Genomic DNA, 56,085 nt, shown 5'->3' with positions numbered 1-56,085 from the left:
GGCCGAGCACCGCGTTGATGACCGCGCCGGTGATGTGGAAGAGGGGGGCGATGGCCAGGACGACGTCGCCGTCCTCCACCCCGACGAACTCGGCGAAGGTCGTCGCCACGGTGACGACGTTCGCGTGGGAGTTCATCGCCCCCTTCGGCGGGCCGGTCGTCCCCGAGGTGTAGGTCAGCAGGGCGAGGTCCTCGGGTCCGGTCCCGACCGGCTCGGGCTGCCGGCCGGCGTGGCGCCGCATGAGGTGCACGAGGTCGCCGTCGGCGGAAGCCTCGACCCTCGCCTGCTCCGGGGACATCCGCGGGTCATCGCGTCCCTGCAGGTCGCGCTCGTCGGTGCTGAGCACCCACCGGACCGCGGTGCGCTGCACGCTCTCGCGCACGGCCGCCACGTCCCGGTCGGTCGTGATGATGCCGATCGCACCCGAGTCGGCGACCGGCTGCTCGAGCTCGCCGCCGAGGTACATCGGGTTGAGCACGACGGCGGTGGCGCCGAGCTTCCACAGGGCGAGCAGGCTGATCGCGTACTGGGGGACGTTCTGCAGGTGGATCCCGACGCGATCCTTCGCGCCGACGCCGCGCTCGGCGAGGGCGACCGCGAGCGAGCCCGCGAGGTCGTCGACCTCGGCCGCGGTGTAGGTGGCGTCGAACCACGCGATCGCGGGCGCGTCCGGTCCGGCAGCGACCCGTCGGTGCCAGGCCTCGGTCACCGTCCCCGGTCGCGCCGGCCGCTCGTGCGGTCCGTCCGCGTCGAGCTCGTGCACTGTCACGTCATCCATGCCTGGTCACCCACTTCCTTGTGGACCGAGCGATCGCTCGGTCGGCCCTTGTACTGTGGGTGAGGAGACCTTCGGATGTCAAGGGTGCGAACCGCACTAGGGTCGAGGAGCCCGACCAGTGAGACGACAGGAGCCACGCATGACCACGGACTGGCGCACGTTCGGCCCGGACATGCTCACGCCCCCGCTGCAGGCCGCGCTCCGCGTCTTCGTCCGGGAGGGGTACCACGGCACCTCGATCCGCTCGATCGCCGAGGCGGCCGGCCTCTCCGTCCCGGGCCTCTACCACCACCACCGCTCGAAGCAGGCGATCCTCGACGCGATCGTCACGGCGACGATGACCGAGATGCTCGCCCACAGCCACGCCGCCGAGGAGGACTCCGACGGCACCCCGCGCGGGCGCTTCGACAACCTCGTCGAGGCACTGGCCCGCTTCCACATGGAGCGCCGCGACCACGCCTTCCTGGCCTCGACCGAGATGCGCAGCATGGAGCCCGAGGTGCGCGCCCGTCACATCGCCCAGCGGGACCAGCAGCAGCGCCTGCTCGCGGACGCGATCGCCGACGGTGTCGCGGACGGCAGCTTCGTCAGCGCCTACCCGGCCGACGCGGCGCGCGCGATCTCCTCGCTGTCGGTCTCGATCGCCACGTGGTACCAGCCCGACGGGCCCCTGACCGAGGACGAGGTCGTCGAGCGGCACCTGGACTTCGCGCGCCGGATCGTCGGGGCGAAGGGAGCGTGACCGGTTGTGCCGGGACGGCCCACCACCGCCCCGGCACAGCGGAACCCTACTTCGCGAGGAAGCCGGCGAAGACCTCGTACATGAAGTCCGTGCCCTGCTTGAGCGCCTCGACGAAGATGCGCTCGTTGTTGCCGTGCATCCCGATCAGCTGCTCATTGCTGAGCACGTACGGGTACACGCCGTAGCCGGGCACTCCCTCCGCACGCCATGGCCCAAGGCTCGTACCGGCCTCGAAGAGCGCCGGGGCGAAGGGGGTCCCCTCGTAGACCTTCTCCGCGGCCCCGGTCAGGGAGCGGTAGAGATCGGTGTCGAGGTCGGCGGGCGGGGTCCCCCACGTCTCGTCGAGCCCGGCGAGCGCCTCCTCCTCGCTCTCGCCGTCGTACGTCACCAGGGCGACCTCGACCTCCCGGTCGGCCAGCAGCTCACGCACCTTCGCGAGGAACTCCCGCGGCTTCTCGCCGCCGGGGATCCCACGGCAGTTCACGCGCACCTCCGCCGACGACGGGATGACGTTCTCCTTGTACCCCGCCTCCTCGATGACGAAGGCGTGCGTGGTGCGCAGCAGCGCACGGTGCAGGTAGGGGTAGTCCGACCGGGAGACGACGAGCTTCGCCGCCCGCTCCCGCGCCGGCTGGCTCCTGGCATTGAGCATGAGCCGGATCGCCTTGGCGAAGCGCTCGTCGTCGGTCGCCTCCATCACCGCGGTGAAGTACTCGCGAGTGACCTCGGTCAGGTGCACCGGCGCCTCCCACTCCCCCAGCTCGCTCACCGCCCGGGAGAGCGTGACGATCGACGTCTCGTCGGGGATTGGCTTCGAGGAGTGGGTGGCGACCCCCTTCGCCGTGATGTCGAGGTTGAAGTAGACGTTGTCCTGGCGGGTGGCCGTGATGAGCATCGGCGTCGTCCGGTCGCTCTGCGCGAGGAACCACCCGCCCTCTGTCAGGACCGACCCGGCGGCGATCTTGTCCCAGTGGTTCTCGGCCAGCCAGCGCGAGCCGTAGGAGCCGGCCTCCTCGTCGCAGTCGGTGAGCACGATGATGTCCCGGTCGAACTGCGCGCCCTCGTCGATGTGGCGCAGCATGGCGCTGATGAAGGCGGAGTTGGCGCCCTTCATGTCGAGGGCACCGCGGCCGTAGATCTCGCCGTCGACGACCTTCCCGGCGAAGGGGTCGACGTCCCAGTTCTCCTCCTCCACCGGGACGACGTCCGAGTGACCCAGCAGGAGCAGCGGCTCCGCGTCTCCCGTGCCGGGGATGCGGGCGATCACGTGGACGTTGTCGGCCTGCGGCGTCTCGATGATCTCGACGGGTACACCGGCGTTCTCCCAGACGCCCTTGAGCCACTCGCCGTGCGGACGGGTGGTGCCACCCTGGCCGTAGTTCTGGGTGTCGTAGGACAGCATGCGCTTGAGCAGGTCGACGGGGTCCTTGTCGGCCGCCGGGATCGCCGCCCCGGTCAGGTTCGTCGCGGACTGCGACGGTCGCGCGTAGGCGGTGGCGCCCCCGGCTGCCGTCAGGCCGAGTGCGGCGGCCCCGATGCCGCCGAGAACGGTCCGTCGTGGCAGTGCGGCCTCGTGGGAAGGGTGCTCGAGCTGGTGATCCATGTCGACTCCTTTGTCGTGTGGGTCCTCAGCACGCTGGCCCCACGACCCCTGTCGCACAACGGTCCCCACCCCGGAAATTCGGTGAGCGGTCGCTTGCTGAGACCGACGGACGGGGCCCTTCCGATGCACTTGCCAGTCCGTGAAGCGGTACGGGTGAGTAGGTGACGAAGCCCTGAAACCAGCGACGGCAGCGCGGCCGCAGGTAACCATCCGATGACACCCGGCGGTTCACGGCCGCCAAATGCCGCACGACCCGCGCAGGGAGTGAAACGGTGATGTGTATGGCACTGACTGTCGCCCTCGCGGCGGCCGGGATGGTCGCCGGGGCCCTGCTCCCCTTCGCCATGGCGTGGGTGGAGAAGACCCTGATGACCGACCCGGCCCATGACCACCGTCGCGCGCGCTGACGCCGCGGCACCCGCCCCGCCGACACCGTCGGCGGGGCATCCGCGCGGCACAGCCCCACCCCGGGCGCCACCGCGCTGCGTAGACTCCCCAGACCATGAGCACCCTGCAGACGCTCGACCGCGGGCTCGAGGCGATCGACATCGTCTCCCGGCGCACGGGCGGCATCTCCCCCGCCGCCCTCGCCGACGAGCTCGGTGTGCACCGCGCGGGCGCCTACCGGATCCTCGCCACCCTCGAGCAGCGTCACCTCGTGGCCAAGGGCCACGACGGCCTCTACCGCCTCGGCAGCGGCGCGCTCGTCGTCGCCGGGCGCTTCATGAGCCAATACCGCACTGCCGCGCAGCCGGTCGTCCAAGAGCTCGCCGACGCGACCGGGTGCACCGCCTTCGTCTCCATCGCTGACCGTGACGAGTCGGTCGCCATCGCCGTCGCCGAGCCGGCCGCCCGTGGTGCCATCGGCGTGCGCTACACGATGGGCGCACGTCATCCCCTCGAGCACGGCGCCGATGGGTTGGCGATCCTCGCCCAGCGCCCCGAGCGCGACTCCGACATCGCCGCCGTCACCCGCGCCCGCACCCTCGGCTACGCCTTGACCGAGGGTGAGATCCAGTCCGGCACCGTCGGCTTGGCCGTCGCCACCGGGGGTGCCTTCACGAGCGACGCCGAGGCATCCATCGGCATCATCCGCCTGGGCCGACCGGGCGACCTCGACGTCGACGCCCTCCTGCCGCTCGTGCAGGCCGCCCGCGACTCGCTCACCCGCCAGTACTGACTCACCGAGAGGAATCACCATGGCTGCACCCGTCGGGATCATCATCAGGATCGCGCGTCGAATCGCCCGTCTCGTCATGCGGCAGCGGCGCCGGGGCGGCTCGCGGGTCTGACCACACGGTCGCGGGTCACCGAACACGTTGACCACGTCGTTCCACCATCGATAGGCTGTGCGATGAGCGCACACATTTACACGCTCACCGCACAACGACGTGAAGGAACCCCATGGCCCACTACCGCCAGGTCGGACCGGTGCCCCAGCAGCGGCACACCCTCTTCAAGGACGGGGACGGCAACATCCTGTCCGAGGAGCTCATGGGCGAGGAGGGCTTCTCCTCCGACAGCTCGCTGCTCTACCACCGCCACATCCCCTCGGGCATCGTCGGCGCCCGTGAGTGGACGCTGCCCGACCAGTCCCTGGTGGCCAACCACCCGCTCCTGCCCCGCCACCTGACGCTGCACGACCTCTTCACCGAGGAGCAGGCCGCCGGGACGGACGCCGTCACCGGCCGCCAGCTCGTCCTCGGCAACGGCGACGTGCGCATCTCCTACGCGTGGGTCGGGACCACCTCCCCGCTGTACAAGAACGCGATCGGCGACGAGTGCGTGTACGTCGAGCGCGGCTCGGCCCTCGTGGAGACGCAGTTCGGCGCGCTCGAGGTCGCCGAGGGCGACTACGTGATCATCCCCCGTGCCACCATCCACCGCTGGGTCCTGCGCGAGGGCGAGACCGCCCGCCTCTACGTCGTCGAGGCCAACAGCCACATCGCCCCGCCGAAGCGCTACCTCTCCCGCTACGGCCAGCTCCTCGAGCACGCGCCCTACTGCGAGCGCGACCTGCACGGCCCGACCGAGCCCCTGCTGCGCGAGGAGAGCGACGTCGACGTCTACATCAAGCACCGCGGGCGGGGCGAAGGGGGTCTGGCCGGCACCGTGCACACCGTGCCGACCCACCCCTTCGACGTCGTCGGCTGGGACGGCTGCCTCTACCCGTACACCTTCAACATCAGCAACTTCATGCCGATCACGGGCAAGGTGCACCAGCCGCCGCCGGTCCACCAGGTCTTCGAGGGCACCAACTTCGTCATCTGCAACTTCGTGCCGCGCAAGGTCGACTACCACGAGCTGGCCGTGCCGGTGCCGTACTACCACTCCAACGTCGACTCCGACGAGATCATGTTCTACGTCGACGGCGACTACGAGGCGCGCAAGGGCTCCGGCATCGGCAAGGGCTCGATCTCGATCCACCCGGGCGGGCACAACCACGGCCCGCAGCCCGGTGCGGTCGAGGCGTCGATGGGCGTGGAGTACTTCGACGAGACCGCGGTCATGGTCGACACCTTCCGCCCGCTCGACCTCGGCCCGGCGGCTCGCGCCACGGACGACGGCAAGTACGCCTCGTCGTGGACCGGCGGGCGCTGGCTCGGCGAGCGGAAAGACGTATGAGCGCCACGTCGCAACAGACAGTCCCCGAGCAGTTCCTCGGCTTCTTCGACGACGCGGCGACCTTCCCGCCCGGACTCGCCCCCGTCGAGCAGGCGGTGACCGACCACGTGGCGCGACGGTCCTCCCCCTTCGTCCCGGCGGTCGGGCCGGCCGTGCTCGCCCTGGCCGACCTGCAGCGGGCCCGGGAGGTCGCCGACGCCCTCGACCTGAGCGGCGGGCCGGTCGAGGTCTCCGTCGTCACCCCGGCCGGCGCACTCACCGAGGCGCTCGAGGCGGTCGAGGACGTGCGGCCCCAGCTGGAGGTGGTGGCGATCGAGCTGAAGACCGACCCGCAGGACCGCGCCGTGATGGCCGAGCAGATCGCCGACGCCGCTGCGGTGCAAGGGATCCCGGTCTTCGTCGAGCTGACCGCGGCCCAGGTGGCCGATGGAGCCCTGAACCTGCTCGTCGGCACCGGGCTGGCGCTGAAGTACCGCACCGGCGGGATCGAGGCGCATCTCTTCCCGACCCCGCAGGAACTCGGTGACGTGCTCGCGCGGGCGGTCGCCGCCGGGCTGCCCTTCAAGCTGACCGCCGGTCTGCACGAGGCGGTGCGGTACACCAACGACGCGACCGGCTTCCACCACCACGGCTTCCTCAACATCGCGCTCGCCACCCAGGCGGCGCGGGACGGGGAACCCGCCGAGAGCATCGCCGCGTGGCTCGCCCAGACCGACCCCGACGTGCTCGGCACGGCAGCGGCGGCCTCGGACGGCGCGTGGCGCGAGTCCTTCCGGTCCTTCGGCACGTGCAGCGTCGACGAGCCCGCCGACAGCCTGCGCCGACTCGACCTCTTCCCGACCCTGACCACGAACCAGGAGCATCCATGACCACCGCCGCCGAGCGTTTCGCGATCACGGGCTTCGGCCCGCAGAACCTGCCCTACGCCTCCTTCTCCGTCGCCGGGGGTGAGCGGCGACTGGGCGTGCGCCTCGGGGACCGCGTCATCGGCATCGCCGCCCTGGCCGACGCCACGACCACCCCGGCGCTGGACCCCACCGCCCGGGGCGCGGTCGGCACGGCCGATCTCGACGCGCTCCTCGCAGCCGGACACACCGTCTGGCAGCCGCTGCGCGCCTGGCTGCAGGAGGTCGTCACGACCGACGGCCTCGACGACGCGGTGGAGGCCGCCTCGACCCCGCTCGACGAGGTGTCCCTGCACATGCCCTTCACCGTGGCCGACTACGTCGACTACTACGCCTCGGAGCACCACGCCGCCAACATCGGACGCATGTTCCGCCCCGACCAGGACCCGCTCCTGCCGAACTGGAAACACCTGCCCGTCGGCTACCACGGCCGCGCCGGCACCGTCGTCCCCTCCGGCACCGCGTTCCCGCGCCCCAAGGGCCTTCGGCCGGAGGAAGGGGGGACCCCCAGCTTCGGTCCCTCGCGCCGGTTGGACATCGAGGCCGAGCTCGGCTTCGTCCTCGGTGGGTCCGTGCCCGAGGGCGAGGTGTCGGTGGACCGCGCCGGGGCCGAGCACGTCTTCGGCGTCGTGCTCTTCAACGACTGGTCCGCCCGGGACATCCAGGGGTACGAGTACGTGCCACTCGGCCCGTACCTGGGCAAGTCCTTCGCCTCGTCGATCTCGCTGTGGGTCGTGCCCTTCGACGCGCTGGCCGATGCCCGCGTCGCGCCACCCGCCCGTGAGCACCAGCTCGCCGAGTACCTGGACGACTCGGGCAGCGAGCCGTGGGGTCTGGACATCACGATGGAGGTCGACGTCGACGGCGAGGTCGTCTCGCACCCGCCGGTGAAGACCCTCTACTGGACCGCGCCGCAGATGGTCGCGCACATGACGGTCAACGGTGCGAGCCTTCGTCCGGGCGACTTCTTCGGCTCCGGCACCGTCTCCGGCACCGAGGTCGCCGAGCGCGGGTCGCTGATGGAGCTGTCCTGGGGCGGCAAGGAGCCGCTGCGCCTCGCCGACGGCCGCGAGCAGGCCTTCCTCACCGACGGGCAGACGATCACCCTCCGGGGCACCGCGCCCGGTCCCGACGGGTCGGTCATCGACTTCGGCGAGTGCGTGGGGACTGTCCTGCCCGCCACCTGAGGATTCGCAACTGCCTGGGCTCCTGCGAGCCCTCTCCCGCAACTGCTTAGGCTCCTGCGGGTCCTCTCCCGCAACTGCTTAGGCTCTTGCGGGTCCTCTCCCGCAGCTGCTTAGGCTCTTGCGGGTCCTCTCCCGCAGCTGCTTAGGCTCCTGCGGGTCCTCTCCCGCAACTGCTTAGGCTCTTGCGGGTCCTCTCCCGCAGCTGCTTAGGCTCCTGCGAGTCCTCTCCCGCAACTGCTTAGGCTCTTGCACCCGCTCACCAGCGCCCGACGCCCCCTCGCACCCGCAACGACAGCCACGTGGTGAGGACGACCGTGAGGACGCCCACCGCGCATGCGACGAGGAGGGCGCGCACGAAACCGGCCTCACCCCCTTCGCCACCGAAGGTCAGAGCCGTCACGGCCAGGGCGGAGCCGACGGAGAAGCCCAGGTAGCGCACGACCATCGTGAAGGCGATGGCACTGCCGGTCTCCGACCGCGGCACCGAGGCGACGAGCAGGCCCGGGATACCGGCGAAGGTCAGGCCGCTGCCCAGGCCCGCGACGGCCATGGCGAGCAGCAGCTGCCAGACGGTGTCGTGAGCGACGACCAGCAGCACGAAGGCCGAGAGGTAGGTCGCCGATCCCAGCGGGAGCAGCCTCGTGGCCTCGACCCGCGTCATGAGGCGCTGGCTCAGGCGACTGCCGACGACACTGGCGAGGGCGTAGGGCACGAGCAGCAGGCCGGCGACGGTCGCCCCGTACCCCATCCCCCACGTCGGGTCCTGCACGACGATGACGACGAGCGGGAAGAGCAGGTAGACGCCCACGCCCAGCAGCATCGAGGTGACGTGCGTCAGCAGCGGGACCGGCCGTCCGGCCAGGGTGACGTCGACCAGGGGGTGGGCCACGCGGCGGCTCCACCACACCCAGGCGGCGCAGGCGGCGATGCCGACGGTGGCCAGGAGCGCGACGCGGCCGATCGGGAGCACGGACACCTCGGCCAACGCGATGAGGATCGCCGTCGTCCCCCCGGCGAGGAGCACGGTGCCCCACCAGTCGACCCGGGTGCCCTCGGTGTCCGGGCTCGGCGGGAGCGTCAGCAGCGCCAGCACCAGGGTGGCCGCGCACAGTGCGGTGGCGACGCCGAAGGCGACCCGGATCCCCCACAGGTCGGCCATGACGGCCGCGACCGGATAGCCCAGGCCCGCGGCCGCGACGGTGGTGACCGACAGGGTCGCGATGGCGCCGGCGCGTCGGTGCCGCGGGATGGCCTCGCGCGCGATCGCGATGGCCACGGGGGTGAGGCCGTAGCCCAGCCCCTGCAGTGTGCGGCCGGCGAGGAAGGCACCGAAGCCGAGCGGGAGCGCGCACAGCAGGCCACCCAGCGTCGCCCCACCGAGACCGAGGACCACGGCACGCATGCGGGCCCGCCCGCCGGACAACCGCCCGATGACGGGGGTCGCGACGGCACCGGCGAGCATCGTCAGGGTCAACGACCACTGGGCCGCGGTGAGCGAGACGTCGAAGTCGCGGGCGATGCCGGGCACGAGCGGGGCACCGAGGCTGCCGGCGACGGCGGTGATGGTCGTGAGGAGGACCAGGGTGGTGAAGAGCAGCCCCGGGCTGCTCACGCCACGAAGTCCGGCCACCCGGCGTCGAGGTAGTCGATGAAGTCCTCGCCCACGCGCTCGGTACGCAGGTGCTCACGGGTCACCGGCAGCTGCGCCATCGCGAAGTCGGCGTCGACCGCCCGGCGCGGGAAGTCGTGGTGCACGATCGCCGCGCGCCCCAGGTCGACGAAGTCCGCGCCGTGCTCCATGCACCAACGCGCCTGCTCGCTCGTGCGGATCTTGCCCGCCACCCCGAGCCTGGTGGCGCCGCGGGGCAGCCGGGTGAACCGGTCGATGAGGAGGGATCCCCCGTCGTCGACGGTCGCGAAGGCGTCCCACAGCGACATGTCGACGTAGTCGACGAGGCCGGAGTCGAGGACCCACTGCGCGACGGTGACGCCCTCCTCGAGGACCACGCCGTTGCCCTGCGGGGTGAGCCGCACGCCGACCTGGAAGTCCTCGCGCGTGCCCTCGCGCACGCCGCGCAGCACGTCGAGGAGCACCCGCGAGCGGTCCTCGAGGGAGCCGCCGTAGCCATCGGTGCGGTCGTTGTGGCGGCCGTCGAGGAACTGCGTGAGCAGGTAGCCGTGGGCGCCGTGCACCTCGACCCCGTCGAAGCCCGCCCGCTCGGCACGCCCGGCGGCGACGACGAAGTCCTCGACCACCTGCTCCACCTCCGCGGTGGTCAGCGCCCGGGTGTTCTTCCCGGCGTCGTCCCACGGGGCGACATTCGGTCCACCGTGCACCTCCGGGTTGGCCCGCCGGCCGGCGTGGTGCAGCTGCACCGAGGACACGCTCCCTGTCGCGCGGATCCCGTCGGCCAGACGGGTCAGCCCCGGCAGGTGCCGGTCGTCGCTGATGCCGAGCTGCCCGGCCCAGGCCTGCCCGGCCGGCGCGACGTAGGTGGCGCAGGTCATCGTCAGGCCGAAGCCCCCTTCGGCGCGGGCCACCAGCCAGCGGTACTCGTCGTCGGAGAGGGTGCCGTCGGCGTTGCTCTGGGTGTTGGTCAGCGGCGCGAGGGCGAAGCGGTTGGCCCAGGAGGGTCCGTGGACCAGGTCGAGGCCGTCGTGCAGGTCAGGGGTGGAGGTCATGGCACCCATCCTCGCAAAGCGCGGAAATACTTTCACAATCAACCATGTTGCACCGATCGTGCATGCCTTCGGATTCCTCAGCTTCGGTCACTACGGCCACGGGACGGGACTCGGTGACCCCGACGCCCGCCAGGCCCTCCACGACGCCGTCGAGATCGGTGTCGGCGCCGACCAGCTGGGGGTGAACGGCGCGTACTTCCGCGTCCACCACTTCGCCCGACAGGCCGCCTCCCCCATGCCACTGCTGTCGGCGATCGCCGCCCGCACCCGCGGGATCGAGGTCGGCACCGGCGTCATCGACATGCGCTACGAGAACCCGCTGCACCTCGCCGAGGAGGCCGCCGCCCTCGACCTCATTGCCGACGGCCGTGTCGCGCTCGGCGTCTCCCGGGGATCACCCGAGCCCGCGAAGCGTGGCTGGGAGGCCTTCGGCTACACCGGCTCGGACGACCCGCGCGGTGCCGACATCGCCCACGAGCACTTCGACGGCTTCATGTCCGCGATCCGCGGCGAACAACTCGTCGACGCCGACCCGCAGATGGGTCCGGCCGGTCGACTGCGCGTCGAGCCGCACTCCCCCGGCCTCGACCGTCGCATCTGGTGGGGTGCCGGCAGCCGCGAGACCGCCGAGTGGACCGCCCGCCAGGGCGTGAACCTCATGAGCTCGACCCTGCTCACCGAGGCCACCGGCGCCTCCTTCAGCGAGCTGCAGCGCGAGCAGATCGACCGCTACCGCGCCGCGTGGCGCGAGGCCGGGCACGACTGGGCCCCGAGGGTGTCGGTCTCCCGCAGCATCTTCCCCATCGTCAGCGACATCGACCGGCAGCTCTTCGGTCTGCGCGGTCAGGCCTCCAGCGACCAGATCGGGGTCATCGACAACCTGCGTTCGACCTTCGGCCGCACCTACGCCGACGAGCCGGACGTCCTCGTCGAGCAGCTCAAGGACGACCCGGCGATCGCCGCAGCGGACACCGTCATGCTCGCGATCCCCAGCCAGCTCGGCGTGGACTACAACCTGCACGTGCTGCGGGCCTTCGCCGAGCACGTCGCCCCGTCCCTCGGCTGGCGTCCCAACACCGAGGGCGCCGTCACCCCCCTTCCTGCCTGAACCCAACCCAACCCCAACGAAAGGTCCACCCATGTCCACGATCGTCATCCTCGGCGGCACCGGCTACGCCGGCGGCTCCATCGCCCGCGAGGCCGTATCCCGCGGCCTCCGGGTCATCTCCTACAGCCGCAGCGAGCCGAGCGAGCGCAGCGAGGGTGTGGAGTACCGCACCGGGTCGCTGACCGACGACACCGTCCTCGCCCGGGCCGCGGCCGACGCCGACGACCTCGTCGTCGCCACCCACGGGCAGGACGTCGGCGGCTCCCCGCTGGTCGACCACGTCGACCGCCTCGTGCGGGCCGCGATCGAGCACGGTGCGCGGCTGTCCTTCGTCGGCGGCGCCGGCACCCTCCACGTGGCGAAGGGGGGTCCCCGCCTCGTCGACACCCCCGACTTCCATGAGGACTGGAAGCCGGAGGCGCTCGCCCACGCGAAGGTCCTCGACGCGATCCGCGAGGCCCCGGCGGAGCTGGACTGGTTCTACGTCTCCCCCGCAGCGCTCTTCGGCTCCTTCGCTCCGGGCGAGACCACGGGTGAGTACCGCCTGGGTATCGATGAGCTGGTCGTCAAGGACGACGGCTCCTCCGAGATCTCCGGCACCGACTACGCGAAGGCCTACGTCGACGAGATCGAGCGCGGTGACCACCCGCGGCAGCGGTTCACCGTCGGTCACTGAGCACCCACCGCACGTGAGGAGGGGCCCCTCCGGCTCACCCCGGACGGGCCCCTCACTTCTCTCCCCCCGGAGATCTGTACTGACCTGACAGTAGGCTCGCGCAGCCGACCGACGCCTCAGTGGTCGACTACTGGTTACGCCTCCACCGGGTCATCGCTGTCGCGCTCGAGCTTGCCCTGCGCCACCAGCACCAGTGCGGGCACCGACTCCACGGGGACCCCGAGGGCGGTGGCGATGACGACGTTCTCGTAGCCTGCGCGCCGCAGCCGGAGAGCGACGCCGTGGGCCGGCGACATCGCATCGACCCGCCTCTCCCACTCGCTGCTCGTCATGTCCACACCCCAACACGACGGGATCGCGGGCACCTCAGTAGTCGACTACTGGTCCCCGGTCAGGACGACCCCAGGGACGGTGGCAGGTACCGCTCGAGGTCGGCACGGGAGGTGATGCCGAGCTTGGCGAAGACCTGGTACAGGTGGGACTCGACCGTGCGCACGGAGACCACGAGTCGCTGCGCGATGTCCGCATTGCTCATCCCGGCCGCGGCCAGCGCCGCCACCTCCTGCTCACGACGACTCAGGCCGATGACCGGCTCGTGCGGGACGAGCGTCTGGTCGATCCCGCCGTCGATCTGCCGGGCCAGGATCTGCGCCCGGCCGGTCATGCGTCGCGCCCCGTCGGCCGACCCCACGTCCCGATGGGCGTGTGCCGCCTGCATCGCGGCCTCGACCGCCAGTGGGATCAGCCCGCGCTCGGCGAAGCGCTCGGTCGCCTCCTCCAGGGCGCGCCGGTCACCGGCCCGCATCGCGTCCGCATGGTCCGCGAGCAGGGTCGGGTACTCGCACTCGGAGCGATCCGCGATCCGGCGAAGGGAGGTGGTCACTTCCGCACTCCGCTCGCCCAACCGGCAGGCCAGGTGGAGCAGGCCGGCCCGGGACAGCTCCAGCTGCGGGTACTGCTCCGCCCCCGCGAGGGCGATCGCTGCGGCTCCCGTGCGATCCCCCTCGGCAACCTTGAGCCACACGTCCGCGCTGACGACGTCGGCGGCCTGCCAGGCGGGCCCGGGTCCCCGCCGGGCCGTCGTGGCCTCGTCCCGGCGCCGCCGCGCCCGCTCCACCCGCTGGCTGAGCGACGCCGTCAGGCTGAGCAGGGTGAGCGCCCAGGACAGCGACTCCCCCAGGTCGACCTTGCGGAAGTCCTCCGCGGCGTCCAGGAGCACGGCGCGGGCCTGCGCGAGCCGGCCGACGTGCAGGAGGGCGCGGCCCAGCCCCAGGCACGCCAGCCCGCGGTTGACCACGTCGGGGCTGTCGGACAGCGTGGCGTGGACCGCGGTGAGCACCGGGAGCACGTCCGTCATCCGGCCGTCCAGCATGCCCGCGAAGACGGCCTGGAGGTCGGCCTCGGCCGCAGCCCCCGAGGCCCGGGCCGTGGCTCCGACCGGGAACTGCCGCAGACGGTCCCACACCTCCGCCGCCTGCCGGTGCAGACCGAGCGCACCCAGTGACTCGCCGGCGATCTCCAGGACCATCAGTCGGTGGAGCGGGGCGAGGTCCGAGCGCTCCAGCAGTGGCTCGACGATGTCGAGCGCCGCTCGCGGTTGGCCGCGGCCAAACGCGATGCTCGCCCGGTAGGGCGCGAGTCGGTCCGCACGACTCGGGGTGCTCTCGCCATCCTCCGGGGCCCGGGCCGCGCTGCGGACACGCTCCAGCAGAGCCTCGACCTCGTCGCCGTGCCCGAGGCCGTAGTACTTCGCCCGGAAGCGCACTTCGACGTAGTCGTCGACGAGGTGCGGGTCGGTACTCGCGAGCACCGCCTCCTCGATCTCGGTCAGCAGGGGAAGGGCCTCCTCGGCACGGTTGCAGCCCACCAGCGCCCGACCGAGCTCGATGACAACCGGCGCCCGCTCGGCTGGGTCGGCGTCCCCGGCTTCCAGTGCCGCCCGCGCCAACCGTGCCGCCAGCGGGTGCGCGAAGACCTGATTGGCCCGGATCGCGGCGTCCAGCAACGTCTCCCGGCTCTGCAAGCGACCGGCGTCCAGGCGCCAGGTCACGACCCGCACGAGCGAAGCCTCTGCCTCGCGAGGGTCGGCCGCATCGAAGGCCTCCGCGAGGGCGCCCACCATCCGCCGTCGCCCGATCGAGCCGATCCGCGCCAGGAGCACCTCGCCGTAGAGCGGGTGCCCCAGCCGCAGGACCCCGCGACCGTCGGAGTCGTCCACGTGCACGAGTCCGATCTCCTCCAACGCCGAGAGCACGTCCGTCGAGGCGAGGGCCTCGGCCACGCCCAGCGGCAGGGGTTCGCCGATGGCCACCGCGGCCAGGGCGTGCCGCTCGGCCGGGTCCAGTGCCTCGAGACGGGCCCAGACCGCGTCCACCAGTCGGGGTGCGAGGACGAGCTCCTCGTCCCACATCCACACCCCGTCCCGGACCTTCAGGGACTCTCGCTCGGCCGCGGCCATGACCAGTTCGCGGGCATAGAGCACGTTGCCGCCGCTGACCGCGGTCAGGCGTGCGACGGTGCGGTCGCTGACCGGTCCGCCCAGTGCCCGGCGGATCAGTCCACCCATCTCCGCCGTCGAGAGCGGCTGCAGGTCCACCCGCAGCGCGAGGTCGTCCTTCCAGAGCGCAGTGACCGGGTCCGGGACGCTCTCCCCGCGCCGCACCGTGACCACCGGTATCGCCACGCCGTCCAGACTCAGCTGCAGCAGCAGGGCCGCACTCGCCTGGTCCAGGTGGTGCGCATCGTCGACCAGGACCACCGTCCGCCGCCCCTGCGACCGCAGCTGCGCGGAGAACGATCCGTGCCACGCGGCCGGATCCGGGTGGTCGGCCGCGCCCTCGGGCAGCAGGTGCAGCACAGCGCCGTAGGGAGTGCGCGAGGCCGCGCGGGTGGCGATGACCGATGAGGTCGGCAGCCCCCGGGACTCCGCCCACCAGCGCACCTCGCGCAGCAGCCTGGTCTTACCGACGCCGGCGGGTGCCACCACGACCGCGCCCCGTGGGCCGGTCGGGTTGCCGTTGGTGGGGCCCAGCAGCTCGGTGACGAGGTGCAGCTCGGCGTCACGGCTCGTGAAGGGCCACTCGCCACGCAGGGCGTGCGCGAGTCCGGACCCTGTCTCCTGCTGCGTCATCGCACCACTTCCCGGACCACTCGGCACCACACAGCCTACTGTTGCGCGGCATCCGGCCGTACGGTCAGGACATGCCCATCGCCCCACTGCCCGACGAGGACGTCGAGTTCGTGCTGTCCGCGCGCCACTGGTGCACGCCGGTCGTCGCCCGGCTGACGCTGGTGCCACTCGGCGAGCGCATCGACTTCGTGCCCGGGCAGTACGTGCTCCTGCAGGACGAGGAGCGTCAGATCCCGGTGCGCTCCTACTCCGTCGCCAACGCGCCCCGCGAGGACGGCACCCTGGACGTCCTCGTCACCGCAGTGCCCGACGGACCGACCAGCACGTGGCTGGCGCGCGGGGCCGCGGTCGGCGACCGGCTGCTCGTCTCCGGCCCGTACGGCTCCTTCGTCGCCGACCCCGCCCACAAGGGACCGACGCTCTACCTGGCCGGTGGCTCCGGGCTGGCGCCGGCGCTGTCGCTGATCGAGGCGGCCGTCGCGCGCGGCGGGACCGGCGACCCCTCCCCGGCGCGCCGGCACACGCTCGTCTTCTCCGGACGCACCGCCGCGGACACCATCGACCACGAGCGGCTGACCCGGCTGGCGGCCGAGCAGCCCGGTCTCGACTACGTGCGCACCCTGACCCGCGTCGCCGCAGGCGGCGCCGAGGCTCCCCTCGGGAGGGTGCCGGCGATCCTCCCTTCGCTCGTCGACGACCTGACCGCGCACGCGGTCTACGTCTCCGGCGCACCGGGGTTCGTCGATGCCAGCACCCGCGCCGCCCAGGACCTCGGGGCGGCGCCGGGGCGGTTGCACACCGAGGAGTTCTACGCCGAGCCGATCCCGTGGCACGGCGACTGACCCGAAGGGGGAACGATGACCGGAGACGCATCGCGCATCTACACCAAGACCGGTGACGACGGCACGACCGGGCGGCTCTTCGGCGGCCGGGTCGGCAAGGACGACCCGCTCGTCGAGGCCTGCGGTGACATCGACGAGACCGTCGCAGCCCTCGGCCTCGCGCGGGCCGAGCTCGATGCCGCGTCGGACCTGGCGGAGCTGACGCTGGCGACCCAACGGCGCCTCTTCGTCGTCGCCGCCGACCTCATGGCCAACCCGCACGCCCGCGACCGGCTCGAGCCGGGGACGTCCCTCGTCGACGCCGACCTCGTCGGGGCCGTCGAGCACGACATCGACGCCCTCGTGGCGCAGCACCCGCTCGAGCCCGTCTTCATCGTGCCGGGGTCGACGCGGGCCTCGGCCGCCTTCGACCTCGCCCGTGGCGTCGTGCGCCGGGCCGAGCGCCACTGCGTCGCCGCCGCCCGCGCCGGCCACGTGGTCTCGGACCCGGTGCTGCTGACGCTGAACCGGATGAGCGATCTCGTCTACGTCCTCGCCCGGGCCAGTGCCGGCGACGCGGAGGCGCCGAGCCACGAGTAGGTGGCCGCTGGGGAACCGGTGCCACGATGGGCCCATGAGCCTCACCGACGCTGCCTACCAGTCCGAGCCCGGCGGCCCCCTCGACCCCGACCGTGACCTCTACGGTCGCATCGGGTCGATGACCGACGGACGCGAGCTCGTCGACTCCTTCGTCGTCCCGATCCGCAGTGGGCGGGCGTGGGAGGTGCCGGCTGGGCACGTCTGCCGCATCGTGACCATCGAGGGGCCGCAGGTGGCCGACCTCAACCTGTGGAACCGCCACGACCCCCGCGAGCGTCTGTGGGCCGCGCGCACCCGACAGCTGCAGTCGGCGCACGTGAGCACCTTCGACCGGCTGTGGTCGACGCTGCCCTTCCTCCGCCCGCTCGTGACGATCACCGGCGACTCGCTCGAGGACTACGGCGTGGACGACGAAGGGGGGCGCGTCCACGACCTGCTCGGCACCCGGTGCGACCCCTACGTCAACCAGATGCTCAATGACGCCCCCTTCGACTACCACTGCCACTCCAACCTCACCCGGGCCGTGCGGCCGTGGCACCTGACCGAGTTCGACGTGCACGACGTGCTCAACGTCTTCCAGTGCACGGGGCTGAACGACCGCGACGAGTACTTCATGAAGACCTGTCCCGCCACGAAGGGCGACTACTTCGAGTTCTTCGCCGAGATCGATCTCCTGGCCGCGTTGTCGACGTGTCCCGGCGGTGACCTGTCGGTGCCGATGTTCGGCCCGGACGCCGGTGACACGGAGGCGGTCTGCCGTCCGCTGGGCATCGAGGTGTACTCGGTGCCGGACGAGGCCCTGGCCGGGTGGCAGCCGCCGCAGCGCGCGGCCTACGCGCAGGACCACGGGCTGGCCGCGCGCCCCTGGGCCTGACGCGCGCGTCCGATGGGCGCCCCGCGTGCGGGATACTCGCCGGGTGAGAACCAGCGAGCGGATCCATGACCGGTTGATCCGACGGGACATCGAGGCGGAGCAGGCACTGCCGGAGGGCGTGCGCCGGGACGTCCCCCGCAACGGCCTGCGGCTGGTCCTGGCGAACGCGCTGCAGTCCTCGGGCGACCAGACGGTCAACGCCTCGACCGTGCTGCCGTGGCTCTTCCACGCCCTCGGCGTGCCCGCGGCCCTCACGGGTGTCCTCGTGCCGATCCGCGAGTCGGGGTCGATGCTCCCCCAGGCCCTGCTGACCCCGTGGATCCTGCGGGTGCGCCACCGCAAGCACGTCTTCGTCGCCGGCGCACTCGTGCAGGCCGCATCCGTGGCCGTCATGGCGGGCACCGCGGCGCTCGGTCAGGGACTGACGGCCGGCGTGGTCATCATCGCCGCCCTCACGGTCTTCGCCCTCGGCCGCTGCCTGTGCTCGATCGCCTCCAAGGACGTGCAGGGCCGCACCGTGCCGAAGGGGGAACGCGGCCAGATCAACGGCCTCGCCACGACCGCCTCGGGCCTGGTCGCGATCACGCTCGGGCTCGGCGTGCGCACGGTCGGCGGTGGCGACATCGGGGCGGCTCAGCTGGTCTGGCTGCTCGCCGCCGGTGCGGCCCTCTGGGTCCTCGTCGCAGCGGTGTACATCACGGTCCGCGAGCCCGCAGACGACACCCCGGCACCGGCGGTCCGCAGCACGGACGGGGAGCCGAACTGGTTCGTGCAGACCTTCTCGATGCTGCAGCGCGACAAGGCCTTCCGCACCTTCGTCACCGTCCGCAGCTTTCTGCTCGTGTCGGCGCTGTCCCCGCCCTTCGTCGTCGTGCTCGCCGTGCGCTCGGGCACGGAGGGGCTCGGCGGGCTCGGTGGCTTCATCCTCGCCTCGGGAGTCGCGGCCCTGCTCGGCGGACGGATCTTCGGCCGGCTGGCCGACCGCTCCAGCAGGCGGTTGATGGCCGGTGGCGCCGCCTTCGCCTCGGCGGTCATCGTGCTGCTCGTGCTCGCCGTCACCGCCGTCGACGTCCCCGACGGGTCCCTGCTCGCCTACGTGCTGTTCGTCGGCTGCTACTTCCTGCTGACCCTGACCCACACTGGTGTCCGCGTGGGTCGCAAGACCTACATCGTCGACCTGGCCGAGGGCGACCAGCGCACCACCTACGTCGCGGTGTCGAACTCCGCGATGGGTCTGGTCCTCCTCGTCGTCGGCGCCCTCAGCTCGGCCCTGGCCACGCTCGGCGTCACCTGGGCGCTGCTCTTCCTCGCCGGCCTGGGACTCCTCGGTGTCGTCGCCTCCACGCGCCTGCCGGAGGTCTCGCGGGGGTCATAGGGTGTCGGGGTGACCGGCAACACACGTGACATCGAGGACGGCGTCCACCACGACTTCCGCGAGGAGATGTCGTACGGCTCCTACCTCGCCCTCGACACGCTCCTCGACGCGCAGCGCCCCATCAGCATCCCGGAGCACCACGACGAGATGCTCTTCATCATCCAGCACCAGACCTCCGAGCTGTGGCTGAAGCTCGTGCTGCACGAGACGCGCTCGGCGATGGCGCTGCTCGCGCAGGACGAGATGCGCATCGCCCTCAAGCGCGTCGCCCGCGTCAAGCACATCCAGCGCACCCTCACCGAGCAGTGGTCCGTCCTGGCCACCCTGACGCCCACCGAGTACCAGGAGCTGCGCCCGCACCTGGGCCACGCCTCGGGCTTCCAGTCCTGGCAGTACCGCGCGGTCGAGTTCGCCCTCGGCAACAAGCACGCCGGCATGCTGCGGGTCTTCGCCGACGACCCGCCGGCCCGCGCCCGGCTGTCCGAGCTGCTGGAGGCCCCGAGCCTCTACGACGAGTTCCTTCGCCACCTCGCCCGGCGTGGCTACGCCATCCCCGAGCGGATCCTCACCCGCGACGTCACCCGCGCCCACGAGCTCGACCCGGAGCTCACGGCGCTCTTCCGCGGGATCTACGAGGACGTCGAGAACCACTGGGACGTCTACGAGGCCTGCGAGGAGCTGGTCGACCTCGAGGACAACTTCCAGCTGTGGCGCTTCCGCCACCTCAAGACGGTCCAACGCATCATCGGCATGAAGCGGGGCACCGGCGGCAGCTCCGGCGTCGGCTTCCTGCAGCAGGCCCTCGACCTGACCTTCTTCCCCGAGCTCTTTGCCGTGCGCACGGAGATCGGCGCATGAGCGTCCTGCACACCCGTGCCGCAGAGCTCGATGCGGGCGACCCGCTGGCCGCATGCCGGGAGGAGTTCCTGCCGGCCGAGGGGCTCGTCGCCTACCTCGACGGCAACTCGCTCGGACGCCCCCTCCGCGCCACCGCAGAGCGGATCGAGCACCTCGTGCGGCACGACTGGGGCACGCGGCTCATCCGTTCGTGGGACGAGCAGTGGATGGAGCTGCCGCTGCGCCTGGGCGACCGGATCGGGCAGGTCTGCCTCGGCGCCGCGCCCGGGCAGACGGTCGTCGGGGACTCGACGACGGTGATGCTCTACAAGCTGCTGCGCGCCGCGGTCGCCGCCGCCGGCCCGCAGCGCCCGGAGATCGTGCTCGACACGGAGAACTTCCCCACCGACCGCTATGTGGCAGAGGGGATCGCGGCGGAGACCGGCGCGGAGCTGGTCTGGCTGGAGCCGGAGCCGGCGAAGGGGGTCACCCCCGAGCTCGTCGCAGGAGCCCTCTCCGACCGCACGGGTGTCGTCCTCCTCTCGCACGTGGCGTACAAGTCGGCGTGGGTCGCCGACCTGCCGGCGATCACCGCCCTCGCCCACGACGCGGGCGCCCTCGTCCTGTGGGACCTGTGCCACTCCGTCGGCGTCCTCCCCAGCGACCTCGACGCGCACGAGGTCGACCTCGCCGTCGGCTGCAGCTACAAGTTCCTCGGCGGCGGACCGGGTGCGCCCGCCTTCGGGTACGTCGCCACCCGCCACCAGGAGAGGCTGCGCCAGCCGATCCAGGGGTGGATGGGCCACGCCGAGCCGTTCGCCATGGGTCCGGGGTACCGGCCCGGAGCGGGGATGCGCGCCTTCGTCTCCGGGACGCCGTCCGTGCTGGGGATGGCCGGCATCGAGGACACCGTCGACCTCATCGAGCGGGTGGGGCTGGACCGGGTCCGGGCGAAGGCGAGCGCGCTGGGGCGCTTCGTCATCGACGGCGTCGACGAGGTGCTGGCCGACCACGGGGTGCGGGTGATCTCGCCGCGCGAGGACTCCCGCCGCGGCGGGCACGTGACGATCGGGCACCCGCGCTCCCGCGAGATCACCCGGGACCTGTGGGCGCAGGACGTCATCCCCGACTTCCGTGAGCCCGACGGGATCCGGCTGGGCCTCTCCCCGCTGAGCACCAGCTTCACCGAGGTGGCCGACGCGCTGGCGCGGATCGAGGCACTGCTCGAGCGACCCGGACACTGACCGGGCACGCCGGACCGACGCCGCCGCACCGGCGCACGCCCGCCTCAGCCGCGGATCAGCCCGAGGACGGTCGGCCAGTGCCGGGACGCAGGGTCGATGAGGTCGAAGTGGTGCGCGTCGGGCACGAGGGTCCTGGCGGCCGGGAAGTCCTCGGTCTGGGTCACGGGAACCGATGCGTCACTGGTGCCGTGCACGAGGTGGATGCGCTCGAGTGCCTCCGGGGCACGCGCCGCCAGCCGGACCGGGTCCAGCCGGGCGTAGGTCATGGGCGCCTCGCGCGGACCGGCGCCGACCCAGTCACGGACCGCGTCGCCGCCGAGGCGCTGCGCCACCGCCGCGTCGAAGTCCGCCACGGGCGCGAGGGCGACCACGCGCACGGGTGGCAGCTCGGGGGCCAGCGCCCGCCAGAGCACCAGTGCCCCACCGGCGGAGTGCCCGACCCACGCGCGCACGTCGACGTGCTGCCCCCGCAGACGGGCGTCCAGGGCAGCGAGGTCCTCGGTCGCGGTGCACGCCGCTCCGGGCACGCGCCGGTACTCGGGGAGCAGCACCTGCCACCCCTGCGCAGCGAGCGCCCGTGCCTGGGGCCTCGAGTGGGTCCGGTCCACGCCCGGGCGGAAGTACCCCCCGTGCACCAGCACGATCGCCGGGGCGTCCACCGGCCCGTAGCGCTCGACGACGGCGTCCGCCGCGGCGCCGTACCGCTCCACGGTCCCGATGTCGCCGGTCTGGCCCTCCTCGAGCAGGCGGGCGAGCGCCTCGTCCTCGGCCACCTCGGCCGAGAGCGGTCCTCGGGACACGGTCACTCCTTGGTCGACTGCACGACCTCCCATGGTGCCGCAATCGAGCGCTGTCCGCTGTCCACGAGACCGGCGATGTCCACATCGGGCACCTCGCAGGGCGCTGCGAGCGTGGTCACGGTGGCCCAGCCGTCCGCTGTCAGCGCGGCATCCGTGCCCGGCTCGAGCTCGTCGTCGGTCTCCCGGATGGTCATCGTCACGTGGTCCTCGCCGATCTCCCCCACCTCGGCCTGGACGGCGCCGAAGGACGCCAGCCGGGCCGGGCGCAGACCGCGCAGCTCGTCCGGGGGCACGTCGGGGACGTTGATGCTGAGGACGATCGCCTCGTCACCCGGCCGCTCGAGCAACCACGCGAGGGCACGCGCGGCGACCGTGGCGCAGGTGTCCAGGTGGACCGGTTCCGGTGACGTGCACGAGATCGCGAGCGAGGGGATCCCGTGCGTCCGCGCGGTGAGCGCCGCCCCGATCGTGCCGGAGTGCAGCACGGCCTGCCCGACGTTCGGACCGTGGTTGATCCCCGAGAGCACGACCCCGGGGGCCGGTCCGAAGGCCTCGTGGACCGCCGCGAAGGTGATGAAGGCCGGGCTGGCCTCGACCCCGAGCGCGCGCACCCCCGACAGCCCCTCGAGCCGGCGCGCGTGCGTCCACAGGCGGCCGTCTGCCTCGAGCGCGGTCAGCGACGCGCTCGCTCCGCTGAACTCCTCGTCCGGAGCAGCCACCACCACCTCGAGGCCCGCTTCGACCGCGACCCGGGCGAGCGTGCCCAGGCCGCGGCTGTCGATCCCGTCGTCATTGGTCACCAGCGCGTGCACGCGAACACCTCCTCACCGCAGCGGCTGCACGTCGATGCGTCGGGCCAGCTGCTCGACCAGCCGTCGCTGGCCGGTGGCCAGTCCCTTCCGCGTGACATTGGCGGTACCGGCAGCGGCGCCGAGCCGCAGGGCCTCGCGCATGTCCTCGCCACCGCCGAGCGCCACCGCCATCCCGGCGGTCATCGAGTCCCCGGCCCCACGGTGGTCGACGAGCTGCATCTGCGGGCCCGCGATCGTCAGCGGCTCACCGTCCACCAGCGCCATCGTGGGATCGGCGCCCCGGGAGATCACCACGTGGCTCGCGCCCTCACGGGCGAGGTCGTGCATGGCCTCCTGCAGGGTCGCCGGGTCGTCGTCGGCCAGGCGACCGTCCTCCATGAGGTCCTCGTGGCTGACCTTGATGACGGTGACCCCGCCCTCGAGTGCCGCCGTCAGGGGCTCACCCGACAGGTCCGCGACCACGTCGACCCCGGCCGAGCGCAGGTCGGCGGCGAGCCGACGGTAGACGTCCGCCGGCACCACGTCGGGTGCGTGGGGGCCGCCCAGGACGGCGACGTCGGCCGCCAGCCCGGCGGCCAGCGTGGCGCTGAAGAGGGCATCGACCTCGTGGCGGGACAGGACCGCGGGTCGCATCTGCGCCACGACCGTCCGGTCACCGTCACGGCGGTCGTGCACGTAGGCGCCGTTCGAGCGGGTGGTGGCCCCGGAGATCGGCGTGACCCCCTCGGCCTCGACCAGCGCCCGCAGCACCGGTCCGCCCTCGCCGCCCAGGGGTGCGCACAGGGAGGCACCGCCCCCCAGCGCCACGACCATCCGGGCGATCCAGAAGCCCTGTCCGCCCGCGTGCAGGTGCACCTCCGCCTCGCCGTTCGGGTCCTGCTCGATGGTCACCGTCAGCAACGGCGAGGGCGCGAAGACCGCGGCATCGACCATGGCCGTCGACTCCTGTCTGTCGGTGGTGGGTCCGGTGGCCTGATACCCACAATCGAGGTGCTGACACCCGGGCGGGGGCGCACGGCCCGGGACTACTCTGGCGTCGTGGGGCACGACCGCCCGACCGGCCGGTCAGGACATCCCACCCGACGCCAAGGGAGGCGCCCGTGAGCAATCACGACGTCCGGATGATCATGCTCTCGACCGACGACCTCGATGCGTCGATCGCGTTCTACACCGAGACCCTGGGGATGCCGCTGAAGTTCCGCGACGGTGCCCACTTCGCCGCCCTCGACGGCGGGTCGGTCACCATCGCGCTCGCGACCTCCGTGGACCACCCGATGCCCGGCAAGGTCGTCCCCGGGATCAGGACCGACGACGTCGACGGCGCTGCGGCCGCGATCGAGGCCGCGGGAGGCGCCATCGCCAAGGGCCCCTACGACGACGCGCACGAGCGTCGCGCCGTGGCCTACGACTCCCAGGGCAACGGCCTGGTCTTCTACAGCCCGCTCACCCGGTAGCCCCCCGCCTGGCCCGCAGGGGTGGTGTCGGGGGTGTCGGTGCGGCGGGCTACGGTTCGGCCATGACCACGCGGTTGCGCGGCACGATCGCGCTCCTGGTCGTCAGCACCCTGGGGGCCGCATGCACCGCCCCGGGCGAGCCGACGGCCGCCTCGACGACCACTATCACGGCGACGACGACGGCGACGGCCACGGCCCCGACCGAGACCGTCACACCGTCGCCGGTGACGGCGACCGAGACGGCGCGACCGGCCGCGGAGCCGGATGCGGCCTCCACCGCCGTCGGGTCCTCCCCCGCGCTCGCCGCGCTGGGCACCCTCGCGGTCAAGGGGCGCGCTCCGAAGACGGGGTACGACCGGGCGCAGTTCGGCCAGGCCTGGAGCGACGCCGTCGAGGTCGACGGTGGTCGCAACGGCTGCGACACCCGCAACGACGTCCTGCGCCGCGACCTCACCGGCATCACGCTCGACCCGGGCACCGGCGGGTGCGTCGTGCTCACCGGCACGCTGCAGGACCCCTTCACGGGGACGACGATCTCCTTCGTCCGCGGCCAAAACACCTCGCGCGAGGTCCAGGTCGACCATCTCGTGGCCCTGTCCAACGCGTGGCAGACCGGCGCCCAGCAGCTGGGCGAGCAGCGACGCGAGGACTTCGCCAACGACCCGCTCAACCTGCTTGCCGTCCAGGGCAGCGCCAACGCGCAGAAGGGTGACGGCGACGCCGCCACCTGGCTGCCCCGTACGGCCTACCGCTGCGAGTACGCCGCCGGCCAGATCGCGGTCAAGCAGCGCTACGACCTGTGGGTGACCCCGCCCGAGCGGGACGCCCTGACCCGGATCCTCGGCGCCTGCCCGGGGCAACCGCTCCCGACCCCGGCGGGCACCGGCGTGCCCCCGCGGGGTGGCGCATGAGCCGGGCGAAGGGGGTCGCACCGGTCCTCCTCGGGCTCACGCTGGCGCTGGGCGGGTGCGGCGCGGCCGGGGAGCCCGTCGCCGCCGCGACCTCCACCGCGACCGTCACCGCCACGGCGACGGTGACCACGACCCCGACGGTGACCGCCGACGTCCCGACGGTCACGACGACGACCACACCACCACCGCCGGCGCCACCACCGCCCCCGCCGGAGCCCCCACCGGAGCCCGAGCCCGTCCCCGAGCCCGAGCCGGAACCCGCGACCACGGCCCCACCGGCGCCCCTCTCGGGAGGCGGGCAGACCCCCTTCGACAACTGCACCGCGGCCCGTGCCGCCGGCGGCGCACCCGTGCGCGTGGGCGACCCGGGCTACGGCCCGCACCTCGATCGCGACGGTGACGGCGTCGGCTGCGAGTGAGCTGCTGCTCAGGCGGGAACGGCGTGCCGTGCCCTCGCCCAGAGCAGCACGGGGACAAGCGTGAGGGAGAGCAGCCCGCCGCCGAGGGCGAGCGCCTGGTAGCTGCTCGACGCCAGGACGAGGCCCGAGGAGACCCCGCCCCCTGCACCGGCGAGCGCGACGACGACGTCGATGGTGCCCTGCGTGCGTGCCCGGTTCCGCGGGTCGGTGGCGTCGACGACGAGCGTCGTGCCGGTGAGCAGGCCGAAGTTCCACCCGAGACCGAGCAGGACGAGGGCCAGGATGAGCAGCCCCAGGGAGTCACCCGGGGCGAGCGCCGCGACCACCCCGGCGGCCAGCAGCGTCACGCCGGCGGCCACCACCATCGGGGTGCGCCCGAGCCTGTCGACGAACACACCAGTGACGGGCGAGGGCAGCCACATCGCGGCGATGTGCGCACCGATGACCACTCCGACGGCGCCCAGGTCGTGCCCGTGGGCTCGCATGTGCACCGGCGTCATCGTCATGACGGCGACCATCACCAGCTGGGTCAGGACCATCACCGTCGCGCCCACCCAGGCACCGGCGCCGATCGTGGGCACCGGGCCGGGCGCCGACCCGGCCGTGGCCGACGCGGCGAGCCTGCCGGCGGCGATCCGCGTGGCCAGCAGGTACGGATCGGGCCGCAGGAAGATGAAGAGCACCACGCCGGCCGCGCCGTAGGCCGCACCGGAGAGGATGAAGGGGCCGGCCAGGGCCGGCACGCCCACGGCGCCCGCCACCACGCCCATGGGCTCGATGAGGTTGGGGCCGGCGACGGCCCCCACCGTGGTGGCGACCATGGCCATGCTCGTGCCGAACCCCCGACGGTGCTCCGGCGCCAGGTCGCTGCCGGCGTACCGGGCCTGCAGGTTGGTGGCCGTCCCGGAGCCGTAGACGAAGAGGGAGACGAAGAGCAGGGGCACGGAGTCGACCACCGCGGCCAGGACCACGCCGAAGGCCCCCAGACCACCGGCGAGGAAGCCGTGGGCCAGACCCAGGCGCCGTCCCAGGCGGTGGGTGGAGCGACCCACGAGGTAGGCCGCCAGGGCCGACCCGAGGGTGAAGAGCCCGGTCGGCACCCCGGAGAGGCCCTCCGAGCCGAGCATGTCCGCGGCCAGCAGCGCCCCGACGGAGATGCCCGCCGCCAGACCTGCGCCGCCGAGGATCTGGCTGATGACGACGACGGTCAGCGTGCGCCGGTGCACCCGCGCCTGCTCCGCCTCGCTCGGCAGCTGCGCGTCCGTCCCGGTCACCACCGGCGGGTCCACGGGTGGGCTCCCGCCCGGCTCACCGATCATCCCGGGACGACGTCGTCGCCGACGCGCAGCTCGCCGTCCCCGAGGGGCACCAGCCGGATCCCGAACCATGTCTTGCCGTCCCAGCGGCGGTGCCGCGCGAGGGTGCGCATCGGCTCCTTGCCGCGCTCGAGGGTCTCCGGGTCGATCGTGGTCACGACGCACCGGTCGCAGGTCTCGGCGGTGCGGTACTCCACGTCCCCGATCCGCACGGTCGGCCAGGCGTCCTCGGCGAAGGGCTCCCCGCCGTCGATGACGACGTTCGGGCGGAAGCGGAGCATGCTCAGGCGCGGACCGCCGTCGCCGGCCGTGACCGACCCGGCCTCCGTGCCGCTGATGTCGTCGGGGTCGAGGTCCTCCGGGTCCGGCTCGCCGGCCTCGGCAGCCATCCACTCCTCGAGGCGGGCGAGCGAGGTCTGCGAGGTGAGCAGCAGCGGACCGGCGTCGGCGAGGGAGAGCGTGTCCCCCTCCTGCCCGCCGTGGGCGCCGGACATCCGCCGCACCTGCGGGTCCTCCTGCCACACCAGCCGCATCGGGCGACCCACGCGCTCGCTGATCCACTCGCTGACGTCCTGGTCGGCGGGCGGGGCGAAGCCCTGCCGCGAGATGCCCACCGGGACCGGCGGCAGACCCAGCGGCGTGTCGACGAGGATGCTCTCCTCGCCGGCGTGGATGCGGATCGTCTCCTCGTCGACCACCTGGGCACGCAGCCCGAGCAGGGCACCCGCCTCCCGTGCGGAGACCCGCTCACCCATCTCGTCGACGAGCGCCCAGCGCCGGTCCCCCGCCAGGCCCCACGGCTCGACGCGAGCGGAGTCGACGGCCGCGCCGCCGAGGGACTTCACCGGATAGATGCGTACCTGGGTGACCTGCATGGCTCCGATGGTGCCACGCGGGCCCCGCCACCTCAGGCGTCGACCGGCACGTCGTCGACCGAGATCTCCTCGGCCCCGGGCGTCTGGTCGTCGAGGTGCTCGTCGCCGGAGCGCTTCAGCGCGACCCAGCCGCCGAAGATCGCCGCGAACATCCCTGCCTCGGCGTCCCTGATCGTCAGCTGGGCACAGTGCCCCCAGCTGACCCGGAAGGCGACCGCACCGGAGGTGGTCAACCCGTCCTTGAGGTAGACGATGTGCTTGCCGGCGGGGATGTCGTACCGCACCACCGACCGGGTCCCGTCGAGCACCCCGAGGGACTCGGAGCCGAGCATGACGTGCTTGCCCTTGAGGTGGACCGGGTCGATCGTCCCGGTGCTGATCTCGACTGCTGCGCCCATGTCGACCTCCATCGTCGGGTCGGCCCGGCCGTCGGACACCCGGGCCCGTCCTGTCCCCATCATGGCGGTTCGGGCGCCGGATGTCTGCCCTCGTGACACCTGTCATGCCCGACTCGTGACATCCGGGGATGGTGGCGATCCCCTGCGGCGCACGAGGCTTGGGCCATGACATCGATGACCAGCGCACCCGCCACCCCGCGCAGCGACGCTGCCGACGGCATCCACCTGCAGGGGGTCACCAAGGCCTTCCGTGCGGGCAGCAGGACCGTGCGGGCGGTCGCCGGCGTCGACCTCGACGTCACGCCCGGCCAGGTCGTGGCGATCCTCGGGCCGAACGGCGCCGGCAAGACGACCACCCTGGACATGATCCTGGGCCTCACCCAGCCGGACACCGGCACCGTCACCGCCTTCGGGCAGCCGCCGCGCGACGCCGTCCACGCCGGGCGGGTCTCCGCGGTCCTGCAGACCGGCGGGCTGCTGCGCGACCTCACGGCGCGCGAGACGGTCCGCTTCATCGCCTCCACCTTCACCGGGCACCAGCCGGTCGACACCGTCCTCGAGCGGGCCGGTCTGGCCGGCAAGGCCGACCGCCTCGTCCACAAGCTCTCGGGCGGCGAGCAGCAGCGCCTGCGCTTCGCCCTGGCGCTGCTGCCCGACCCCGACCTGCTCGTCCTCGACGAGCCCACCGCCGGAATGGACGTGACCGCGCGCCGCGACTTCTGGCGCACCATGCACGCCGACGCGGAGCGGGGTCGCACCATCCTCTTCGCCACCCACTACCTGCAGGAGGCCGACGACTTCGCCGACCGCATCGTCCTCATGGCCGACGGCCGGGTGGTCGCCGACGGCACCACCGAGGAGATCCGCGCCCGCGGCAGCGGCCGGACCGTCAGCGCCGACGTCCGCAGGGGGGACGTCGGCGCGGCGGTCGCGCGGCTGCGCGCGCTCCCGGGCACCACCCGGGTCACCGCGACCGGCGAGCGGGTCACCGCGATCGGTGAGGACGCCGACGCCCTCGCCCGGGTCCTGCTGACCGAGCTGGGCGGGAGCAACCTCGAGGTCACCACGGCCTCCCTGGACGCCGCCTTCCTCGCCATCACCGGCGAGCAGATCGACACCCACGAAGCGGCCGGCGCGGCCGGGACGGAGGCACTGCGATGAATCCCACGATCATCGGCCTGGAGCTCAAGCGGATCTCCCGCGACTACGTCGGCCTGTTCTTCATCGCCGGGCTGCCGGCCTTCATGTACGTCATCTTCGGCGCGGCGCAGACCTTCGGCGAGGAGGACATCGGCCGCGGCAACGTCGCCCTCTACATCATGATCTCCATGGCCGTGTACGGCGCGGTCACCGCGACGGTGAGCATCGGCGGGCAGGCGGCCGTCGAGCGCCAGCAGGGGTGGGGGCGACAGCTGGGCCTGACCCCCCTTCGCGACAGCTCGTACGTCGCCGGCAAGGCGCTCATCGCCCTGTCCGTCGCGCTGATCCCGATCACCCTGATCTACGGGATCGGCATCGGCACCGGGGCGAAGGGGGAAGCCTGGGTCTGGGTGGTCTCCGCCGCCACCGTGCTCCTCGGCGCGGGCGTCTTCGCCCTGTACGGCCTGGTCTTCGGGCTCGCCTTCCGGTCCGAGTCCGCCGTCGGGGCGGCCTCCGGGTCGCTGGTGATCTTCGCCTTCCTCGGCAACATCTTCATCCCGCTGTCGGGGATCATGCTCACGATCGCGAAGTTCACCCCGCTCTACGGCTTCGTCTCCCTCGCCCGCTACCCGCTCACCGGTGGTGACTCGGTGAGCACGTCCGGCGCACTCACCCACGAGTCGCTGTGGGTGCCGCTGGCTAACGTGGTGGTGTGGACGATGATCATGGCCGTGGCGACGGTCCTCCTGGCGCGACGGGGTCGGGAGCGGCAGTGACCCCGATCGAGCCCGTGGCGCAGGGGCCCTCCGACGAGGACTACCTCGCCGACCCCTGGGCCAGGCACGGCTGGGTCCTCGCCGCCATCTGGCTGGTCTTCCTCGCCTTCCCCGCCCTCTCCGTGATCGAGAGGACGAGCGAGCGGCCGCTGCTGCGCGGCATCGCCCTCGCGGCCGTCCTCGCCTTCGCCTGCCTCTACGTGTGGGGGTTCGTGCGGGGGCAGGGGGCGCTGCGCTGCGGCTGGCGACGAGCGGACCTGGTCATCGTCTTCGGCAGCTTCCTCGCGGGGATCGCGATCATGGTCGCCCTCATCCCCCTCATCGGTCCGGGCGCCGTGGGCATGGCCCCCTTCCTGGCCTCGGTCGCCGCCTTCAGCTTCCCCGAACGGTGGCCGATGCCGTCGGTGGTCGCCGTGGTCGTCTTCGCAGCGATCGTCCTGGCGGTGACCGACGCCCTGCGGGAGGTGTGGTTCCTGCTCTTCCTGCCCCTCGCCATCGGCGGCTTCGGTCTTCTGCTCCGCCGGATGACCCTCAGCGACGAGCGGCACCAGGTGGTGCGGCGGTCGTTGGCCGTGACCGCCGAGCGTGACCGGGTCGCACGCGACGTCCACGACGTCCTGGGGCACTCGCTGACCGTCGTCTCCCTCAAGGCCGACCTGGCCGAGCGCCTCATCGACATCGACCCCGAGCGGGCGAAGGGAGAGCTGGCCGACATCCGCTCGCTCACCCGCCAGTCCCTCGCCGAGATCCGCGCGACCGTCTCCGGGCTGCGGGTGGCCCGGCTGGCCGACGAGCGGGACGTGGCCGCCACCGCCCTGCGGGACGCCGGGATCGAGGCCAGCCTGCCCGAGGACGGTGAGGTCGTCGACCCGGCCCACCGGATCACGATGGCGTGGGTCCTGCGGGAGGCCGTCACCAATGTCATCCGGCACAGCGGCGCCCACCGCGTCGAGGTCGCGTGGGGCCCCTCGTGGCTCGAGGTCAGCGACGACGGGCGCGGTCTGCGCGGGCGCAAGGAGGGGTCCGGCCTGACCGGCGTGCGCGAGCGGGTCGCCCAGGCCGGTGGGCGCACCGAGGTCGGCGAGGGCCTTCCCGGCTCCGCCGGGCCGGGCACGAGGGTGCGGGTGGAGCTGCCGTGACCACCGTCCTGCTCGCCGACGACCAGGCACTCGTGCGCGGGGCGATGGCCGCGCTGCTCGGGCTCGAGGACGACCTCGAGGTCGTGGCCGAGGTCGGCTCGGGCGACGAGGTGCTCGAGGCGGCACGCCGCACCCACCCCGACGTCGCCGTGCTCGACATCGAGATGCCGGGGATGGACGGCATCGCCGCCACCGCCGAGCTGGCCCGCGAGGTCCCCGGGACCAGGGTGCTCATCGTCACGACCTTCGGTCGCCCCGGCTTCCTGCGCCGGGCGATCGAGGCGGGCGCGCGGGGCTTCGTCGTCAAGGACACGCCGTCCGAGGAGCTGGCGGAGGCCGTGCGCACCGTCGCCCGGGGCGGTCGGGTGGTCGACCCCTCGCTCGCGACCGAGAGCGTCGTCGGCGGGCCCAACCCGCTCACCGAGCGCGAGCGCGAGGTGCTCACCCACGCCCTCGAGGGCGGCTCGGCGGCCGCCATCGCCGCGCGGGTGCACCTCTCCCCGGCACGGTGCGCAACCACCTCTCCTCGGCCATCGGCAAGACCGGCTCCGCCACCCGCGTGGAGGCCGCCCGCCGCGCCCAGGATCTCGGCTGGCTCTGACCGCAGCTCACCAGCACCGTGCGACAATCACAGGTGAGGGTGGATCTTCCATGGATCCGACGTCGAGGGGAGACGACATGACCCGCGGGAAGCGCAGCTGGGACGACCTGAGCCCCGGACAGCAGACCACCGTGCTGACCCTGGCCTCGATCCAGCTGTCCCTGGCCCTCACTGCCTGGACCGACCTGGCGTTCCGGCCGACGAGCGAGGTGCGCGGCGGCAAGGGACGGTGGGCGGCGGTGATCGCCATCAGCTTCGTCGGCCCCCTCGTCTACTTCACCCGCGGGATCCGGCGCTGAGATGAACGCCATCGTCGTCCACGAGTCGGCCTGGGGGAACACGCGGGCCGTCGCCGAGGCGATCGCGGCCGGTCTCGGCGCCCACCTGACCACCGAGGTGGTGGCCGTGGCTGACGCGCCGCCGCTGCCGGACCTGCGCGTCGACCTGCTCGTGGTGGGGGCTCCCACCCAGGCCTTCGGGCTCAGCCGGCCCTCGACCCGGGAGGACGCCCACCGGCGGGGTGGCCGGCAGCTCGCGACAGGCGTGCGTGAGTGGCTCGCCGAGGGCAGCGCGCAGCTGATGGTCGCCACCTTCGACACCCACGTGCGCCACCCGAACCTGCCCGGGCACGCGGGCCACGGAGCGGCCAGGAAGCTGAAGCGCATGGGCTGCACCGTGCTGGCCGAGCCGGAGACGTTCTACGTCGAGGACTACGAGGGCCCGCTGCTGCCCGGCGAGCTGGACCGGGCCCGCGAGTGGGGCGGCGAGCTGGGGCGTCGACTCGCGGAGAGGACCCCGCCCGGGTGACCCCCTGACCGGCGCTGCGATCGCTGGGCGGGGCGCACGCCGACCCGTGGCTACGCGTCGGTCACAATGGGAGGCGACCCGCCCCCCTTCGCCAGGAGCCCGCATGCACCGCAGACGCCTGACCGCGGTCTGCGCCGTGCTCGCGGTCGGCGCTGGTCTGCTCGCCGGGTGCTCCGAGGAGAGGGATCGGGACCGCGGCGACTGCGAGGCGATCTCCGCCGACTTCGACTGGGCACAGCCCTCGCGCTCCGACGACGCCCGGTTCGAGGTGTCCGGGCCCGGGTGGATCGGCGGCGACTCGACCTACTCGGTCCGGCTGCCGCAGGACCGCACGCTGTGGCTCTTCAGCGACTCGCTCATCGGACGCGTCGACGACAACGGCAACCCGGAGCCGGGGATGACGATGGTGCACAACGCCCTCGTCGTCGAGGACGGGTCCGGCCGGCTGAGCACGCTGACGCGCGAGGGACCGGAGTCCTTCTTCCCGGACCCGGGCGAGAAGACCTACTACTGGGTGCAGGACGCCAAGGTCGAGGGTGGCGAGCTGCTCGTCCTCCTCTCCCGGACCAAGCAGGTCGGCGAGAACGGCTTCGAGTGGGAGCGCAACACCCTCGCCCACGTGTCGCTGCCCGAGCTGGAGGTCACCGACATCGAGGAGGGCTTCGAGGGGCCGGTCGCGTGGGGCGCGGGGCTGATGTCGACGGCGCAGCACACGTGGATCTACGGCATCGAGGACCGCGAGGAGGCCAAGCACCTGCACGTGGCGCGCGCGCCCGCGGGTTCCCTCGCCGACCGCTCGACGTGGGAGTACCTCGGCGCGGACGGCTGGGAGGACGACTCCGACGAGAGCGAGCGCCTGACGAAGGGGGTGGCCAACGAGCTGAGCGTCTCCCCCTTCCGCGACGGGTACCTGATGATCTCCTCGGACACCTCCGAGCCGTACAGCCCGAAGATCAACGCGTGGACGGCCTGCTCCCCCACCGGCCCGTGGGAGCAGCCGCAGACGATCTACGAGACGCCCGAGACGCAGGGACAGCACTTCACCTACAACGCGCACGGCCACCCCGAGCTGTCGCAGGACGGCCGGCTGCTCATCTCCTACAACGTAAACACCTTCGACTTCGACGAGCTGATGAACAACCCGACGCTCTACCGGCCGAAGTTCATCACCCTCGACCTGGGCTGAGCCTCACTCGTCGAGGAAGAAGTCGGGCAGCAGCTCCTCGAGTGGCGGCCCGTAGACGGAGAGGTCGGTGACGCCCTCCTGCGCGAGGACCTCGTCGTCGATGAGGAACTGCCCGGTGCACTCGGCGGGGTCGCGGGTGAGGATCGCGTGGGCCGCGTCGGCCATGATCTGCGGGCTGCGGCTGCGAGCCATCGTCTGCTCGCCGCCGAGGAGGTTCTGCACGGCCGCAGTGGCGATGGCCGTGCGCGGCCACAGGCTGTTGGCCGCGATGCCGAGCTCGCGCCACTCCTCCGCCAGTCCCAGCGTCACCAGGCTCATGCCGTACTTGGCGATCGTGTAGCCGAGGTGCGCGCCCGCCCACCGCGGGTTGAGGTTGAGCGGCGGCGAGAGGGTGAGCACGTGCGCTGCGTCAGAGGCCTGCAGATGCGGCAGCGCGGTCTTCGCCAGGAGGAAGGACCCGCGGGTGTTGATGTCCTGCATCAGGTCGTACTTCTTCATCGACAGGTCCGCCGTGGAGGACAGGTCGATGGCGCTGGCGTTGTTGACGACGATGTCGATGCCACCGAAGCGCTCGACGGCGCGGTCCACGGCCTCCTGGACTGACTCCTCGGACCGCACGTCCCCAAGGATCGGTAGGGCCTGACCGCCGGCCGCCTCGATGGCCGCCGCGGCCGTGTGGATGGTGCCCTCGAGCTTCGGGTGCGGGGTGTCGGTCTTGGCGACGATCGCGACGTTGGCGCCGTCCCGGGCGGCGCGCTCGGCGATGGCCAGCCCGATGCCGCGGCTGCCGCCCGACATGAGGATGGTGCGGCCGGCGAGGGTGCGGGTCATGGTCGATCTCCTTGGGGTGGGGTCGTCCGGTCGGGTGAGCGTACCGGGGCGAAGGGGGTCAGGCCGGCAGTCCGTCGAGCCGCGCCAGGACCTGGAGCATGACCTCGTCGGCGCCACCGCCGATGGAGCCCAGGCGGGTGTCACGGAAGAAGCGCGCGGTCCACGTCTCCTCCATGTAGCCCATGCCGCCGTGGAACTGGATGCACGCATCGGCGACCTCGCGGGCGAGGCGACCGGCGGTCAGCTTGGCGATGCTGGCGCCACGCGTGATGTCCTCGCCGGCGAGGTACGCCTCGCAGACGGCGGCGTTGTGGTTGCGCAGCATCTCCACCTGCGCCTGCAGCTCGGTCAGGCAGAAGGTGACGTACTGCTTGGTGGCCAGCGGCTGGCCGAAGACCTCGCGCTCGGTGATGTAGGCGCGGGTGCGCTCCAGTGCCCGGTCGCAGCTGCCGACGGAGGAGTAGGCGGCGTACATCCGCTCGATGATGAACTGCTGCATCTGCTGCTGGAAGCCGCGCCCGACCTCGCCGATGGTGTTGGCCACGGGCGCGCGCACCTCGTCGAGCACGAGCTCGGCGGTGTCGGAGCAGCGGTTGCCGAGCTTGTCCAGGCGCTTGGCGACGGCGAAGCCGGGCGAGTCGGTCGGGACGATGACCTGGGACATGCCCCGGTACCCGCCCTCGTCGGAGGTGCGCACGAGCAGGCAGAGCCAGTCCGCCTGGCTGCCGTTGGTGATGTAGGTCTTGCGGCCGGTGATCACCCAGTCGTCGCCGTCGCGGACCGCGCGGGTGCGCAGCCGGGAGACGTCCGAGCCGGTGTCCGGCTCGGTCACCGCGATCGCGGCGACCTGCTCGCCCGCGAGCGCGGGCGCCAGGTACGCGCGCTTCAGGTCCGGCGTGCCGAAGGTGGCGAGCGAGGGCGTGGCCATCATCGACTGCACCCCCAGCGCCATGGCCACCCCGGCGGCGTCGGCGCGGCCGAGCTCCTCGGCGGCGACCATCTGGAAGGAGTGGTCCGCGCCCTCGCCTCCGTACTCGGGGTCGCGCTCGAGACCCAGCAGACCCAGGGCGGCCGCCTTCGGGAAGAGCTCGTGGGCCGGGAACATCCCGGCCTCCTCCCACGCGTCCACGTGCGGGTTGATCTCGGACTCGACGAAGGCGCGCACGCTGGCGCGGAAGGCGGTGTGCTCATCGGTGAGGCGCATGACGGCGACGGTAGCCACGAACCCCGAATAAAACAAGCATGCTTGATTGTTTGCTGGATGCGTGGCACTCTCGCCGCATGAGCGACACCGTGGCCGCCTTCCTCGATGAGTGCACCGATCTCGACGCCCTCGTCGCCCCCCTCGACGAGCGGACGTGGGCCCGCGACACCCCGGCGCAGGGGTGGACCATCGCCCACCAGATTGCGCACTTGGCGTGGACCGACGAGGTCGCCCTCCTCGCCGCGACCGCTCCCGAGGCGTTCGCCGGAGAGGTGGAGGCGGCCCTGCAGAACGTCACGGGACACGTGGACGAGCAGGCGGCGAAGGGAGCAGCCGCTCCCCCGGTCGAGCTGCTGGCGCGGTGGCGCACCGGCCGCGAGAAGCTGGCCGACGCCCTTCGCTCCACCCCCGCGACGAAGCTGCCGTGGTTCGGGCCACCGATGAGCGCCCGCTCGATGGCCACCGCCCGCCTGATGGAGACCTGGGCGCACGGGCAGGATGTCGCCGACGCCCTGGGTGTGCGCCGCGAGCCGACCGACCGGCTGCGCGACATCTGCCACCTCGGCGTGCGCACCCGCGACTTCGCCTACCTGATCACGGACCAGCCGGTGCCGCCCGCTCCCTTCCACGTCGACCTGACCGCACCCGACGGGGACCTGTGGACCTGGGGCGAGGAGGGTGCGGACCGGGTCACCGGCACGGCCGAGGACTTCTGCCTCGTGGTCACTCAGCGGCGCGATCTCGCCGACACCGACCTGGTCGCCACCGGGGAGGCCACCCACTGGTTGACCTTCGCCCAGGCCTTCGCCGGGGCGCCGAAGGGGGCCCGGCGATGACAGAGATGTTGCGCGTCGGCAACTGCTCCGGCTTCTACGGCGACCGGCTCTCCGCGATGCGGGAGATGCTCGAGGGCGGCGAGCTGGACGTCCTGACCGGGGACTGGCTGGCCGAGCTGACGATGCTCATCCTCGCCCGCGACCGCGCCAAGGACGAGAGCACCGGGTACGCCAAGACCTTCCTGACGCAGCTGCGCGACTGCCTCGGGCTCGCCCTGGACCGGGGCGTGACGATCGTCGCCAACGCAGGGGGCGTCAACACCCCGGGCCTGGTCGCCGCGATCCGCGCGCTGGCGGCCGAGCAGGGCCTCTCCCCCACCGTCGCCCACGTGCGCGGTGACGACCTGACCCCGCGCGCCGACGAACTCGACCTCGGCACGCCGCTGGGCGCGCACGCCTACCTCGGCGGCTTCGGCATCGCCCGTGCCGTCGCCTCGGGCGCGGACGTCGTCGTCACCGGCCGGGTCACCGACGCGTCGGTCATCGTCGGCCCGGCGATCGCCCGCTTCGGGTGGGGCCGCGACGACCTCGACGCCCTCGCCGGAGCCACGGTCGCGGGCCACGTCATCGAGTGCGGCACGCAGGCGACAGGTGGCAACTACGCCTTCTTCACCGAGGTCGCCGACCTCGTCCACCCGGGCTTCCCGATCGCCGAGATCCTCCCTGACGGGTCGAGCGTGATCACCAAGCACCCGGGCACGGCCGGTGCGGTCACCGTCGGCACCGTCACCAGCCAGCTGCTCTACGAGGTGCAGGACGCGCGCTACGCCGGCCCGGACGTCACCACCCGACTGGACTCGATCTCCCTTCGCCAGGACGGCACCGACCGGGTCTCGATCACCGGGGTGCGCGGGGAGGCCCCACCACCGGACGTCAAGGTGTCACTGACGTCCCTCGGGGGCTTCCGCAACGAGATGACGATGGCCCTGACCGGACTGGACATCGAGGCCAAGTCGGACCTCGTCCAGCGCCAGTTCCACGACGCGCTCACCACCTCCCCCGCCGAGCTGACGTGGACGCTGGCGCGCACCGACACCGCGGACCCGGCGACACAGCAGCAGGCCGCGGCGTTGCTGACGGTCGTCGCCCGGGACCCGGACACAGCGGTCGTCGGACGCCCCTTCTCCAACGCCGCCATCGAGATCGCACTGGGCTCCTACCCCGGCTGGCACACCCTCGCCCCGCCGGCGGCGGCGACGCCCTACGGGGTCTTCACCCCCGGCCACGTCCCGCAGTCGGCGCCCCGGCACGAGGTCGTCCTGGACGACGGGAGCGTGGAGCAGATCGAACCACCGACGGTGACGCGTCCGCTCGAGCCCCTGACGGACCCCCACACCTCGCAAGAGCCTAAGCAGTTGCACGGGCAGCACCCCCACACCTCGCAAGAGCCTAAGCAGTTGCACGGGCAGCACCCCCACACCTCGCAGGAGCCCAAGCAGTTGCACGGGCAGCACCCCCACACCTCGCAAGAGCCTAAGCAGTTGCACGGGCAGCACCCCCACACCTCGCAAGAGCCTAAGCAGTTGCACGAGCACGGCCCCCACACCTCGCAGGAGCCTAAGCAGTTGCGAAGGGAGTGGGAGGGCGCCACCGTCCGCGCCCCGCTGGGGAGGGTCGCCGGCGCCCGCTCCGGGGACAAGGGCGGCAACGCCAACATCGGTGTGTGGGTGCGCGAGGACGCCGCGTGGCCGTGGTTGTCCGAGCTACTGACCACCGAGCGCGTCCGCGAGCTGCTCCCCGAGGCGGCCGACCTGCCGATCACCCTCACCCGCCTGCCCAACCTGCGTGCCGTCAACATCGTCATCGAGGGACTCCTCGGTGAGGGCGTGGCCTACAACGCGCGCTTCGACCCGCAGGCCAAGGGCCTGGGCGAGTGGCTCCGCGCACGGCACGTCGACATCCCGCAGTCCCTGATCCCCACGGAGGACCGATGAGTCACCGCGACTGGCAGACCGAGGAGCTGCGGGCCCTGCGCGCGACGACGACCGAGTTCGTCCGCCGCGAGGTGCTGCCCCATCAGGACGACTGGGAGGAGGCCGGTGAGCTGCCGCGCGAGCTGCACCGCACGGCCGGGGCGCTGGGACTGATCGGGGTTTCCTTCCCCGAGAGTGCCGGTGGCGGCGGGGGCGGCCAGCGCGAGTCGGTCACCGTCGGCGAGGCGCTGCACGAGGCCGGCGCGGCCGGTGGCGTCTACGCCTCGCTCTTCACCGCGGGGATCGCCTGCCCGCACATCGTCACCGCGGGTGACCAGGGGCAGGTCGACCGGTGGGTGGCACCGACCCTCGCCGGGGAGATGATCGGCGCGCTCGGCATCACCGAGCCCGGCGGCGGGTCCGACGTCGGCGCGCTGCGCACGACGGCCCGTCGCGACGGCGAGCACTACGTGGTCAACGGCTCCAAGACCTTCATCACCTCGGGTGTGCGGGCCGACTTCGTCACCACCGCGGTGCGCACCGGCGGGGACGAGCACAAGGGCGCCCGCGGTCTCTCCCTGCTCGTGGTCGAGCGGGGCACGCCGGGCTTCGAGGTCTCCCGCAGGCTCGGCAAGATGGGCTGGCGGTGCTCCGACACCGCCGAGCTGTCCTTCACCGACGCCCGCGTCCCGGCGAACCACCTCGTCGGCCCGGAGAACGCCGGCTTCCTCCTCATCGGCAGCGCCTTCCTCAGCGAGCGCATCGGCCTGGCCGTGCAGGCGTACTCGCAGGCCCAGCGCTGCCTCGACCTGGCGACCGAGTGGTGCCGCGAGCGCGCCACCTTCGGGCAGCCGCTCATCAGCCGGCAGGGCGTGCAGACGACCCTCGTGGAGATGGCCCGCCGCATCGACGTGGCCCGTGCCTACACCCGCTCGGTCGTCGACCGGTACGAGGACGGCGAGAGCCTGGTCGACCTCATCCCGCAGGTCTGCTTCGCCAAGAACACCGCGACGGAGACCGGCGAGTGGGTGGCCCACCAGGCCGTCCAGCTCTTCGGCGGAATGGGCTACATGCTCGGGAGCGAGGTCGAGCGGCAGTACCGCGACGTGCGCATCCTCGGCATCGGCGGCGGGACCGTCGAGATCCTCAATGACATGGCAGCACGACGGATGGGACTGGTGGCATGACGATCCTGCGGAGCACGCTCGACCCGACGACCCCCGAGGCGCAGTCCGCGGCGGAGGCGATGCACGCCTCCCTCGCCGAGATCGGCGTCGAGGTCGCCAAGGCCGTCGCGGGTGGGGGTGAGAAGTACGTCAAGCGCCACCACGACCGGGGCAAGCTGACCGCCCGGGAACGGGTGGAGCTGCTCCTGGACCTGGAGTCCCCCTTCCTCGAGCTGGCCACCCTCGCCGGCTACGGGTCGGACTTCACCGTCGGCGGCTCCGTCGTCGCCGGCATCGGCCTCGTCAGCGGGGTGGAGTGCCTCGTCGTCGCCAACGACCCGACCGTCAAGGGCGGCGCGAGCAACCCGTGGTCGCTGAAGAAGACGCTGCGGATGCACGAGGTCGCCCTGGCCAACCGGCTGCCGGTGATCTCGCTCGTCGAGTCGGGCGGTGCCGATCTGCCGACGCAGAAGGAGATCTTCATCCCCGGCGGCGCGATCTTCAAGAACCTCACCCGGCTCTCCCGCGAGGGCATCCCGACGATCGCGCTCGTCTTCGGCAACTCCACGGCCGGCGGCGCCTACCTGCCGGGCATGAGCGACCACGTCGTGATGATCGAGGAGCGGTCCAAGGTCTTCCTCGCCGGCCCGCCGCTGGTCAAGGCGGCCACCGGCGAGGAGTCCGACGACGAGTCCCTCGGCGGCGCCGACATGCACGCCCGCGTCTCCGGCCTGGCCGACCACTACGCCCGTGACGAGCAGGACGCCATCCGGATCGGCCGCCGCATCGTCTCCCGGCTGGGCCACCGCAAGGCCGCGGGACCGGTCACGACGACTCCGCGTCCGCCGCGCTACCCGGCCGAGGAGCTGCTGTCCATCGTCCCGCCGGACCTGAAGTCCCCCTTCGACCCGCGCGAGGTCATCGCCCGGATCGTCGACGACAGCGACTTCGACGAGTTCAAGCCGCTCTACGGCAGCTCCCTGGTCACCGGGTGGGCGCAGCTGCACGGCTTCCCCATCGGGATCCTCGCCAACGCGCGCGGGGTCCTCTTCAGCGAGGAGTCGCAGAAGGCCGCCCAGTTCATCCAGCTGGCCAACCGCTCGAACACCCCGCTGCTCTTCCTGCACAACACGACCGGGTACATGGTCGGCAAGGAGTACGAGCAGGGCGGCATCATCAAGCACGGCGCGATGATGATCAACGCGGTGTCGAACTCGACGGTCCCGCACATCTCCGTCCTGCTGGGCAACTCCTACGGTGCCGGCCACTACGGGATGTGCGGTCGCGCCTACGCCCCGCGCTTCGTCTTCAGCTGGCCCTCGGCGCGCTCGTCGGTGATGGGCGCCCAGCAGCTGGCCGACGTCACCTACTCGGTGTCGAAGGCGTCCGCGCTGGCCCAGGGCAAGCCCTTCGACGAGGAGGGCGCACAGGGCCTGCGCGCCTACATCGAGCAGGAGATCACCGCGCAGTCGATGCCGATGGTCCTCTCCGGCCTCGTCTACGACGACGGCATCATCGACCCCCGCGACACCCGCGACGTCCTGGGGATCGCCCTGTCCGCCATCCACACCGCACCGGTCGAGGGGACCTCCTCCTTCGGCGTCTTCCGAATGTGAGGACCACCGTGAACCCTGTCGCCACCACACCTGCCACCCCGATCCGGTCCGTCCTCGTCGCCAACCGCGGCGAGATCGCCCGCCGGGTCTTCGCCACCTGTCGTGCCCGCGGCATCGCCACCGTCGCAGTCTTCTCCGACCCGGACGCCGACAGCCCGCACGTGAGCGAGGCCGATGCCGCGGTGCACCTGCCCGGCAGCTCCCCCACCGACACCTACCTGCGCGGCGACCTGGTCATCGAGGCCGCCCGACGTGCCGGGGCGGACGCGATCCACCCCGGGTACGGCTTCCTGTCCGAGAACGCCGACTTCGCCGAGCAGGTCCGCGCCGCGGGCCTGACCTGGATCGGTCCCGACCCGCGGGCCATCGCCGTCATGGGCAGCAAGGTCGAGTCCAAGCAGCGCATGGCCGACGCCGGTGTCCCGGTCCTGGAGCGCATCGCCCCGGAGGCCGTCAGCGAGGAGCACCTGCCGGTGCTCGTCAAGGCCTCCGCGGGTGGCGGTGGCCGCGGCATGCGAGTCGTGCGCACCCTGGCGGAGGTCGACGACGCCGTCGAGTCCGCCTCGCGGGAGGCCGCCTCCGCCTTCGGGGACCCCACCGTCTTCGTCGAGCGCTACCTCGAGTCCGGGCACCACGTCGAGGTCCAGGTGCTGGCCGACGCGCACGGCACCGTGTGGGCGCTCGGCGAGCGGGAGTGCTCGCTGCAGCGCCGCCACCAGAAGGTCATCGAAGAGGCCCCCTCGCCCCTCGTCGAGCGGGTCGGGCCGCAGATGCGCGAGCGCCTCCTGCAGGCCGGTCGCGACGCCGCCGCCGCGGTCGGCTACCGCGGTGCGGGGACCGTGGAGTTCCTCGCCCTCCCCGACGGCTCCTTCTGGTTCCTGGAGATGAACACCCGCCTGCAGGTCGAGCACCCGGTCACCGAGGCGGTCACCGGCACCGACCTCGTGGGCCGGCAGATCGACGTGGCCGAAGGGAGGGCCCTCCCCGCGCAGGAACCGTCCGCCCGTGGGTGGTCGGTCGAGGCGCGGCTCTACGCCGAGGACCCGAACGCCGACTGGCGCCCCCAGACCGGGACGGTCGCGGCCCTGTCCGTGCCCGGGGTCTCCACGCGGTTCGCGGTCGCACCCGAGCACGGCATCCGGCTCGACTCCGGGGTCGAGGTCGGCTCGGTCATCGGCACCCACTACGACGCGATGCTCGCCAAGGTCATCTCCCGGGCACCCACCCGGGAGGAGGCGGTCCGCGAGCTCGCGGCCGCGTTGCGCCGCAGCCGGATCCACGGCATCACGACCAACCGGGACCTGCTCGTCGAGAGCCTGCTGCACCCGGAGTTCCTCGACGGCACCGCGGACACCGGCTTCTACGGTCGCTACGACCCGGGCACCCTGACCAAGGACACCGCCCTCGCCCCGGAGCTCGCCGGGCTCGTGGCCGCCCTCGCCGACGGTGCACGCCAGGTCGCCCGGCGCCCGGTCCTGCAGTTGGTGCACACCGGGTTCCGCAACGTGCCCTCGACCTTCCAGCGGCGCACCTTCGCCCACGGCGACCACGAGGTCGTCGTGGGACACCGGGTCGGGCGGGACGGCCTCGAGCTGGAGTCGCCCCCTTCGTGCGCGGACCGGGTGGTCCTCGTCGAGGCTGAGCCGACCTGCGTCGTCCTCGACCTGGACGGCGTACGGCGTCGCTTCGACGTCGCGTGGATCGCCGGTGACGGGCCGGGTCAGGAGATGGTCGCCGTCGACTCGCCGCTGGGGTCGAGCACCCTGGGCCTGCGCCCCCGCTTCGTGGACCCGTCGGCCCTGACACCCGGGGGTGCGCTCGTCGCACCCATGCCGGGCACGATCACGGGCGTGCACGTGGAGCCGGGGGACGTCGTCGAGGCGGGGCAGCCGATGCTCACCCTCGAGGCGATGAAGATGGACCACGCGGTCACGGCTCCGGCTGCCGGTACCGTCACCCGGGTGGCGGTGGCGGTGGGCCAGCAGGTCGACCAGGGTGCCACGCTCGCCGTCGTCGAGGACGACGCGGCCGGCGACGCCTCCGTCGCCACGGACGACAGCGACAGCAGAGACACCGATGAGAGGAACGCAGGATGAGCGCACCGCAGGGACCCCGGGTCAGGACCGGGACGAGCTCGGGCGTCATGACGATCACCCTCGACTCGCCGCACAACCGCAACGCCCTCTCCGACCAGCTCGTCGCCGAGCTGACCGAGGGGCTGGCCGCGGCCGAGCGCGACGACGACGTCCGCTGCGTCGTGCTCACGCACACCGGCACGACCTTCTGCGCCGGGGCGGACCTGTCCGAGGCGAGCAGCAACACCGCCGACGACCCCGCCCGGGCCCGCGCCGACCAGCTCGTCGATCTGCTGCGGGCGATCGTCGCGCTGCCGAAGCCGGTCATCGGCCGGATCGACGGGCACGTGCGCGCGGGCGGCATGGGGCTGGTCGGCGCGTGCGATGTCGTGGTCGCGAGCGACGCCTCGACCTACGCGCTCACCGAGTCCCGCCTGGGGCTGGCCGCATCCGTCATCTCGCTGACCGTCCTACCGAGGATCGAGCCGCGGGCCGCCGCCCGGTACTTCCTCACCGGCTCGAAATTCGACGCCACCGAGGCCGCGCGCATCGGGCTGGTGACCGAGGCCGTGGTCGGGACCGACGAGCTGGACGAGGCCGTCACCGGGGTGACGGGTGCCTTCGGCCGGTGCTCGCCGCAGGGTCTGCGCGAGAGCAAGGCGCTGATCACCCACGAGGTCCTCGACCACATCGATGCCCACCGCGACCGGGTCGCCGACCAGTCCGCGCGGCTCTTCGTCAGCGAGGAGGCACGGGAGGGCATGACGGCCTTCATGCAGAAGCGCCCTCCCCGGTGGGCCCCGAGCGAGGGATGAGCGCGATGCGCACGACGACCGAGCCGAAGCAGGACCGCAGTCGGGCCACCCGGCAGCGGCTGCTCGAGGCCACCGTGCGCTGCCTCGCCGAGCGTGGGTGGACCGCGGCAACGGTCTCGGTCATCGCCGACGAGGCGGGGATCAGTCGCGGAGCGCTCCAGCACCACTTCCCCACCCGGGAGGCGCTGGTCGTCGCGGCCCTGGAGTACATGTTCCAGGAGCGCGCCACCCGCGTCGAGCGGCTGCCCGCGCCGACGGGCGACGGCCCCGCGCGCGTCCATGCGGTCGTCGAGACCCTCGTCGAGACGTACAACGGCGAGCTGTTCCGGGCGGCCCTGCACGCCTGGACCGCGGCGGCGGCCGACGAGCAGGTCCGCGAGGTCATCGCGCCGCTGGAGCGCCGCTTCGCCCGCTCGGTCCACGACCTGGCCGTCGCCCACCTCGGTGTCGACGACTCCGACCCGCACGTGCGCACCCTGATCCAGACCACCCTGGACCTCGCCCGCGGCCTCGCCCTGGCCGACCTGCTCACCGACGACTCCAAGCGCCGGCGTCGCGTCGTGCGCACGTGGTCGCGCATACTCGCGACCGAGCTGGGCTTCACGGACTGAGCCGTCCCCGGCCCGCCGTGCAGGCGACGTCGTTCGCCTCAGGCTCGGGTCAGCGGCTCGGTCGCCCCGATCCGGTCGAGGACCCACGCCCACTCCCAGGCAGCCTGCTCCCAGGCGTCGTAGCGCCCCGAGCGGCCACCGTGCCCGGCGCTCATCTCGGTGCGCAGCAGGATCGGGCGCTGCTCGTCGTGGGAGGTCACCTCGCGCAGGCGGGCCACCCACTTCGCGGGCTCGGTGAAGTACACGCGGGTGTCGTGCAGCGAGGTGGTGGCGAGGATCGCCGGGTACTCGACGGCGGCGATGTTCTCGTACGGGGTGTAGCCGCGCATGTACGCGTATACCTCGGGGTCGTGCAGCGGGTCCCCCCACTCCTCCCACTCCTGCACCGTCAGCGGCAGGTCCGGGCGCAGGATCGTCGTCAGGGTGTCGACGAAGGGCACGGCCGCCAGCACCGCCGCGAAGCGGTCGGGCGCGAGGTTCGTCGCGGCGCCCACGAGGAGACCACCGGCGGACCCCCCTTCGGCCGCCAGGCGGTCACGCGCCACCCAGCCGCTGTCGTGGAGGTGCTCCGCGGCGGCCACGAAGTCGGTGAAGGTGTTGCGCTTGTGCAGCATCTTGCCGTCGTCGTACCAGTGCCGGCCGAGCTCGCCGCCACCACGCACGTGCGCGACGGCGTAGACGACCCCGCGGTCGAGCAGGGACAGCCGGGCGATGGAGAAGTAGGGGTCGAAGCTCATCTCGTAGCTGCCGTACCCGTAGAGCAGCCCGGGGTTGGTCCCGTCGGCCTGCGTGCCGCGCCGCATGACGAGGGAGACGGGTACCCGCGTGCCGTCCGGGGCCGTCGCCCAGGTGCGGCGCTGCTCGTAGTCGTCGAGGTCGACGCCACCGAGGACGGGCTGGCGCTTGAGGACGATCCGCTCGCCGGTCGCCACGACGACGTCCAGGACCGACCGGGGGCTGACCCAGGACTCGTGGAGGACGCGGATCCGGTCGGTGCCGGACTCGGCGACCGGGCCCAGGGCCACCGAGTGCAGCTCGTCGTCGAAGGGGACGTCGACCGGGTCCCCGTAGTCGGCGGCGACGGAGGGGGCCGACCGAGAGGTGCGCGGCAGGATCCGCAGCGCAGGCAGCCCGCCTGCACGCAGTGACAGGACGGCGAAGTCGTCGAAGGCGTCGACACCGATGAAGCGCTCGTCCTCACCGCGCTGCAGCAGCGGCTGCCACTGCTCGGGACCGGTCGCGTCGAGCGGCGCCCAGGCGAGGTCGCCCTCGGGCTGGCGTTCGTTGTGCACGATGAGCAGGTGGTCGGCGGCGGGCTCGACGTCGTAGTCGACGCCCTCGCGGCGCGGCGCGACGCAGCGGGCCGATGCCGTCGGATCGGTCGCGTCGATGAGGTGCACCTCGGAGGTCGTCTTGGACCCCAGGACCAGCACGATCCAGCGATCGTCCCGGCTGGTGCCCAGACCCATCCAGAACCGCTCGTCCTCCTCGTGGTGCACGAGCACGTCGTCCTCGCGGGGAGTGCCGACCGCGTGGCGCCACACCTCGTGCGGGCGCCACGCATCGTCGACTGCGACGTGGAAGAGGTGGCCACCGTCGCGGGAGAACGCCAGGCCGTAGCCCGCCCCGGTGATCGCCTCGTCGAGGACGTCACCGGAGGCGATGTCGACGACGCGCACGTCGAAGCGCTCGTCGCCGGTGACGTCGACCGCGTAGGCGAGCCGGGAGTGGTCGTGGCTGACGTCGAGCCCGCCGAGGGAGAAGAACTCGTGCCCCTCCGCGAGCGCGTTGCCGTCGAGGAGGACGATCTCGCCGGGCAGCGGCCGGCTCGGGTCGAGCTCGGGCACGGCGGTGGCGTCGGTCAGTGGCGCGCGGCAGTGGATCGCGTACTGCTGGCCCTCGACCGTGCGCGCGTAGTACCACCACGGCCCTGAGGCGATGGGCACGGACAGGTCGGTCTCGAGCGTGCGCTCCTTGATCTCGTCGAAGAGCCGTCGGCGAAGGGGGGCCAGGTGCGCCGTCGTGGACTCGGCGTAGGCGTTCTCCGCCTCGAGGTGCGCCAGGACGTCGGGGTCCTCGCCGTCACGCATCCACTCGTAGGGGTCGAGGACGTCGTCACCGTGGTGGCTGCGCACGTGCTCGCGCTTGTCCGCCACGGGCGGGGTGGCGTGCCCCTGCTCGGTCTGCGTCATGTCGTGGGCTCCTTGGTTGCTCGTGGCGTCACTCACGCCGACACCGCCCGGGCGCCGAGGATGACCTTGAGGTCGCCGATGAGCGCCTCGGTCGGCTCGACCCGGTAGCTGGCGTCGACGGACATCGTCACCGCCCGCCCGGGCTGGATGAGCTTGATCTGCACGTCGGTGCTGCCCGGGTGCTGTGAGAGCACCTGCTTGACCTCCTCGATCCGCCCGGTCGTGGCGCGGGCGTAGTCGAGCGTGAGCACGACCGGACCGCGGGGCCCGTCGGTCAGCTCGGGGATCTTCAGGTCCTCTGCGTAGAGGGAGACGGAGTCGTCACGCACGTTCACCCGGCCGCGCACGACGGCGACGATGTCCTGGGTGAGCATCGTCTGCACCGTCAGGTACGTCTTGGGGAAGAAGAGGCACTCGATCGCGCCCTCGAGGTCCTCGATGGTCGCGATGGCCCACAGGTCCCCCTTCTTGGTGCGCTTGACGCTCAGCCCGGTGACGAGCCCGGCGATGGTGACGTGGCTGTTCTCCTTCACGCCGTTGTCGGACTGGGTCAGGGTCGCGATGGAGGTGTCCGCCGCGCGCTGGAGCACGTGCTCGACGCCGAAGAGCGGGTGGTCGGAGACGTAGAGACCGAGCATGTCGCGCTCGTTGGCGAGCTTGGCCTTCTTGTCCCACTCGACCTCGGGGATCGCCCGCAGGCCCATCCCCTCGATGCCGGACCCGGGGCCGTCGTCGGCGGCCTCGTCCCCGCCGAACATGTCCCACAGCGAGTCCTGGCCGACGGCCTCCTGGCGCTTGACGCCGACGAAGGCCTCGACGTACTCCTCGTGGACCATGACCAGGCCCTGGCGGGGGTGGTCGAGGTCGTCGAAGGCGCCGGCCATGATCAGTGACTCGATGGTGCGCTTGTTGCACACCACGGCCGGGCACTTGGCGAGGAAGTCGTCGAAGGAGGTGAACGCCCCCTTCTCCTCGCGGGTGGCGATGATCGCGTCGACGACGTTGCGGCCGACGTTGCGGATCGCGAGCAGACCGAAGCGGATGTCCTCGCCGACGGCGGCGAAGGGCCCCTCGGACTCGTTGACCGACGGCGGCAGCACCTTGATGCCCATGCGACGGCACTCGTTGAGGTAGAGCGCCGACTTGTCCTTGTCGTCACCGACGGAGGTCAGCAGCGCCGCCATGTACTCGGCCGGGTAGTTGGCCTTGAGGTAGGCCGTCCAGTACGAGACGAGACCGTAGGCGGCGGTGTGCGCCTTGTTGAAGGCGTAGTCGGAGAAGGGGACGAGCACGCCCCACAGCGCGGCGACCGAGGCCTCGTTGTAGCCGTTGGCCTTCATCCCCTCGGAGAAGGGCACGTACTCCTTGTCGAGGACCTCCTTCTTCTTCTTGCCCATCGCGCGGCGGAGCAGGTCGGCATTGCCCAGGGTGTACCCCGCGAGCTTCTGAGCGATCTCCATTACCTGTTCCTGGTATATGCACAAACCGTGCGTCGTGCCCAGGATCGGCTCGAGCGCCTCGACCATCTGCGGCTGCAGCTTGCCCTTCAGCTGCGGGTCGAGAGGGACGACCTCTTGGCGGCCGTTCTTGCGCAGCGCGAAGTTCGTGTGCGCGTTCACGCCCATCGGGCCGGGTCGGTACAGCGCAAGAGCGGCGGAGATGTCCTCGAAGTTGTCCGGCTGCATCAGACGCAGCAGCGTGCGCATGCCGCCGCCGTCGAGCTGGAAGACGCCGAGGGTGTCGCCACGACCAAGAAGGCGGTAGGTCGCCTCGTCGGTCATGTCCTTGCTCAGCGCATCGAGGTCGATCTCCTCGTCGCGGTTGCTCTTGATGTTGATCAGGGCGTCGTCGAGGATCGTGAGGTTGCGCAGGCCCAGGAAGTCCATCTTGACCAGCCCGAGCGTCTCGCACGTCGGGTAGTCGAACTGGGTGAGCACCTGGCCGTCCTGCAGGCGACGCATGATCGGGATGACGTCGATCAGCGGCTCGCTGGACATGATGACGCCGGCGGCGTGGACGCCCCACTGACGCTTCAGGCCCTCGAGGCCCTTGGCGGTCTCGACGATCTCGCCGAGGTGCTTCTCGCTCTGGACGAGGTCGCGGAACTCCTGGCCCTCGTTGTAGCGGTCGTGCTGCGGGTCGTACATCTTGTTCAGCGGGACGCCCTTGCCCATGACGTCGGCGGGCATCGCCTTGGTCAGCTGCTCGCCGACGGAGAAGGGGTGACCCATGACCCGGGCGGCGTCCTTGACGGCCTGCTTGGCCTTGATCGTGCCGTAGGTGGCGATCATCGCCACGCGCTCGTCGCCGTACTTGTCCGTGACGTACTGGATGACCTCGGCGCGGCGACGCTCGTCGAAGTCGACGTCGAAGTCGGGCATCGACTGTCGCTCGGGGTTGAGGAAGCGCTCGAAGATCAACCCGTGCGGGATCGGGTCGAGGTCGGTGATCCCCATCGCGTAGGCGCACATCGACCCGGCACCGGAGCCTCGGCCGGGCCCCACCCGGATGCCGTTGTTCTTCGCCCAGTTGATGAAGTCGGCGACGACGAGGAAGTACCCGGGGTAGCCCTTCCCCGCGATGACCCCCACCTCGTAGTCCGCCTGCTTCTGCGCGTACTCCGGGATCCCGTCCGGGAAGCGCCGGCTCAACCCGGTCTGGACCTCCTTGACGAACCACGACTGCTCGTCCTCCCCCGGCGGGACGTCGAAGCGCGGCATGTACCGCCCTTCGCCCTCGGTGAAGGAGACCTCGCACATGTCGGCGACGAGCAGCGTGTTGTCGCAGGCCTCCGGCAGCTCGCGCCACAGCCGGCGCATCTCCGCCGGGGACTTCAGGTAGTAGCCGTCGCCCTCGAAGGAGAACCGATCGGGGTCGAGCAGCGTCGAGCCGGAGTTGATGCACAGGAGCGCGTCCTGGGCGATGTAGTCCTCCTGCTTGACGTAGTGCAGGTCGTTCGTGGCCAGGAGCGGCAGCTGCAGGTCCCTCGCCAGACGCATCAGGTCCTCGCGCACCCGACGCTCGATCTGGTTGCCGTGGTCCATCAGCTCGAGGAAGTAGTGCTCCTTGCCGAAGATGTCGCGGAACTCGGAGGCAGCCTCGATCGCCTTGTCGTACTGCCCCAGGCGCAGGCGCGTCTGGATCTCGCCGGAGGGGCAGCCGGTCGTCGCGATGAGCCCCTCGCCGTACTGCGACAGCAGCTCGCGGTCCAGGCGCGGCCACTTGGCGTACACCGAGTCCAGGGAGGCCATCGAGTCCATGCGGAAGAGGTTGTGCATGCCGGTGTTGTTGCGCGCCAGCAGCGTCATGTGGGTGTAGGCACCACCACCGGAGACGTCGTCACCCTTGCGGGTGCGCTCGTCACCCCACTTCACCCGGGTCTTGTCCTTGCGGCTGGTGTGGCCGGGCGCCACATAGGCCTCGAGGCCGATGATCGGCTTGACGTCGTAGGACTGCGCCGTCTTCCAGAACTCGTGCGCACCGAAGAGGTAGCCGTGGTCGGTCGTCGCGATCGCCGGCATGCCCATCTCCTGGGCGGTGGAGAACATGTCCGTGATCCGGGCAGCCCCATCGAGCATGGAGTACTCGGTGTGGTTGTGCAGGTGGACGAAGTTCTCGGAACGCGGCAGCTCGGACATCGCTCCGAGTCTAGGCCGAGCCACGGACAACTCGGCCCCTGCCCGACCAGTGGCGCGACGGGGCCGCCGATCGCGCGCCACGAGCCGCTCGCCGCGCCGCCACCCTCCTTCCTTCTCCCCCGGCAGCGGTGGGTCTACCGTCGGAGAAGACACCGTCGCCAGCCACAGGAGGCCCTGAGGATGTTCGTCCCCATGTCCGTGAACCACTTCCTCGACCGCGCCGCGAAGGTCTACGGCGAGCGCACCGCCGTCGTGGACGAGCCGGACCAGCCTGCGCCGCCGCTCGAGGGCGTGACCTACGCACGGATGCGCCAGCTGGCCCGGGCCCAGGCCGCGCACCTGGACTCCCTCGGCATCGAGGTCGGCGACCGGATCGCCGTCGTCTCGCACAACTCCGCCCGCCTGCTGACCAGCTTCTTCGGTGTCGCCGGCTCCGGACGGGTCCTGGTGCCGATCAACTTCCGCCTCGCGCCCGAGGAGGTGAAGTTCATCGTCGAGCACTCCGGCGCCCGCGTCCTCTACATCGACCCCGAACTGACCTCCCTCATCGACGAGGTGCAGGCCGAGCACACCTTCGTCCTCGGTGACGACGAGCACCTCTTCGGCACCGAGGAGGAGATCGCGGCCGCGGACCCGCGCCCGTGGGAGCCCGACGAGAACGCCGTCGCCACGATCAACTACACCTCCGGCACGACGGCCCGCCCCAAGGGCGTGCAGATCACCCACCGCAACATCTGGGTCAACGCGGTCACCTTCGGCCTGCACGCCGGCATCGGTGACCGTGACGTCTACCTGCACACGCTGCCGATGTTCCACGCCAACGGCTGGGGCATGCCCTTCGCCATGACCGGCGTCGGCGCCCAGCACGTCGTCATCCGCAAGATCGACGGTGCGGAGATCCTGCGGCGGGTCCAGGAGCACGGCGTCACGGTCATGTGCGCCGCACCGGCCGTGGTCAACGCCGTCCTGGCGGCGGCCGCGGACTGGGAGGGCGAGATCCCCGGCCGGGACCGCGTGCGCATCATCGTCGCGGGCGCCCCGCCGCCCACGCAGACGATCGCCCGCGTCGAGACCGAGCTCGGCTGGGAGTTCCAGCAGATCTACGGCCTCACCGAGACCTCTCCCCTGCTGACGATCAACACCCGCCGCGCCGAGTGGGACGACCTGTCGCCCGAGGAGCGCGCCGGCAAGCTCGTGCGGGCCGGGATGCCCGCGCTCGGCGTCGAGATGTCGGTGTCGGAGTCCGGGGAGGTCCTGGCCAGGAGCAACGTCATCATGGAGGGCTACTGGAACCTCCCCGAGGAGACCGAGCGGACCTTCGAGGGTGGCTGGTTCCACACCGGTGACGGCGGCTACATCGAGGACGACGGGTACGTCACGATCAGCGACCGCAAGAAGGACGTCATCATCACCGGCGGCGAGAACGTCGCCTCCGTGGAGGTCGAGGACGTCCTCTTCTCCCACCCGGACGTCACCGAGGTCGCCGTCATCGGCGTCCCCGACGAGAAGTGGGGCGAGACGATCAAGGCCCTCGTCGTCGTCACCGAGGGGTCCACCGCCACCGAGGCCGACCTCATCGCCTGGTGCAAGGCGCGCGTCGCCGGCTACAAGTCGCCGACCTCCGTCGAGTTCCGCGAGGAGCTCGCCCGCACCGCCACGGGCAAGCTGCAGAAGTTCAAGCTGCGTGCCCCGTACTGGGAGGGTCGCGACCGCCAGGTCAACTGACCCGGCCCCGGAGCGAAGGGGGAGCCTCACCGGCGGTGCGGGGCTCCCCCTTCGTCGCATCCCTGCTACATTGTTTATCGATACATCGAAGAACAATGTAGTCATCAAGGAGGACCCCATGGCCCGCACACCCACCACCAGGCTCCGGCGCGACGCAGGCGCCTCGATCTTCGCCTTCGGCCTCGCCGGGATCGCGCTGCTCGTGCACGTCGTCCGCAGCGTCACCGACCGGTGGTCGGCGGATGTCGTGGCACTGCCGGTCATCGACCCGGACGAGCTGCCCCGGACCCTCCTCGTCGAGACCGCCGACCTGCCCGAATGGGCGCTCGTCACCCTGCGCGTGGCCGACGTCCTCCAGTGGGCCACCTCCGCAGCAGTCATCGTCCTGCTGTCGTTGTGCGTCCTGGCGATGTTGCGCGGGGACGTCTTCGTCCGCTCGACGGCCCGGTGGGCCACGGCCGCGAGCTGGATCGTGGTCGTGATGCTCCTGGTCCCTGGGCTCCTGCGCCGACCGGCGACGAACCTCGCCCTCCAGTCACGGGCGGGTGACTGGGACGCCCAGGCGATCACCACCCAGTGGTGGTACCTCTACGTCGGGGCGATGACGTTGTCCTTCGTCGCCCTCGTCCTGCACCGCGGCAGCCAGCTGCGGGCGGACCAGGACGGGCTCATCTGATGCCGCCGGAGGACCACCGGGTCGTCTGCCACCTCGACGACCTGCTCGAGGCCCGCGGCATGACCGTGACCGAGCTGAGCCGCCGCATCGGGATCACCCACGCCAACCTCTCGGCGCTGAAGAACAACCGCGGCCGGGCCGTGCGCTTCTCGACCCTGACGGCCCTGTGCGACGTGCTCGACTGCACGCCCGGCGACCTGTTCTCCCTGCGCCGGTGAGGCCTCAGGACAGGTCGGCGAGCCGGTCGAGCGCCTGCTGCAGGTCGTCGGGGTAGGTGCTCTCGAAGTACACGTACTCGTTGGTACCGGGGTGGGTGAACCCCAACCCCATCGCGTGCAGCCACTGCCGCTCGAGCCCGAGCTTGCGGGCCAGGGTGGGGTCGGCCCCGTAGGTCGGGTCGCCGACGCACGGGTGGCGAAGGGCGGCCATGTGCACCCTGATCTGGTGGGTGCGTCCGGTCTCGAGCGTCACGTCGAGCAGGGACGCGTGCCGGAAGGCCTCGATCAGCTCGTAGTGGGTGACCGCGTGCTTGCCGGAGTCCATGACCGCGAACTTGTACTCGCCGCTCGGGTGACGACCGATCGGCGCGTCGATCGTGCCGACGTGCGGGTCGGGCAGACCCTGGACGAGGGCGTGGTAGGTCTTGTCGACCGTGCGCTGCTTGAAGGCCCGCTTGAGCACGGAGTAGGCGTACTCGCTCTTGCACACGACCATCAGCCCGCTCGTGCCGACGTCGAGCCGGGAGACGATCCCCTGCCGCTCACTGGCGCCGCTGGTGGTGATCCGGTAGCCGGCGGCCTTGAGCCCGCCCAGCACCGTCGGACCGGTCCAGCCGACGCTCGGGTGTGCGGCCACGCCCACGGGCTTGTCCACGACGACGATGTCGTCGTCGTCGTGGATGATCCGCATCCCGGGGACCGGCTCGGCGACGACCTCCAGCTCGGGGTTGGTCGGTGCGGCCGGCAGGGCGATCTCGATCCGGGCCCCGGCGGTCACCCGCGTGGACTTCGCGACACCGGCGCCGTCGATCTCGACCATCCCCTCGGCGGCGAGCTCGGCGGCCCGGGTGCGGGAGAGCCCGAAGAGCCGCGCCACGGCAGCATCGACGCGCTCCCCCTCGAGCCCCTCGGGGACGAGGACGTTGCGGACGTCACTCATCGGTGTCCTCCTTGGTGTGCCGGTGGCCGACGGCGTGCTGCGGGCGCGAGCCGTCGATGCCGATGTTGGTGAAGACGAGCCAGAGCAGCAGCCCGGCCCCACCGACGATGGCGATGTCGGCGATGTTGCCGACGAAGAGACCGCCGTAGTCGATGAAGTCGATGACGTGCCCCTGCAGCGGGCCGGGCTCGCGGAAGAAGCGGTCGTAGAGGTTGCCCAACGATCCTCCGAGCAGCAGGCCCAGCGCCAGGCTCCAACGCGCCGAGCCGATGCGCGGGACGACGGCGAGGATCGCCACGGTGACCCCGACGGCGACGAGGGACATCACCCAGGTCATCGACCCACCGATCGAGAAGGCCGCTCCGGAGTTGCGGATGAGGCGCAGGCCGATCAGGTCACCGATCAGCCGGGCCCCCGGCTCCCCGTCGAGGGTGCGCAGCGCCCACACCTTGCTCGCCTGGTCGATGCCGAGGACGACGATGGCGGTGATGAAATACCACGCCAGGATCCGCGCTCGGGATCTCGCCGGGGTGGCCTCACCGTCAACCGGTGGCTGTGTGGCGCTCAGCGGCGCTCCTGTGTGCTCTTGCATGTCATGCACAGGGTCGCACGCGGATAGGCCTGGAGTCGAAGCTTGCCGATCGGGTTGCCGCAGGACTCGCAGATGCCGTAGCTCCCGTCCTCGAGCCGCTCGAGCGCGTGGAGGTTCTGCTCCAGGCCCGCCCGGGCCCCGGCGACGAGGCTCAGCTCGTGCTCGCGCTCGAAGGACTTCGCCCCGGCGTCGGCCTGATCGTCACCGGCGCCGTCGATCGGCTCCCTGAGGAAGGCGTTCAGCTCGGTCTCCGAGGCCTCGAGGTCGGCACGCTGCCGGGCGATCTCTTCCTCGAGCTCGGCGCGGACCTCCTTCAGCTCCGCGGGCGTCCACGGCGACTCGTCCTCACGGACGACGAGCTGGTCGGCCGGGGTCGCCGTCGCGGCCTTGCCCGTCGAGCTCCTCGTCGTGCCCTTCTTCGCGGGCGTCTTCGTGCTCGCCTTCTTCGCCGGCTTCTTCCCCCCGGACGACGTGGATCTCGTGCCGGACTTCTTCGCCGGCGTAGTCCCGTTCTCCGTGCTGTTGGCCGCGCCCTTGGCAGGGGTGGCCTTCTTCGCGCCCGTGCTGCGGGCCGTCGACTTCTTCGCCGCCATGATCGTCCTCGGTATCAGGAGGTCCGCGCGTCGAGCACGGACCTGGTGTGCCCGCAGGGTACGTCCTTTTGGTCGGTGGGAGCGGGTTCTCGGGGCGGCGTTTCCTCACCACCGCCGGCCGGGGTGGCGACGAGGAGAGGCGGCGGCGCCCGGATGGACACCGCCGCCTCTCCTCGGACGCGACCGGGCACGTGCCGGCCGGGTGGTGATCAGTGCTTGGCGCTCTCCTGCGGGGCGAGCGCGGGGGCCGACTCCAGGTCCTTGAGCTGACCGGAGATGAAGTCCTTGAGCTTGCGACGGTAGTCGCGCTCGTAGGTGGTCAGCTCGGCGATACGCGTCTCCAGGCCGGTCTTCTGCGCGTTGAGGTCGTCAAGGATCTTCTTGCGCTTGGCCTCGGCCTCGCTGACGAGCGACGCGGACTTGGTCTGCGCGTCCGAGATGAGCTTGTCGCGCTGGCTCGTGCCCTCGCCGACGAGCTGGTCACGCTTGGTCTGACCGGCCTTGACGAGCTCGTCGTGCTTGCTCTGACCGGAGGTGGAGAGCTCGTCGTGCTTGCTCTGACCCTTGGTGACGAGCTCCTGGTGCTGGCGCTCGGCCTCGGCGACGAGCTTGTCGCGCTGGGT

General features: G+C 71.9%; 53 protein-coding genes and 1 pseudogene (2 of these 54 cut by a window edge). 34 read left to right on the top strand and 20 right to left on the bottom strand.

Going from position 1 to position 56,085, the window contains the following annotated elements:
- Window positions 1-778, bottom strand: partial view of an AMP-binding protein gene (locus PVE36_RS06175; RefSeq protein ID WP_277455272.1) — the beginning only. 866 nt of this gene lie to the left of the window's left edge; only the first 778 of its 1,644 coding nucleotides appear in the window; its start codon is at window positions 776-778; its stop codon lies beyond the left edge, outside the window.
- 139 nt (window positions 779-917) lie between these two features.
- Between PVE36_RS06175 and PVE36_RS06170 the strand changes: the two genes are divergently transcribed.
- Complete coding sequence (locus PVE36_RS06170) at window positions 918-1,520, top strand: TetR/AcrR family transcriptional regulator (RefSeq protein WP_277455270.1); 603 nt, start codon at window positions 918-920, stop codon at window positions 1,518-1,520.
- A gap of 46 nt (window positions 1,521-1,566) precedes the next feature.
- Here the strand turns inward: PVE36_RS06170 and PVE36_RS06165 are convergent, their stop codons facing one another.
- Complete coding sequence (locus PVE36_RS06165) at window positions 1,567-3,123, bottom strand: M20/M25/M40 family metallo-hydrolase (protein ID WP_277455268.1); 1,557 nt, start codon at window positions 3,121-3,123, stop codon at window positions 1,567-1,569.
- A gap of 281 nt (window positions 3,124-3,404) precedes the next feature.
- On the opposite strand from PVE36_RS06165, the gene PVE36_RS06160 reads away from it, so the two are divergent.
- The 5 genes from PVE36_RS06160 to fahA all read left to right on the top strand — a co-directional run bounded on the left by PVE36_RS06160 (window position 3,405) and on the right by fahA (window position 7,840).
- Window positions 3,405-3,530, top strand: coding sequence for a hypothetical protein (locus PVE36_RS06160; RefSeq protein ID WP_277240317.1), 126 nt, complete (start codon window positions 3,405-3,407; stop codon window positions 3,528-3,530).
- A gap of 95 nt (window positions 3,531-3,625) precedes the next feature.
- Window positions 3,626-4,303, top strand: coding sequence for a helix-turn-helix domain-containing protein (locus PVE36_RS06155; protein ID WP_277455265.1), 678 nt, complete (start codon window positions 3,626-3,628; stop codon window positions 4,301-4,303).
- Window positions 4,304-4,527: 224 nt separating this feature from the next.
- Window positions 4,528-5,748, top strand: coding sequence for a homogentisate 1,2-dioxygenase domain-containing protein (locus tag PVE36_RS06150; protein WP_277455262.1), 1,221 nt, complete (start codon window positions 4,528-4,530; stop codon window positions 5,746-5,748).
- On the top strand, window positions 5,745-6,617 hold the full coding sequence (locus PVE36_RS06145; RefSeq protein WP_277455261.1) for a hypothetical protein: 873 nt from the start codon (window positions 5,745-5,747) through the stop codon (window positions 6,615-6,617). Before PVE36_RS06150 ends, PVE36_RS06145 begins: the two co-directional genes overlap by 4 nt.
- Window positions 6,614-7,840 (top strand): fumarylacetoacetase, encoded by a 1,227-nt coding sequence (gene fahA, locus PVE36_RS06140; protein ID WP_277455260.1) that lies wholly within the window; start codon window positions 6,614-6,616, stop codon window positions 7,838-7,840. The genes PVE36_RS06145 and fahA overlap by 4 nt, the downstream gene beginning before the upstream one ends.
- A gap of 256 nt (window positions 7,841-8,096) precedes the next feature.
- Here the strand turns inward: fahA and PVE36_RS06135 are convergent, their stop codons facing one another.
- Both PVE36_RS06135 and PVE36_RS06130 read right to left on the bottom strand, forming a co-directional pair.
- Window positions 8,097-9,452 carry an MFS transporter gene (locus tag PVE36_RS06135; RefSeq protein WP_277455258.1) on the bottom strand — a complete coding sequence of 452 codons (1,356 nt, stop codon included), beginning with the start codon at window positions 9,450-9,452 and terminating at the stop codon, window positions 8,097-8,099.
- Entirely contained in the window at window positions 9,449-10,522 is a 1,074-nt protein-coding gene (locus tag PVE36_RS06130) for an NADH:flavin oxidoreductase (protein WP_277455256.1), read from the bottom strand. Before PVE36_RS06130 ends, PVE36_RS06135 begins: the two co-directional genes overlap by 4 nt.
- A 58-nt stretch (window positions 10,523-10,580) precedes the next feature.
- Here PVE36_RS06130 and PVE36_RS06125 point away from each other — a divergent pair, with 58 nt between their 5' ends.
- A complete protein-coding gene (locus PVE36_RS06125) occupies window positions 10,581-11,630 on the top strand; it encodes an LLM class flavin-dependent oxidoreductase (protein WP_277455775.1) in 1,050 nt (349 codons plus the stop codon).
- Window positions 11,631-11,661: 31 nt separating this feature from the next.
- Window positions 11,662-12,306, top strand: coding sequence for an NAD(P)H-binding protein (locus PVE36_RS06120; RefSeq protein ID WP_277455255.1), 645 nt, complete (start codon window positions 11,662-11,664; stop codon window positions 12,304-12,306).
- Window positions 12,307-12,440: 134 nt separating this feature from the next.
- Here the strand turns inward: PVE36_RS06120 and PVE36_RS06115 are convergent, their stop codons facing one another.
- Together PVE36_RS06115 and PVE36_RS06110 are read right to left on the bottom strand one after the other, a co-directional pair.
- On the bottom strand, window positions 12,441-12,638 hold the full coding sequence (locus PVE36_RS06115; RefSeq protein ID WP_277455254.1) for a hypothetical protein: 198 nt from the start codon (window positions 12,636-12,638) through the stop codon (window positions 12,441-12,443).
- Window positions 12,639-12,697: 59 nt separating this feature from the next.
- The gene (locus PVE36_RS06110) at window positions 12,698-15,436 is read right to left on the bottom strand and encodes a LuxR C-terminal-related transcriptional regulator (RefSeq protein ID WP_277455253.1); all 2,739 of its coding nucleotides are present in this window, start codon (window positions 15,434-15,436) and stop codon (window positions 12,698-12,700) included.
- A gap of 71 nt (window positions 15,437-15,507) precedes the next feature.
- Between PVE36_RS06110 and PVE36_RS06105 the strand changes: the two genes are divergently transcribed.
- The 6 genes from PVE36_RS06105 to PVE36_RS06080 are packed head-to-tail and all read left to right on the top strand — an operon-like array spanning window position 15,508 to window position 21,187.
- A complete protein-coding gene (locus PVE36_RS06105) occupies window positions 15,508-16,278 on the top strand; it encodes an FAD-binding oxidoreductase (protein ID WP_277455252.1) in 771 nt (256 codons plus the stop codon).
- A gap of 15 nt (window positions 16,279-16,293) precedes the next feature.
- On the top strand, window positions 16,294-16,857 hold the full coding sequence (locus PVE36_RS06100; protein ID WP_277455251.1) for a cob(I)yrinic acid a,c-diamide adenosyltransferase: 564 nt from the start codon (window positions 16,294-16,296) through the stop codon (window positions 16,855-16,857).
- Window positions 16,858-16,891: 34 nt separating this feature from the next.
- Complete coding sequence (locus PVE36_RS06095; protein WP_277455249.1) at window positions 16,892-17,731, top strand: DUF1989 domain-containing protein; 840 nt, start codon at window positions 16,892-16,894, stop codon at window positions 17,729-17,731.
- Between the two features lie 43 nt (window positions 17,732-17,774).
- The gene (locus PVE36_RS06090) at window positions 17,775-19,106 is read left to right on the top strand and encodes an MFS transporter (protein WP_277455248.1); all 1,332 of its coding nucleotides are present in this window, start codon (window positions 17,775-17,777) and stop codon (window positions 19,104-19,106) included.
- A gap of 9 nt (window positions 19,107-19,115) precedes the next feature.
- Complete coding sequence (gene kynA / locus PVE36_RS06085; RefSeq protein ID WP_277455247.1) at window positions 19,116-19,964, top strand: tryptophan 2,3-dioxygenase; 849 nt, start codon at window positions 19,116-19,118, stop codon at window positions 19,962-19,964.
- Window positions 19,961-21,187, top strand: coding sequence for an aminotransferase class V-fold PLP-dependent enzyme (locus tag PVE36_RS06080; protein WP_277455246.1), 1,227 nt, complete (start codon window positions 19,961-19,963; stop codon window positions 21,185-21,187). Before kynA ends, PVE36_RS06080 begins: the two co-directional genes overlap by 4 nt.
- A 44-nt stretch (window positions 21,188-21,231) precedes the next feature.
- Here PVE36_RS06080 and PVE36_RS06075 read toward each other — a convergent pair whose 3' ends face one another.
- From PVE36_RS06075 to PVE36_RS06065, 3 genes are read right to left on the bottom strand one after another with little or no spacing between them, the layout of a single operon-like run.
- On the bottom strand, window positions 21,232-21,987 hold the full coding sequence (locus PVE36_RS06075) for an alpha/beta hydrolase (RefSeq protein WP_277455245.1): 756 nt from the start codon (window positions 21,985-21,987) through the stop codon (window positions 21,232-21,234).
- Between the two features lie 2 nt (window positions 21,988-21,989).
- Complete coding sequence (locus PVE36_RS06070) at window positions 21,990-22,799, bottom strand: 5'/3'-nucleotidase SurE (RefSeq protein ID WP_277455244.1); 810 nt, start codon at window positions 22,797-22,799, stop codon at window positions 21,990-21,992.
- A gap of 12 nt (window positions 22,800-22,811) precedes the next feature.
- Window positions 22,812-23,732: a PfkB family carbohydrate kinase gene (locus PVE36_RS06065; protein WP_277455242.1), complete on the bottom strand. Its 921-nt coding sequence runs from the start codon at window positions 23,730-23,732 to the stop codon at window positions 22,812-22,814.
- 167 nt (window positions 23,733-23,899) lie between these two features.
- On the opposite strand from PVE36_RS06065, the gene PVE36_RS06060 reads away from it, so the two are divergent.
- From PVE36_RS06060 to PVE36_RS06050, 3 genes are all read left to right on the top strand, one after another.
- Window positions 23,900-24,253, top strand: coding sequence for a VOC family protein (locus PVE36_RS06060; protein WP_277455240.1), 354 nt, complete (start codon window positions 23,900-23,902; stop codon window positions 24,251-24,253).
- Window positions 24,254-24,315: 62 nt separating this feature from the next.
- Window positions 24,316-25,164: an HNH endonuclease family protein gene (locus PVE36_RS06055; protein WP_346780624.1), complete on the top strand. Its 849-nt coding sequence runs from the start codon at window positions 24,316-24,318 to the stop codon at window positions 25,162-25,164.
- Window positions 25,161-25,583, top strand: coding sequence for an excalibur calcium-binding domain-containing protein (locus PVE36_RS06050; RefSeq protein WP_277455238.1), 423 nt, complete (start codon window positions 25,161-25,163; stop codon window positions 25,581-25,583). The genes PVE36_RS06055 and PVE36_RS06050 overlap by 4 nt, the downstream gene beginning before the upstream one ends.
- Before the next feature lie 8 nt (window positions 25,584-25,591).
- On the opposite strand, the gene PVE36_RS06045 is transcribed toward PVE36_RS06050, so the two are convergent.
- The 3 genes from PVE36_RS06045 to PVE36_RS06035 are packed head-to-tail and all read right to left on the bottom strand — an operon-like array spanning window position 25,592 to window position 28,172.
- Window positions 25,592-26,872, bottom strand: a complete 1,281-nt coding sequence (locus tag PVE36_RS06045) for an MFS transporter (protein WP_277455235.1) — start codon at window positions 26,870-26,872, stop codon at window positions 25,592-25,594.
- A gap of 26 nt (window positions 26,873-26,898) precedes the next feature.
- Window positions 26,899-27,774 (bottom strand): MOSC N-terminal beta barrel domain-containing protein, encoded by an 876-nt coding sequence (locus PVE36_RS06040; RefSeq protein WP_277455234.1) that lies wholly within the window; start codon window positions 27,772-27,774, stop codon window positions 26,899-26,901.
- 32 nt (window positions 27,775-27,806) lie between these two features.
- Window positions 27,807-28,172: a hypothetical protein gene (locus PVE36_RS06035; RefSeq protein ID WP_277455233.1), complete on the bottom strand. Its 366-nt coding sequence runs from the start codon at window positions 28,170-28,172 to the stop codon at window positions 27,807-27,809.
- 174 nt (window positions 28,173-28,346) lie between these two features.
- Between PVE36_RS06035 and PVE36_RS06030 the strand changes: the two genes are divergently transcribed.
- The 7 genes and pseudogenes from PVE36_RS06030 to PVE36_RS06000 all read left to right on the top strand — a co-directional run bounded on the left by PVE36_RS06030 (window position 28,347) and on the right by PVE36_RS06000 (window position 33,821).
- A complete protein-coding gene (locus PVE36_RS06030; RefSeq protein WP_277455774.1) occupies window positions 28,347-29,333 on the top strand; it encodes an ABC transporter ATP-binding protein in 987 nt (328 codons plus the stop codon).
- Window positions 29,330-30,088 (top strand): ABC transporter permease, encoded by a 759-nt coding sequence (locus PVE36_RS06025; RefSeq protein WP_277455232.1) that lies wholly within the window; start codon window positions 29,330-29,332, stop codon window positions 30,086-30,088. Before PVE36_RS06030 ends, PVE36_RS06025 begins: the two co-directional genes overlap by 4 nt.
- Window positions 30,085-31,227 carry a sensor histidine kinase gene (locus PVE36_RS06020; protein WP_277455231.1) on the top strand — a complete coding sequence of 381 codons (1,143 nt, stop codon included), beginning with the start codon at window positions 30,085-30,087 and terminating at the stop codon, window positions 31,225-31,227. Before PVE36_RS06025 ends, PVE36_RS06020 begins: the two co-directional genes overlap by 4 nt.
- A pseudogene (locus tag PVE36_RS06015) lies at window positions 31,224-31,828 on the top strand (response regulator transcription factor). The gene PVE36_RS06020 and the pseudogene PVE36_RS06015 overlap by 4 nt, the downstream one beginning before the upstream one ends.
- Before the next feature lie 77 nt (window positions 31,829-31,905).
- Complete coding sequence (locus PVE36_RS06010; protein WP_277455229.1) at window positions 31,906-32,127, top strand: hypothetical protein; 222 nt, start codon at window positions 31,906-31,908, stop codon at window positions 32,125-32,127.
- 1 nt (window position 32,128) lies between these two features.
- The gene (locus PVE36_RS06005; RefSeq protein ID WP_277455226.1) at window positions 32,129-32,635 is read left to right on the top strand and encodes a flavodoxin/nitric oxide synthase; all 507 of its coding nucleotides are present in this window, start codon (window positions 32,129-32,131) and stop codon (window positions 32,633-32,635) included.
- A gap of 103 nt (window positions 32,636-32,738) precedes the next feature.
- Window positions 32,739-33,821, top strand: a complete 1,083-nt coding sequence (locus PVE36_RS06000) for a DUF4185 domain-containing protein (RefSeq protein WP_277455224.1) — start codon at window positions 32,739-32,741, stop codon at window positions 33,819-33,821.
- Between the two features lie 3 nt (window positions 33,822-33,824).
- Here the strand turns inward: PVE36_RS06000 and PVE36_RS05995 are convergent, their stop codons facing one another.
- Together PVE36_RS05995 and PVE36_RS05990 are read right to left on the bottom strand one after the other, a co-directional pair.
- Window positions 33,825-34,652, bottom strand: a complete 828-nt coding sequence (locus PVE36_RS05995; RefSeq protein WP_277455222.1) for an NAD(P)-dependent oxidoreductase — start codon at window positions 34,650-34,652, stop codon at window positions 33,825-33,827.
- Between the two features lie 58 nt (window positions 34,653-34,710).
- Entirely contained in the window at window positions 34,711-35,856 is a 1,146-nt protein-coding gene (locus PVE36_RS05990; RefSeq protein ID WP_277455219.1) for an acyl-CoA dehydrogenase family protein, read from the bottom strand.
- Between the two features lie 77 nt (window positions 35,857-35,933).
- Here PVE36_RS05990 and PVE36_RS05985 point away from each other — a divergent pair, with 77 nt between their 5' ends.
- Genes PVE36_RS05985 through PVE36_RS05955 form a run of 7 tightly spaced genes read left to right on the top strand, consistent with a single transcriptional unit; the run spans window position 35,934 to window position 44,888 of the window.
- Window positions 35,934-36,692, top strand: coding sequence for a TIGR03084 family metal-binding protein (locus tag PVE36_RS05985; RefSeq protein WP_277455218.1), 759 nt, complete (start codon window positions 35,934-35,936; stop codon window positions 36,690-36,692).
- On the top strand, window positions 36,689-38,626 hold the full coding sequence (locus PVE36_RS05980) for an acyclic terpene utilization AtuA family protein (protein ID WP_277455216.1): 1,938 nt from the start codon (window positions 36,689-36,691) through the stop codon (window positions 38,624-38,626). The genes PVE36_RS05985 and PVE36_RS05980 overlap by 4 nt, the downstream gene beginning before the upstream one ends.
- Entirely contained in the window at window positions 38,623-39,792 is a 1,170-nt protein-coding gene (locus tag PVE36_RS05975; protein WP_277455215.1) for an acyl-CoA dehydrogenase family protein, read from the top strand. The genes PVE36_RS05980 and PVE36_RS05975 overlap by 4 nt, the downstream gene beginning before the upstream one ends.
- On the top strand, window positions 39,789-41,387 hold the full coding sequence (locus PVE36_RS05970) for an acyl-CoA carboxylase subunit beta (protein WP_277455214.1): 1,599 nt from the start codon (window positions 39,789-39,791) through the stop codon (window positions 41,385-41,387). Before PVE36_RS05975 ends, PVE36_RS05970 begins: the two co-directional genes overlap by 4 nt.
- A gap of 8 nt (window positions 41,388-41,395) precedes the next feature.
- A complete protein-coding gene (locus tag PVE36_RS05965; RefSeq protein WP_277455212.1) occupies window positions 41,396-43,483 on the top strand; it encodes a biotin carboxylase N-terminal domain-containing protein in 2,088 nt (695 codons plus the stop codon).
- Entirely contained in the window at window positions 43,480-44,277 is a 798-nt protein-coding gene (locus PVE36_RS05960) for an enoyl-CoA hydratase family protein (protein ID WP_277455211.1), read from the top strand. Before PVE36_RS05965 ends, PVE36_RS05960 begins: the two co-directional genes overlap by 4 nt.
- Window positions 44,278-44,282: 5 nt before the next feature.
- The gene (locus PVE36_RS05955) at window positions 44,283-44,888 is read left to right on the top strand and encodes a TetR/AcrR family transcriptional regulator (protein ID WP_277455209.1); all 606 of its coding nucleotides are present in this window, start codon (window positions 44,283-44,285) and stop codon (window positions 44,886-44,888) included.
- Between the two features lie 38 nt (window positions 44,889-44,926).
- Here PVE36_RS05955 and PVE36_RS05950 read toward each other — a convergent pair whose 3' ends face one another.
- Window positions 44,927-47,080 (bottom strand): S9 family peptidase, encoded by a 2,154-nt coding sequence (locus PVE36_RS05950; RefSeq protein ID WP_277455207.1) that lies wholly within the window; start codon window positions 47,078-47,080, stop codon window positions 44,927-44,929.
- A gap of 32 nt (window positions 47,081-47,112) precedes the next feature.
- The gene (gene dnaE, locus PVE36_RS05945; protein WP_277455206.1) at window positions 47,113-50,718 is read right to left on the bottom strand and encodes a DNA polymerase III subunit alpha; all 3,606 of its coding nucleotides are present in this window, start codon (window positions 50,716-50,718) and stop codon (window positions 47,113-47,115) included.
- A gap of 192 nt (window positions 50,719-50,910) precedes the next feature.
- Between dnaE and PVE36_RS05940 the strand changes: the two genes are divergently transcribed.
- The 3 genes from PVE36_RS05940 to PVE36_RS05930 all read left to right on the top strand — a co-directional run bounded on the left by PVE36_RS05940 (window position 50,911) and on the right by PVE36_RS05930 (window position 53,337).
- On the top strand, window positions 50,911-52,443 hold the full coding sequence (locus PVE36_RS05940; RefSeq protein ID WP_277455205.1) for an AMP-binding protein: 1,533 nt from the start codon (window positions 50,911-50,913) through the stop codon (window positions 52,441-52,443).
- Window positions 52,444-52,561: 118 nt separating this feature from the next.
- On the top strand, window positions 52,562-53,119 hold the full coding sequence (locus PVE36_RS05935; protein WP_277455203.1) for a hypothetical protein: 558 nt from the start codon (window positions 52,562-52,564) through the stop codon (window positions 53,117-53,119).
- The gene (locus tag PVE36_RS05930; protein ID WP_277455202.1) at window positions 53,119-53,337 is read left to right on the top strand and encodes a helix-turn-helix transcriptional regulator; all 219 of its coding nucleotides are present in this window, start codon (window positions 53,119-53,121) and stop codon (window positions 53,335-53,337) included. The genes PVE36_RS05935 and PVE36_RS05930 overlap by 1 nt, the downstream gene beginning before the upstream one ends.
- A gap of 4 nt (window positions 53,338-53,341) precedes the next feature.
- Here the strand turns inward: PVE36_RS05930 and PVE36_RS05925 are convergent, their stop codons facing one another.
- From PVE36_RS05925 to PVE36_RS05910, 4 genes are all read right to left on the bottom strand, one after another.
- A complete protein-coding gene (locus PVE36_RS05925; RefSeq protein ID WP_277455201.1) occupies window positions 53,342-54,277 on the bottom strand; it encodes an RluA family pseudouridine synthase in 936 nt (311 codons plus the stop codon).
- Window positions 54,270-54,869, bottom strand: a complete 600-nt coding sequence (gene lspA / locus PVE36_RS05920; protein ID WP_277455199.1) for a signal peptidase II — start codon at window positions 54,867-54,869, stop codon at window positions 54,270-54,272. The genes PVE36_RS05925 and lspA overlap by 8 nt, the downstream gene beginning before the upstream one ends.
- A complete protein-coding gene (locus PVE36_RS05915) occupies window positions 54,842-55,462 on the bottom strand; it encodes a TraR/DksA C4-type zinc finger protein (RefSeq protein ID WP_277455198.1) in 621 nt (206 codons plus the stop codon). The genes lspA and PVE36_RS05915 overlap by 28 nt, the downstream gene beginning before the upstream one ends.
- Before the next feature lie 209 nt (window positions 55,463-55,671).
- Window positions 55,672-56,085, bottom strand: partial view of a DivIVA domain-containing protein gene (locus PVE36_RS05910; protein WP_277455197.1) — the final stretch only. It continues 666 nt past the right edge of the window; only the last 414 of its 1,080 coding nucleotides appear in the window; its start codon lies beyond the right edge, outside the window; the stop codon is at window positions 55,672-55,674.

Origin of the sequence: Janibacter sp. DB-40, assembly GCF_029510815.1 — a bacterium.
Lineage (GTDB): Bacteria > Actinomycetota > Actinomycetes > Actinomycetales > Dermatophilaceae > Janibacter.
This window is presented reverse-complemented; position numbering and strand designations above follow the sequence as displayed.

Bases quoted from the DNA above. Each gene is read 5' to 3' on its own strand.
- PVE36_RS06170 (WP_277455270.1), top strand. From the start codon at position 918: ATGACCACGGACTGGCGCACGTTCGGCCCGGACATGCTCACGCCCCCG.
- PVE36_RS06165 (WP_277455268.1), bottom strand. From the start codon at position 3,123: ATGGATCACCAGCTCGAGCACCCTTCCCACGAGGCCGCACTGCCACGA.
- PVE36_RS06160 (WP_277240317.1), top strand. From the start codon at position 3,405: ATGGCACTGACTGTCGCCCTCGCGGCGGCCGGGATGGTCGCCGGGGCC.
- PVE36_RS06155 (WP_277455265.1), top strand. From the start codon at position 3,626: ATGAGCACCCTGCAGACGCTCGACCGCGGGCTCGAGGCGATCGACATC.
- PVE36_RS06150 (WP_277455262.1), top strand. From the start codon at position 4,528: ATGGCCCACTACCGCCAGGTCGGACCGGTGCCCCAGCAGCGGCACACC.
- PVE36_RS06145 (WP_277455261.1), top strand. From the start codon at position 5,745: ATGAGCGCCACGTCGCAACAGACAGTCCCCGAGCAGTTCCTCGGCTTC.
- fahA (WP_277455260.1), top strand. From the start codon at position 6,614: ATGACCACCGCCGCCGAGCGTTTCGCGATCACGGGCTTCGGCCCGCAG.
- PVE36_RS06130 (WP_277455256.1), bottom strand. From the start codon at position 10,522: ATGACCTCCACCCCTGACCTGCACGACGGCCTCGACCTGGTCCACGGA.
- PVE36_RS06120 (WP_277455255.1), top strand. From the start codon at position 11,662: ATGTCCACGATCGTCATCCTCGGCGGCACCGGCTACGCCGGCGGCTCC.
- PVE36_RS06115 (WP_277455254.1), bottom strand. From the start codon at position 12,638: ATGACGAGCAGCGAGTGGGAGAGGCGGGTCGATGCGATGTCGCCGGCC.
- PVE36_RS06110 (WP_277455253.1), bottom strand. From the start codon at position 15,436: ATGACGCAGCAGGAGACAGGGTCCGGACTCGCGCACGCCCTGCGTGGC.
- PVE36_RS06105 (WP_277455252.1), top strand. From the start codon at position 15,508: ATGCCCATCGCCCCACTGCCCGACGAGGACGTCGAGTTCGTGCTGTCC.
- PVE36_RS06100 (WP_277455251.1), top strand. From the start codon at position 16,294: ATGACCGGAGACGCATCGCGCATCTACACCAAGACCGGTGACGACGGC.
- PVE36_RS06095 (WP_277455249.1), top strand. From the start codon at position 16,892: ATGAGCCTCACCGACGCTGCCTACCAGTCCGAGCCCGGCGGCCCCCTC.
- PVE36_RS06080 (WP_277455246.1), top strand. From the start codon at position 19,961: ATGAGCGTCCTGCACACCCGTGCCGCAGAGCTCGATGCGGGCGACCCG.
- PVE36_RS06065 (WP_277455242.1), bottom strand. From the start codon at position 23,732: ATGGTCGATGCCGCGGTCTTCGCGCCCTCGCCGTTGCTGACGGTGACC.
- PVE36_RS06055 (WP_346780624.1), top strand. From the start codon at position 24,316: ATGACCACGCGGTTGCGCGGCACGATCGCGCTCCTGGTCGTCAGCACC.
- PVE36_RS06050 (WP_277455238.1), top strand. From the start codon at position 25,161: ATGAGCCGGGCGAAGGGGGTCGCACCGGTCCTCCTCGGGCTCACGCTG.
- PVE36_RS06040 (WP_277455234.1), bottom strand. From the start codon at position 27,774: ATGCAGGTCACCCAGGTACGCATCTATCCGGTGAAGTCCCTCGGCGGC.
- PVE36_RS06035 (WP_277455233.1), bottom strand. From the start codon at position 28,172: ATGGGCGCAGCAGTCGAGATCAGCACCGGGACGATCGACCCGGTCCAC.
- PVE36_RS06030 (WP_277455774.1), top strand. From the start codon at position 28,347: ATGACCAGCGCACCCGCCACCCCGCGCAGCGACGCTGCCGACGGCATC.
- PVE36_RS06025 (WP_277455232.1), top strand. From the start codon at position 29,330: ATGAATCCCACGATCATCGGCCTGGAGCTCAAGCGGATCTCCCGCGAC.
- PVE36_RS06010 (WP_277455229.1), top strand. From the start codon at position 31,906: ATGACCCGCGGGAAGCGCAGCTGGGACGACCTGAGCCCCGGACAGCAG.
- PVE36_RS06005 (WP_277455226.1), top strand. From the start codon at position 32,129: ATGAACGCCATCGTCGTCCACGAGTCGGCCTGGGGGAACACGCGGGCC.
- PVE36_RS06000 (WP_277455224.1), top strand. From the start codon at position 32,739: ATGCACCGCAGACGCCTGACCGCGGTCTGCGCCGTGCTCGCGGTCGGC.
- PVE36_RS05995 (WP_277455222.1), bottom strand. From the start codon at position 34,652: ATGACCCGCACCCTCGCCGGCCGCACCATCCTCATGTCGGGCGGCAGC.
- PVE36_RS05990 (WP_277455219.1), bottom strand. From the start codon at position 35,856: ATGCGCCTCACCGATGAGCACACCGCCTTCCGCGCCAGCGTGCGCGCC.
- PVE36_RS05985 (WP_277455218.1), top strand. From the start codon at position 35,934: ATGAGCGACACCGTGGCCGCCTTCCTCGATGAGTGCACCGATCTCGAC.
- PVE36_RS05980 (WP_277455216.1), top strand. From the start codon at position 36,689: ATGACAGAGATGTTGCGCGTCGGCAACTGCTCCGGCTTCTACGGCGAC.
- PVE36_RS05975 (WP_277455215.1), top strand. From the start codon at position 38,623: ATGAGTCACCGCGACTGGCAGACCGAGGAGCTGCGGGCCCTGCGCGCG.
- PVE36_RS05970 (WP_277455214.1), top strand. From the start codon at position 39,789: ATGACGATCCTGCGGAGCACGCTCGACCCGACGACCCCCGAGGCGCAG.
- PVE36_RS05960 (WP_277455211.1), top strand. From the start codon at position 43,480: ATGAGCGCACCGCAGGGACCCCGGGTCAGGACCGGGACGAGCTCGGGC.
- PVE36_RS05955 (WP_277455209.1), top strand. From the start codon at position 44,283: ATGCGCACGACGACCGAGCCGAAGCAGGACCGCAGTCGGGCCACCCGG.
- PVE36_RS05950 (WP_277455207.1), bottom strand. From the start codon at position 47,080: ATGACGCAGACCGAGCAGGGGCACGCCACCCCGCCCGTGGCGGACAAG.
- dnaE (WP_277455206.1), bottom strand. From the start codon at position 50,718: ATGTCCGAGCTGCCGCGTTCCGAGAACTTCGTCCACCTGCACAACCAC.
- PVE36_RS05940 (WP_277455205.1), top strand. From the start codon at position 50,911: ATGTCCGTGAACCACTTCCTCGACCGCGCCGCGAAGGTCTACGGCGAG.
- PVE36_RS05935 (WP_277455203.1), top strand. From the start codon at position 52,562: ATGGCCCGCACACCCACCACCAGGCTCCGGCGCGACGCAGGCGCCTCG.
- PVE36_RS05930 (WP_277455202.1), top strand. From the start codon at position 53,119: ATGCCGCCGGAGGACCACCGGGTCGTCTGCCACCTCGACGACCTGCTC.
- PVE36_RS05925 (WP_277455201.1), bottom strand. From the start codon at position 54,277: ATGAGTGACGTCCGCAACGTCCTCGTCCCCGAGGGGCTCGAGGGGGAG.
- lspA (WP_277455199.1), bottom strand. From the start codon at position 54,869: ATGCAAGAGCACACAGGAGCGCCGCTGAGCGCCACACAGCCACCGGTT.
- PVE36_RS05915 (WP_277455198.1), bottom strand. From the start codon at position 55,462: ATGGCGGCGAAGAAGTCGACGGCCCGCAGCACGGGCGCGAAGAAGGCC.